This is a genomic window from Terriglobia bacterium (assembly GCA_020072815.1).
GTDB lineage: Bacteria > Acidobacteriota > Terriglobia > Terriglobales > Acidobacteriaceae > Angelobacter.
Genome location: JAIQGE010000001.1, coordinates 346029 through 403699, shown reverse-complemented (window position 1 = coordinate 403699; position 57671 = coordinate 346029). Strand labels below are relative to the sequence as shown.

At 59.5% G+C, this 57671-nt stretch carries 53 protein-coding genes (2 of these 53 cut by a window edge); 22 read left to right on the top strand and 31 right to left on the bottom strand.

What is annotated here, in order from left to right:
* Both LAO20_01715 and LAO20_01710 read left to right on the top strand, forming a co-directional pair.
* Nucleotides 1-197, top strand: the 3' end of a protein-coding gene (locus LAO20_01715) for a 4Fe-4S dicluster domain-containing protein (protein ID MBZ5530124.1). The gene continues 1096 nt to the left of window position 1, outside the view; the window shows 197 of its 1293 coding nt (coding positions 1097-1293); its start codon lies beyond the left edge, outside the window; it ends in the stop codon at nt 195-197.
* Nucleotides 198-300: 103 nt separating this feature from the next.
* Nucleotides 301-585 (top strand): hypothetical protein, encoded by a 285-nt coding sequence (locus tag LAO20_01710; protein ID MBZ5530123.1) that lies wholly within the window; start codon nt 301-303, stop codon nt 583-585.
* Between the two features lie 178 nt (nt 586-763).
* Here LAO20_01710 and LAO20_01705 read toward each other — a convergent pair whose 3' ends face one another.
* The 7 genes from LAO20_01705 to LAO20_01675 all read right to left on the bottom strand — a co-directional run bounded on the left by LAO20_01705 (nt 764) and on the right by LAO20_01675 (nt 7250).
* Entirely contained in the window at nt 764-1300 is a 537-nt protein-coding gene (locus LAO20_01705) for a hypothetical protein (protein MBZ5530122.1), read from the bottom strand.
* Between the two features lie 151 nt (nt 1301-1451).
* Nucleotides 1452-3611 (bottom strand): thioredoxin domain-containing protein, encoded by a 2160-nt coding sequence (locus LAO20_01700; protein ID MBZ5530121.1) that lies wholly within the window; start codon nt 3609-3611, stop codon nt 1452-1454.
* A gap of 209 nt (nt 3612-3820) precedes the next feature.
* Nucleotides 3821-4585, bottom strand: coding sequence for an enoyl-CoA hydratase (locus LAO20_01695; protein MBZ5530120.1), 765 nt, complete (start codon nt 4583-4585; stop codon nt 3821-3823).
* Between the two features lie 39 nt (nt 4586-4624).
* Complete coding sequence (gene ccsA / locus LAO20_01690; GenBank protein ID MBZ5530119.1) at nt 4625-5476, bottom strand: cytochrome c biogenesis protein CcsA; 852 nt, start codon at nt 5474-5476, stop codon at nt 4625-4627.
* Nucleotides 5473-6147 carry a heme exporter protein CcmB gene (locus LAO20_01685; protein MBZ5530118.1) on the bottom strand — a complete coding sequence of 225 codons (675 nt, stop codon included), beginning with the start codon at nt 6145-6147 and terminating at the stop codon, nt 5473-5475. The genes ccsA and LAO20_01685 overlap by 4 nt, the downstream gene beginning before the upstream one ends.
* The gene (locus LAO20_01680) at nt 6144-6806 is read right to left on the bottom strand and encodes an ABC transporter ATP-binding protein (protein ID MBZ5530117.1); all 663 of its coding nucleotides are present in this window, start codon (nt 6804-6806) and stop codon (nt 6144-6146) included. The genes LAO20_01685 and LAO20_01680 overlap by 4 nt, the downstream gene beginning before the upstream one ends.
* 9 nt (nt 6807-6815) lie before the next feature.
* Entirely contained in the window at nt 6816-7250 is a 435-nt protein-coding gene (locus LAO20_01675) for a cytochrome c maturation protein CcmE (protein ID MBZ5530116.1), read from the bottom strand.
* 128 nt (nt 7251-7378) lie between these two features.
* On the opposite strand from LAO20_01675, the gene thiC reads away from it, so the two are divergent.
* Complete coding sequence (thiC, locus tag LAO20_01670; protein ID MBZ5530115.1) at nt 7379-8833, top strand: phosphomethylpyrimidine synthase ThiC; 1455 nt, start codon at nt 7379-7381, stop codon at nt 8831-8833.
* Between the two features lie 123 nt (nt 8834-8956).
* Here the strand turns inward: thiC and LAO20_01665 are convergent, their stop codons facing one another.
* From LAO20_01665 to LAO20_01650, 4 genes are all read right to left on the bottom strand, one after another.
* Nucleotides 8957-10213, bottom strand: coding sequence for a hypothetical protein (locus tag LAO20_01665; GenBank protein MBZ5530114.1), 1257 nt, complete (start codon nt 10211-10213; stop codon nt 8957-8959).
* Between the two features lie 150 nt (nt 10214-10363).
* Complete coding sequence (locus LAO20_01660) at nt 10364-10555, bottom strand: hypothetical protein (protein ID MBZ5530113.1); 192 nt, start codon at nt 10553-10555, stop codon at nt 10364-10366.
* 385 nt (nt 10556-10940) lie between these two features.
* On the bottom strand, nt 10941-12302 hold the full coding sequence (locus tag LAO20_01655) for a hypothetical protein (GenBank protein ID MBZ5530112.1): 1362 nt from the start codon (nt 12300-12302) through the stop codon (nt 10941-10943).
* 103 nt (nt 12303-12405) lie between these two features.
* Nucleotides 12406-15222: a carboxypeptidase regulatory-like domain-containing protein gene (locus tag LAO20_01650; protein ID MBZ5530111.1), complete on the bottom strand. Its 2817-nt coding sequence runs from the start codon at nt 15220-15222 to the stop codon at nt 12406-12408.
* Nucleotides 15223-15721: 499 nt separating this feature from the next.
* Here LAO20_01650 and LAO20_01645 point away from each other — a divergent pair, with 499 nt between their 5' ends.
* Nucleotides 15722-16087, top strand: coding sequence for an energy transducer TonB (locus LAO20_01645; GenBank protein ID MBZ5530110.1), 366 nt, complete (start codon nt 15722-15724; stop codon nt 16085-16087).
* Between the two features lie 164 nt (nt 16088-16251).
* On the opposite strand, the gene LAO20_01640 is transcribed toward LAO20_01645, so the two are convergent.
* Entirely contained in the window at nt 16252-18396 is a 2145-nt protein-coding gene (locus LAO20_01640; protein ID MBZ5530109.1) for a M28 family metallopeptidase, read from the bottom strand.
* Between the two features lie 135 nt (nt 18397-18531).
* On the opposite strand from LAO20_01640, the gene LAO20_01635 reads away from it, so the two are divergent.
* The 3 genes from LAO20_01635 to LAO20_01625 all read left to right on the top strand — a co-directional run bounded on the left by LAO20_01635 (nt 18532) and on the right by LAO20_01625 (nt 21454).
* On the top strand, nt 18532-19875 hold the full coding sequence (locus LAO20_01635; protein MBZ5530108.1) for an MFS transporter: 1344 nt from the start codon (nt 18532-18534) through the stop codon (nt 19873-19875).
* A 92-nt stretch (nt 19876-19967) separates the two neighbouring features.
* Nucleotides 19968-20387, top strand: coding sequence for a DUF1801 domain-containing protein (locus tag LAO20_01630; GenBank protein ID MBZ5530107.1), 420 nt, complete (start codon nt 19968-19970; stop codon nt 20385-20387).
* 98 nt (nt 20388-20485) lie between these two features.
* Entirely contained in the window at nt 20486-21454 is a 969-nt protein-coding gene (locus tag LAO20_01625) for an alpha/beta hydrolase (protein MBZ5530106.1), read from the top strand.
* Between the two features lie 4 nt (nt 21455-21458).
* On the opposite strand, the gene LAO20_01620 is transcribed toward LAO20_01625, so the two are convergent.
* Both LAO20_01620 and LAO20_01615 read right to left on the bottom strand, forming a co-directional pair.
* Nucleotides 21459-22010, bottom strand: a complete 552-nt coding sequence (locus tag LAO20_01620; protein ID MBZ5530105.1) for a hypothetical protein — start codon at nt 22008-22010, stop codon at nt 21459-21461.
* A gap of 92 nt (nt 22011-22102) precedes the next feature.
* On the bottom strand, nt 22103-22249 hold the full coding sequence (locus tag LAO20_01615) for a hypothetical protein (GenBank protein MBZ5530104.1): 147 nt from the start codon (nt 22247-22249) through the stop codon (nt 22103-22105).
* A 246-nt stretch (nt 22250-22495) separates the two neighbouring features.
* Between LAO20_01615 and kdsA the strand changes: the two genes are divergently transcribed.
* The 6 genes from kdsA (at nt 22496) to LAO20_01585 (ending at nt 29260) form a co-directional block, all read left to right on the top strand.
* Nucleotides 22496-23323 carry a 3-deoxy-8-phosphooctulonate synthase gene (kdsA, locus tag LAO20_01610; protein MBZ5530103.1) on the top strand — a complete coding sequence of 276 codons (828 nt, stop codon included), beginning with the start codon at nt 22496-22498 and terminating at the stop codon, nt 23321-23323.
* Entirely contained in the window at nt 23304-24236 is a 933-nt protein-coding gene (locus LAO20_01605) for a transketolase (GenBank protein MBZ5530102.1), read from the top strand. The genes kdsA and LAO20_01605 overlap by 20 nt, the downstream gene beginning before the upstream one ends.
* Nucleotides 24233-25201 (top strand): transketolase family protein, encoded by a 969-nt coding sequence (locus LAO20_01600; protein ID MBZ5530101.1) that lies wholly within the window; start codon nt 24233-24235, stop codon nt 25199-25201. The genes LAO20_01605 and LAO20_01600 overlap by 4 nt, the downstream gene beginning before the upstream one ends.
* Nucleotides 25202-25422: 221 nt before the next feature.
* The gene (locus LAO20_01595; protein ID MBZ5530100.1) at nt 25423-26364 is read left to right on the top strand and encodes a hypothetical protein; all 942 of its coding nucleotides are present in this window, start codon (nt 25423-25425) and stop codon (nt 26362-26364) included.
* On the top strand, nt 26361-27419 hold the full coding sequence (locus LAO20_01590; GenBank protein ID MBZ5530099.1) for a hypothetical protein: 1059 nt from the start codon (nt 26361-26363) through the stop codon (nt 27417-27419). Before LAO20_01595 ends, LAO20_01590 begins: the two co-directional genes overlap by 4 nt.
* 452 nt (nt 27420-27871) lie before the next feature.
* Nucleotides 27872-29260: an amidohydrolase gene (locus LAO20_01585; protein MBZ5530098.1), complete on the top strand. Its 1389-nt coding sequence runs from the start codon at nt 27872-27874 to the stop codon at nt 29258-29260.
* Between the two features lie 228 nt (nt 29261-29488).
* Here the strand turns inward: LAO20_01585 and LAO20_01580 are convergent, their stop codons facing one another.
* From LAO20_01580 to rpsP, 6 genes are all read right to left on the bottom strand, one after another.
* Complete coding sequence (locus LAO20_01580) at nt 29489-30181, bottom strand: ribonuclease HII (GenBank protein ID MBZ5530097.1); 693 nt, start codon at nt 30179-30181, stop codon at nt 29489-29491.
* A 225-nt stretch (nt 30182-30406) separates the two neighbouring features.
* On the bottom strand, nt 30407-30793 hold the full coding sequence (gene rplS / locus LAO20_01575; GenBank protein ID MBZ5530096.1) for a 50S ribosomal protein L19: 387 nt from the start codon (nt 30791-30793) through the stop codon (nt 30407-30409).
* A gap of 181 nt (nt 30794-30974) precedes the next feature.
* Complete coding sequence (trmD, locus tag LAO20_01570; GenBank protein ID MBZ5530095.1) at nt 30975-31799, bottom strand: tRNA (guanosine(37)-N1)-methyltransferase TrmD; 825 nt, start codon at nt 31797-31799, stop codon at nt 30975-30977.
* A gap of 9 nt (nt 31800-31808) precedes the next feature.
* A complete protein-coding gene (rimM, locus tag LAO20_01565; GenBank protein ID MBZ5530094.1) occupies nt 31809-32486 on the bottom strand; it encodes a ribosome maturation factor RimM in 678 nt (225 codons plus the stop codon).
* 11 nt (nt 32487-32497) lie between these two features.
* Nucleotides 32498-32752, bottom strand: a complete 255-nt coding sequence (locus LAO20_01560) for a KH domain-containing protein (protein MBZ5530093.1) — start codon at nt 32750-32752, stop codon at nt 32498-32500.
* 100 nt (nt 32753-32852) lie between these two features.
* Nucleotides 32853-33107, bottom strand: a complete 255-nt coding sequence (gene rpsP, locus LAO20_01555) for a 30S ribosomal protein S16 (protein MBZ5530092.1) — start codon at nt 33105-33107, stop codon at nt 32853-32855.
* Nucleotides 33108-33335: 228 nt separating this feature from the next.
* Between rpsP and LAO20_01550 the strand changes: the two genes are divergently transcribed.
* The 9 genes from LAO20_01550 to LAO20_01510 all read left to right on the top strand — a co-directional run bounded on the left by LAO20_01550 (nt 33336) and on the right by LAO20_01510 (nt 44609).
* Entirely contained in the window at nt 33336-35660 is a 2325-nt protein-coding gene (locus LAO20_01550; GenBank protein ID MBZ5530091.1) for a PAS domain S-box protein, read from the top strand.
* A gap of 69 nt (nt 35661-35729) precedes the next feature.
* Nucleotides 35730-38459: a PIG-L family deacetylase gene (locus LAO20_01545; protein ID MBZ5530090.1), complete on the top strand. Its 2730-nt coding sequence runs from the start codon at nt 35730-35732 to the stop codon at nt 38457-38459.
* Between the two features lie 19 nt (nt 38460-38478).
* Nucleotides 38479-39975: an APC family permease gene (locus LAO20_01540; GenBank protein MBZ5530089.1), complete on the top strand. Its 1497-nt coding sequence runs from the start codon at nt 38479-38481 to the stop codon at nt 39973-39975.
* Between the two features lie 66 nt (nt 39976-40041).
* Nucleotides 40042-41397, top strand: a complete 1356-nt coding sequence (locus LAO20_01535) for an MFS transporter (GenBank protein MBZ5530088.1) — start codon at nt 40042-40044, stop codon at nt 41395-41397.
* Nucleotides 41394-42005, top strand: coding sequence for a DinB family protein (locus LAO20_01530; GenBank protein ID MBZ5530087.1), 612 nt, complete (start codon nt 41394-41396; stop codon nt 42003-42005). Before LAO20_01535 ends, LAO20_01530 begins: the two co-directional genes overlap by 4 nt.
* Before the next feature lie 64 nt (nt 42006-42069).
* Nucleotides 42070-42675: a DinB family protein gene (locus LAO20_01525; protein MBZ5530086.1), complete on the top strand. Its 606-nt coding sequence runs from the start codon at nt 42070-42072 to the stop codon at nt 42673-42675.
* A 196-nt stretch (nt 42676-42871) separates the two neighbouring features.
* Nucleotides 42872-43492 carry a DinB family protein gene (locus tag LAO20_01520; protein MBZ5530085.1) on the top strand — a complete coding sequence of 207 codons (621 nt, stop codon included), beginning with the start codon at nt 42872-42874 and terminating at the stop codon, nt 43490-43492.
* 100 nt (nt 43493-43592) lie between these two features.
* Nucleotides 43593-44003, top strand: a complete 411-nt coding sequence (locus tag LAO20_01515; GenBank protein ID MBZ5530084.1) for a DUF1801 domain-containing protein — start codon at nt 43593-43595, stop codon at nt 44001-44003.
* Nucleotides 44004-44021: 18 nt separating this feature from the next.
* Complete coding sequence (locus tag LAO20_01510) at nt 44022-44609, top strand: DinB family protein (protein MBZ5530083.1); 588 nt, start codon at nt 44022-44024, stop codon at nt 44607-44609.
* A 126-nt stretch (nt 44610-44735) separates the two neighbouring features.
* Here the strand turns inward: LAO20_01510 and LAO20_01505 are convergent, their stop codons facing one another.
* From LAO20_01505 to LAO20_01455, 11 genes are all read right to left on the bottom strand, one after another.
* Nucleotides 44736-45458 (bottom strand): PilZ domain-containing protein, encoded by a 723-nt coding sequence (locus tag LAO20_01505; protein ID MBZ5530082.1) that lies wholly within the window; start codon nt 45456-45458, stop codon nt 44736-44738.
* Nucleotides 45459-45689: 231 nt separating this feature from the next.
* A complete protein-coding gene (locus LAO20_01500; GenBank protein ID MBZ5530081.1) occupies nt 45690-46703 on the bottom strand; it encodes a small ribosomal subunit Rsm22 family protein in 1014 nt (337 codons plus the stop codon).
* 83 nt (nt 46704-46786) lie between these two features.
* Nucleotides 46787-47395: a thioredoxin family protein gene (locus tag LAO20_01495; protein ID MBZ5530080.1), complete on the bottom strand. Its 609-nt coding sequence runs from the start codon at nt 47393-47395 to the stop codon at nt 46787-46789.
* Between the two features lie 26 nt (nt 47396-47421).
* A complete protein-coding gene (locus LAO20_01490; GenBank protein ID MBZ5530079.1) occupies nt 47422-48249 on the bottom strand; it encodes a hypothetical protein in 828 nt (275 codons plus the stop codon).
* Between the two features lie 302 nt (nt 48250-48551).
* Nucleotides 48552-50207 carry a hypothetical protein gene (locus LAO20_01485; protein MBZ5530078.1) on the bottom strand — a complete coding sequence of 552 codons (1656 nt, stop codon included), beginning with the start codon at nt 50205-50207 and terminating at the stop codon, nt 48552-48554.
* A 461-nt stretch (nt 50208-50668) separates the two neighbouring features.
* Nucleotides 50669-52309 carry a hypothetical protein gene (locus tag LAO20_01480; protein MBZ5530077.1) on the bottom strand — a complete coding sequence of 547 codons (1641 nt, stop codon included), beginning with the start codon at nt 52307-52309 and terminating at the stop codon, nt 50669-50671.
* Between the two features lie 428 nt (nt 52310-52737).
* Nucleotides 52738-54231 (bottom strand): hypothetical protein, encoded by a 1494-nt coding sequence (locus tag LAO20_01475; protein ID MBZ5530076.1) that lies wholly within the window; start codon nt 54229-54231, stop codon nt 52738-52740.
* A gap of 5 nt (nt 54232-54236) precedes the next feature.
* Nucleotides 54237-55379, bottom strand: coding sequence for a hypothetical protein (locus LAO20_01470; GenBank protein ID MBZ5530075.1), 1143 nt, complete (start codon nt 55377-55379; stop codon nt 54237-54239).
* Between the two features lie 199 nt (nt 55380-55578).
* Nucleotides 55579-56091 (bottom strand): hypothetical protein, encoded by a 513-nt coding sequence (locus tag LAO20_01465; GenBank protein MBZ5530074.1) that lies wholly within the window; start codon nt 56089-56091, stop codon nt 55579-55581.
* Nucleotides 56092-56100: 9 nt separating this feature from the next.
* Entirely contained in the window at nt 56101-57312 is a 1212-nt protein-coding gene (aroF, locus tag LAO20_01460; GenBank protein MBZ5530073.1) for a 3-deoxy-7-phosphoheptulonate synthase, read from the bottom strand.
* A 182-nt stretch (nt 57313-57494) separates the two neighbouring features.
* Nucleotides 57495-57671, bottom strand: the 3' portion of a protein-coding gene (locus LAO20_01455) for a chorismate mutase (GenBank protein MBZ5530072.1). Its footprint extends 147 nt past the window's final position; 177 of the gene's 324 nt are visible here — the last part of the coding sequence; its start codon lies off the right edge, out of view — the gene reads right to left on this strand; the stop codon is at nt 57495-57497.

The following is a 57671-nucleotide window of genomic DNA, read 5'->3' as shown; positions in this document are numbered from 1 at the left end:
TGCCGCACTCCGACCAGTGCTGCGGCAGCGCCGGCGTGTACAACGTGGCGCACAATGACCTCTCGATGAAAATCCTGGCGGCCAAAATGGATGACGTGCAGTCGGTGACGGCGGACATCATCGCCACCGCCAACGTGGGTTGCCTGATCCAACTGCGAGCAGGCATGGCCCAGCGCGGCTTGAAGCAGCACTCGTAGCTTTTTTCTTTATCCCGAGCGGAGCGAAGGAACCCTATAAACACAAGGCACACGAAGGATCACAGATGCCATTTGCCGCAGAGGCTGCTGTAAAATCGTGACCATGAAACGCTTGTGCACGTTGCAGCTTACGCTTGACGAATGGCGCGGGGAAATCCGATATAAGCCAAGGATTTTCAGTGGAAAAGATCCCGAGGGAGAGGCGTACTTCCCTCAGCCATGGAAAACGCTCAAGTATCTCCTGGAGCGATGGGGTGTCGCTAAGGCCAACATGGATGCCCTTAGGACGAAGGCCGACAAGAATGAGCAGGCCATACTGGAAGTGGAGATAGAAGAAACTTACCTGAACAGTTTTAGTTTCATCTTCAAGCCGGACGATATCGTTTGAAGACCATTGAGTTTCTCAGCAACATACAAGACGCGCTCAGCGCGGAGGCACGAGGGAAGGTCGGGCTGGTCTGAGAAATTCCTTGCTGCCGGTCTGCGCTTATCCATTCATGTGGTGTACGTGTAGGCTTTCGTGATGATAGGGATCTCTCGCTTCGCTCGAGATTACAAAAACAGCACTACTCCTCGACTCCTTCCCCCGTCACCACGAAATGCGGATCGTCTTCGCCTGGGCGAAACAACCGCCAGTGCTCGCCGGGAAGAGCATCATCGGGAAAGATTTCCAGCGCCATATCATCTTCAAGCGCAACGGTAAGAGCGCCTGCCGCGCCAACCTGGAATCTGGTCACGCGATATTGCTTGCGGCCCTGTTCGAAAAGGGCGGCGACCAACTCGTCGCGGCGATTGCCGCCTTGCACGTCCCAGTTGAAATTCCGCGGGATTTCCTGGGTCTGGTCGCAGTAGCCGGCTGGGTAATAAAGATCGCGGCTGCCGACCAGCACGCGGCCGCCTTGGGTGATGCGCCAGGCGCACTGCACGTGCAGTGAATACTCGCCGACTTCTCTGGGTTCGCCGCGAAAGTCCTTGATGGTCCGGCGCTCGCCGAAGATGAACCACTCCAGGTCGGCGGCGCGGCCGGAATCCCACAACGGCATTCCCACGAGCGGAGCGAGAGCCTGTGCAATTCGGTCTTTCAACGGATTTGTTTCGGCCATGGTTGCGTGTCTTTCTGAAATCTCGAGCAGAGCGAGAGATCCATATCGTCACGTTACGCTCGCGGCTCACTTGCCTCGGTAACCCTTGGATCCACGCGCTGATATAGATCTCTCCCCTTCGCAAGCTCAGAGTCGAGATTTCAGAGAAAGGTTATGCCTGTGCCCTTGACAGTCTCTCCAGTTCTTCAGGACTCTCGACCGGCGGCTGACACGAGAAGTTGCTGCACACCACAGCCACGGTCTTGCCTTCCTTAACCGCCGGCAAATTAGGGATGGTCTCTGCCAGTGCTGGAGGCAGCATTTGCGGCACGGCTTCGCCCTGCGGAAGATGCAGGACAGATTTGTTCAACCCAAAATGCTTCAGCGCCGCCGACTTTAACCGCTCCGCCTGCTGGCCGCTGCCGGCGATGACCACCTGCACGTGCGGACGCAGGTACATGTCCAGCGCAATGGCGTAGGTGGAAGCAAACAGCCCATAGTGCTCAGCGATTCCGGCAAAGGCTTTCAGCGTGTCTTCGGCAACTTTGTGATACCTGGCATCGTTGGTCCACGCGTGCAGTCGCAGCAGAGCGATGGCTGCCGCCGGATTGCCAGCGGGAGTGGGCGAATCCTGCAGCGGCTTGCGCCGTGCCGCCAGCGCGCCCAGAACGATCCCGTCGCCCGCGTCCGGTCCCGCGGCTATATCAAAAAATCCGCCTTCGTGCGAATCATGGAAGCGGGTGATCATGGCGTCGGCAATCTTCTGCGCGAAGTGGAAGTAGCTCAGGTCAGCGCTGGCTTCATACGCGTCCAGGCAGGCGATGACCATGAAAGCGTAGTCATCCAGCACGCCGGGGACCCTGCGCTGCACGGCCTGCGGATCCGAGTAGGCGATCACGTGCTGCAAACTGCCGCCGGCGCTCCAACCTTCGGCAAGAATGCGGTCCAGCGAGCGCAGGGCAAATTTGCGCGCGCTATCGAGCACAAGAACGCCTGCAGCTTTGAGGTAGGCGGAGATGCACAGTGCGTTCCAGCTTACGTAAACCGTTTTGTCCACAAATGGCGTGGGACGCTTGAGCCGCGCGGCGTACATTTTCTTTTTGGCGGAAACCAGAATAGCCGCAATTTCCTGGTTTGTCTTCTTGAGGCGCGTGGCCAGCTCGTCAATGGGAACGCGCATGTACAGCACGTTCTTCTCGGGATTGTGGTGCATCTCGCCCACTTCGCCAATGTCATAGTGCAGCATGGCCACTTGCAGTTCGTCGTTGTCCACGCCCAGCGCGGCCTGGGCTTCGTCCAGGGTCCATGTGAAGTAGTCGCCGTCGTCGTCCAGCGAGTAGTCGGCGTCCTGGGACGCATAAAATCCGCCTTGCTGCTGGTCAGTGAGCCATTCGTCCATCCAACGGACCACGTCGCGGGCCACCGCAGCAAAGGTTTCATTGCCGGTCAACTGGTAGCCGTGAACATAATTCTTGAGCAGCTCAGAATTGTCGTACGACATTTTTTCGAAATGCGGGACGATCCAGTGCTCGTCCACCGAGTAGCGATGGAACCCGCCGGCCAGGTGGTCATACACGCCGCCTTCGGCCATTTTTTCCAGCGTAAAGCTCACGGTGTCGCGCAGCAGCGAGTTGCCGGTTTCCGCGTAGCGCTGCATCAGCATGTCGGTGGCGCTGGGATGAGGAAACTTGGGCGCGGAGCCGAAGCCGCCGTGGTCGGGATCAAACAGCTTCATGGCGGAGGCCACCATGCTCTCAATCAGCTCCGGCCGCAGCGGTCCCGATTTGCCGGTGAATCCTTCTGACTGGCTGATGGCGCCCATCACGCTCTCGGCTGATTCCAGCACGTCAGAATGTTTTTCCTGGTAGCTGCGCGCCAGCGTCAGCAACACGCGGCGAAAACTGGGCCGCCCCTGGACGTCCTGCGGAGGAAAGTACGTCCCAACATAAAACGGTTTGCCCTCCGGCGTGAGAAACCCAGTGAGCGGCCACCCGCCTTGCCCGGTGATGGCCTGCGCCGCGGTCTGGTAACGGCTGTCCACGTCAGGACGCTCGTCGCGGTCCACCTTGATGGCGATGAAATGTTCGTTGATGATGGCCGCCACTTCCGCATCGTCATACGACTCGCGGTCCATCACGTGGCACCAGTGGCACCATACGGCTCCGATGTCCAGCAGGATGGGCTTGTTCTGGTCGCGCGCTTTCTCAAACGGCTCCGGCCCCCACTCGTGCCACTGGATAGGCTGATGCATGGCCGAACGCAAGTAAGAAGAAGATGCGCTGGCCAGGGCGTTAGCAGGGTGCAAAGTGGTTTCGGGGGATTTCGAGCTCATGGCAGTAGTTTAGTCGCGATCACGGGCAGGCTCCAAGTTGCAAGGGAACTGCGGCTTTTGGCTATTGGCCATTGGCTGTTGGTTTGGCATTGTGATCTCCAAGCCACTTCGCCAAATTTTTAATCTCGGTGTTCCTCTGTGCCCTCTGTGGTTCCGGTTTTGTCCCGTTCTGATCCGTGTCATCAGTGTCAATCAGTGGTGGGCCGTTCTTAGAACTTGGAAAAATCCGGTTTGCGCCGTTGCATGAACGCCGACATAGCTTCGCGGGCCTCCGGCGCCTGCAGCAGCTCCGCGAACTGCTGTCCTTCGCGCGACATGGTTTCGGCAATCGCGTTCGCCTGGCCGCGCTTGAGCAGCGACTTGGTCACGCGCAACGCTGCCGGAGGTTTTTCCGCGAGTCGCTGTGCATTGCCCAGGGCGGCGGCGGCGAGTTCGCCATCGAGATAGACTTCATTCACCAGTCCCCAGTCGCGCGCCGTGGTGGCGCTGAAGGGCTCGCCAAAGAACATGAGTTCCGCGGCGCGGTGGAGCCCCATCTGCGCCGGCAGAATCAGGCTGGAAGCCGCCTCCGGACAAAGGCCCAGGTTCACGAATGGAAGTTGGAAGCGGGCACTGGCCGCCGCGTACACCAGATCGCAGTGCAGCAGCATGGTGGTGCCGATCCCCACGGCCACTCCGCCCACGGCCGCCACCACCGGTTTGTGGGTCCCGGCCAGTACCTGGAGAAATTGCACGGCCACGCTGGGCTCGCCCGGCTTGGCGGTGGCAAAATCCATCAGGTCGTTGCCGGCGGTGAAGCAGTCCGCGGTGCCGGTAAGCAGCACCACGCGCACGGTGGTGTCAGACTCCGCCTTGCGCAGGGCGTCGGTCATGGCCAGGTACATGGCCTGGGTCAAAGCGTTCTTTTTTTCAGGACGATTCAAGCGAATCGTCTGCACCTGGTTCTTGATTTCCACCAAAACCTGGTTTGACATAAAAGCTCCCGGAAGGGCCCAAGTTGGATTCACCAGTCTCTACACCACCCGCATCTCCGCTTCTTCCTTTTTCAGCCGGCCCAGCTTGGTCATCAGGAACACCAGGTAGATGGCGTAGACGCCCCACGCCGCGAAGTAGCCGGAGTAGAGATACACGTGCGGATTGATTTTGTGCGGGACCTGGAACAGCGCCACGGCCGGTAGCAGCGCGAAGGCCGTGCCGCGCGCGGCCCGCTGGATGTGCGCCGCGGAGATCTTCTGCGCCGTCCGCTCCATTTCATAGCGGAACCAGGCGATCAGCAGCCCAAAGATCAGAAACGCAAACATGTTGAAGAACAGGATCTTCTGCATCCGCGGGTCAAGGGCGGGCGTGCCGATCATCGGCTGCGGATGGTTGGTCCTGAACCAGCGGTTGGCCATGTACACGATGGGCACATCAATGTACGCAAAGATCGCCAGCGCCGCCGCCAGCACGGCCGTTGACCCGGCTTCCGAAGACCGGCGCAAGATCAGGTAGCTCATATAGAGCAGCCACAGGATCAGCGTGGTGGTCAGACGCATGTCCCAGACCCACCAGGTGCCCCAGGCGTAGCGCGCCCATATAGGGCCGGTGACCAACACCACGGTGCAGAAGACCACGCCCACTTCCGCGGTGGAGATGGCCCAGGCGTCGGCCTTGGTGCTGCGCTTCCACAAGAACATGACCGAGGCCACAAAGTTCAGTGTGAATAGTGAGAAGCCCGTAGTGGCCCCAGGCACGTGGCAATAGAAGATCCGCTGGACGTCGCCCATGGTGGCTTCGGTGGGCGCAACCACCAGGCCCAGGTAGGTGCCGTAGGCCAGCAGGCCGGCGTCAATCGCCAGAAACAGGAAAAAGAGTTTTGATTTCATTCTGCGTTTAAGACTATTTCAAATAACAGAAAACAGGCTGTGGTATATATCACACAAAAGCCCGCCAGGAATTTTACATAAGCCCAGGGCGAACCATCACCGTTAAGAACAATGCTGGTGGCCTCCACCATGGAATATACCGCCGGAAGCGAGATAGGCAACAGCAGCAAGGGCAGCATCAGCTCGCGGTTTTTCGTTCGGATGGACATGGCGGCAAAAAACGTGCCGTTCACCACCAGGGCCCAGGTGCCCAGCAGGAAAATCAGCGCAAGTTGCCACAGCGGCCCGCCGGACTTGAGGTTGTAAAAGATCACAAACAGCGGGGCCATCACGCATTCCAGCAACATCATCAGAATATAGTTGCCCAGACATTTTCCCAGGAAGAGCGCCTCGGCCGGCGCGGGGGAGACGCGGTAGGCGTCCAGGACGCCGTTGCGCAATTCGCGCGCCCAGGACTGGTTGAGCGCCATGGTGGAGGAAAACAGAAACGCGATCCAGATGAGCCCGCCCATCACCGGACGGGAATCCTGCTGGTCGAAAGCAAAGCTGAACACCACCACCACCAGCAGGGCGAAGAACAGCATGGCGTTGAAAACGTCGCGCGAGCGCCACTCCAACTGCAGGTCTTTGCGGACGTTCACCGCCGTCAGCTTGCTGATGGAAAGGCTCATGGGCGCGCCTGCTGCATTACGCCGCGGCCTTCCAACTGGCCGTGGGAGAGGAGGATGTATTCGTCGGCCAGGCTGGCCAGCAGTCCCACCTGGTGGGTGACCAGCACAATGGTCTTGCCTTCATCGCGCATGGAAGCCAGCAGCTTGGCAATGGCCAGGGCGGATTCAGGATCAACGTTGGAAAAAGGTTCGTCCAGCAAGAGAAGGTCGGGGGAATGAAAAATCGCGCGGGCCAGGGACAGCCGCTGGCGCATGCCCTGCGAATACTGCCCGATGCGGCGATCCAGCGCGGGATCAAGCCCCACGCGGCGCATGGCGCCGGCCAGAGGTTCGTCAGAGCTGATGCCATACAATTTGGCGAAGAAGCGCAGGTTCTCCATGCCGGAAAGCTCGTCATAGAGCAGCGGAGCGTGGGCCATGTAGCCCAGGTGGGAAAGGGCCTGCTTGTTTTCGATCCCGAAGATCAGGATGGAGCCTTCGGTCGGCTCATTGAGCCCGGCGATCATCCGCAGCAAGGTGGACTTACCCGCGCCGTTTTCGCCGCGCAACACGTAGAACTTCCCCGGCTGCAAGTCCAGAGAGACACTTCTTACCGCCGCGGTGCGGCCATAGACTTTGGAAACGTTCTTGACTTGGACGGGGGGAGCGTCGGGGTTCAGCGGCTGACCTCAGAGGCCTTTTTTATTGGCTTCGCTTTGTGCCTTTTCCATGTCCTCATACTTGGACGCGCACTTGGCCTGGACTTCCGTGGCGTGGAAAGTGCCATCGCGGCCCAGCTGGCCGATCACCAGCGCCTGGGCGTGGTCCTTGAAGGTGTCGGGCGGCGGTTCCATGCCCTTGTAACTTACGGGCACGGTCTGGTCGCCGTCCTCAATCACAAATTCCGCATGGGAGCCGTTTCTCTGGATGGAGCCGGGCTTCACAAATCCTTCCACACGCAGGCGCCGGGCATAGGCGGCATCGCCCATTGCGCGCATCTCTTTGATCTTGACGTAAAAGCTCTTGCTTTCGTTGACGCCGGTCCAGGCCAGATAGCCCAGGGAAAGCACAATAATGGCGACAGCCGCGCCAAACTTGAAGAATTTGCTCTTTGATTGCGACATATACCTATTCAAAGGGTAGCCCGGAGTGCAGGCTGGGTCAAGGGGGCGGGGCCGGTGGTGTGACGTTCGTCACTCCACTCCTTGTAGGGGCGTATAATGAAGGTTTTCAAGAGCAAAGGCGGACCCCAATGAGCGGAAGCAACGGCCAGAACGGCACCCAGCAGACACCCAAGCCTCGCGCGGAATGGATTGCCCGGCGCAAGGCGGAAGCAGCCCGCAGCGGCGATGGCAACTTCTCCCAGATGCACTTTGCCCGCAAAGGGCTGGTCACGGAAGAAATGGTGTACGTGGCGGAACGGGAAAAGATCACGCCCGAGCACGTGCGCGGCGAAGTGGCTGCCGGGCGGATGATCATCCCCGCCAACATCAACCATCCTGAGCTGGAGCCCATGGCCATTGGCGTGGAGTCACTGTGCAAGATCAACGCCAACATCGGCAACTCTTCCATTACCTCCAACGTGGATGAGGAGTTGAAGAAGCTGCATACCGCCGTCCACTTTGGCGCCGACACGGTCATGGACCTTTCCACCGGCGGCGGCATCCATGAGATACGCGAAGAAATTCTCCGCCACTCGCCCGTGCCCATTGGCACGGTGCCGATTTATGAGGCCGTCTCGCGGGTGAAGCGCATAGAGGATTTGTCCATCGGCCTGATGCTGGAAGTGATTGAAGAACAGGCGCAGCAGGGCGTGGACTACATGACCATCCATGCCGGCGTGCTGGTGCAGTATCTGCCGCTGGTGGCCAAGCGAATCACGGGCATCGTGAGCCGGGGCGGCGCCATCCTGGGCCAGTGGATGGCCCATCACCACAAGCAGAACTTCCTGTACGAAAATTTTGACGACATCACCAAGGTCCTGAAGAAGTATGACGTATCTTACTCGCTGGGTGACGGTTTGCGTCCCGGCTGCATCGCTGACGCCAGCGACGAAGCCCAGTTCGCCGAGCTGCGCACCCTGGGCGAGCTGACCAAGCGGGCCTGGGAGCATGACGTCCAGGTGATGATTGAGGGCCCCGGCCACGTGCCGCTGGACAAGATCAAGGAGCAGGTGGACAAGGAAGTGGAGTGGTGCTACGGCGCGCCGTTCTACACCCTGGGTCCGCTGGTCACTGACATCGCTCCCGGCTACGACCACATTACGTCAGCCATTGGCGCGGCCCTGATCGGCTGGCACGGTGCTTCCATGCTGTGCTACGTCACCCCCAAAGAACACCTGGGGCTGCCCAACGAGAAGGACGTGAAAGACGGGATCATCGCCTACAAGATCGCCGCGCACGCGGCCGACATCGCGCGGCATCGCCCCGGCGCGCAGGACCGCGACAACGCCCTCAGCTATGCGCGCTACACCTTCGACTGGGACAAGCAGTTTGAGCTGTCGCTCGACCCTGAAACCGCGCGCTCCATGCACGACGAGACGCTATCGGACGACTACTACAAAGAGGCCAAGTTCTGTTCCATGTGCGGACCCAAATTCTGTTCGATGAACTACTCGCAGAAAGTGGACGAGTTCAATAAGCAGGTTTACGGCGTGGAGAAGAAAGATTATTCGCAGTTGGTGGAGAAGATCACGGCGGGAAAATAAGCAATTAGCAATTGGCAAATAGCAATTGGCCAAACCGGAAACGCAGCCTTCGTCGTTTCACGGTTGGAGCTAAATTGGATGCAGCCTTGGCTGTTTGCCAACTGCTAATTGCCAGTTGCTCCTTCAGTTCTGCAAATCTGAAATCCTTCTAAGTTGCGGCTGCGCGTTCAGCGCGGCAGGCTTGGCCTGCGTCGGGAAACGGCTGGCCAGGCTCGCCGCCGGGTATTGGCGGATGGTCACATCCGCGCCCAGGCGACGCACCGTGATCTTGTTCGCAGCCGTCTCTGTGCCTGCGTTCCGGGCCGCGACTTCGCGCCTAAAAGGGCTGGGCCGGGAAGCCTTTGCGGTCTTGCCGGAGTTCACCGCGGCTCCGCTGGTCTGCCCGATTGTTCCGGCGGGATGATCCAGTTTGGCAAGCTGGGGCGTGGAACGCAGGGTAACCAAGGCCAACCCGACGACCAGGAGAGATCCCAGGGCGGCTACGCCGGCAAAAACATATTCCGGTTTCAGACTGAATCTGCGCCAAACATCGCGCGAGAAAGCTGCGATGGGCGCGCGCACCACCGGCCGGGCTTCCGGCACCGGCTCGACTTTTGGTTCCAGATCAAATTCCGGACCAAATTCAGGAATTTCCGCTTCGGCCTCCTGGTACGCGACGACCGGCCTTGCCGCCTCGTCACCGCGCTCATTCAGCAACTGTTGCAGCCGCTCGGCGGCAGCTTCGCGCGCTGCCTGAAGTTCCGCGGCGCGTTCCTGCGCCTGCGCTTGCCGGGCCTGCAATGCCAACTGGCGCTGGCGGCGGCCTTCGCGCACGCGCTCCACGCCGAGATTGATCTGCTCGCGGCAGCTTTGCGCGACTCGATGCGCCAGGGCCGGAAGCGCCGCAATCCATCTTGGCAAGGCGGACCCGGGACCGGCCGCCGCTCGATCTTCGCCGACTGTGACTGGCTCCTGGGTGAAGGACTCAGCTTCCCGCATGTTCACAATTTCCGGGACGCTGTCGAACTGGGCGTCGGAATCGCTGGAATCGCTCAGGATGGCTACCGGCGGCATTTCCGGCATGACCACCGGGGACTGGGAAAACGCGGGCGCATCCACCGGAACGTCAACGACGGGCAGGTTCATCGAGGACATAGCCAGGGGCTTGTTGGCCTCTGCCAGGGCGGTGGTATCGGGGACAAACTCTGTGATGAGTTCATCGGAGTAGGTGGGCGACTCGGCCAGGCGAAGGAATTCAAGATCAATTTCCAGGTCTTTGTCCTTGCGCACCGGCGGCTGGTCCGCCACCACCACTTCCACGGTGTAGCCCTGGCGGCGCAGTTCTTCCGATAGAGATATAGCTGCTTCCGGGCGACGGGTAAAAATGCGGGCCACTGCCATAACAGAACTCCAAGGGCCAGGAACATTCAGACTTTTGACGAGCCTACCGCCCAGGCGGACCTTCGGGCGCCTGGCTGGTTTTAAGACAAAGAGTGGCGTGGATACTGAACCTGATTCTACGCGGAGGGGCTTGCGGAAGGGAAGGGGATTTTAGTTAACTTCAGCGAAATCCATGCCTTCAGCAAACTGTAACCCGGCGATCTGCCGCGCATGAAACTGTACTTCCAGATACGCCCTCAGAATAGCAATATGGATGGATTCGCGTTCCGCCGGGTTCTTGCATTCCGTCCGAATGCGGTCCAGTTCCATGTAGCGGTCGTGCGCTTCTACGAATCTGTTCACTATCGTGTTCATATTTGTAATAGTTCTAGTTCTGAGCATTAAGGCGAATCACTCAAAGACCTTAGAACCCTCCTTGGTTTCATCTAGGCCAGTAACGTTACTTGGATAACGTTACTTGTCTGCTTTTTGTGCGCTTCCGCTCCGCGAAAAATCTCTCCAGCGCTTGAACATCACTGGCGATTGAAATTTTTCGCTCGGCTCATCACTGGAGGATTGTCACTCTGGGAGTGTGAGAAAGATGTGAGTGCTATCACACGTCAAGGGTGTGACGGCCATCACACATGGAAGAGTGAAGTGAGGATGGGGAGAGGCGCATGGGGCGCCGCGCCTCTCCCATGATCAGCACCGTGGCCATGACACCACGGCCTGCGCGTAAAAGCGAGGGCTAACGGTCGTCGCGGTCGTGGTCTTCGTCGGCTCCATTGCTGATGGCCACAATCTCGCGGTTGCCGCGCAGCGGAACGCGGCCGATGTTGCGGTAATCGCTGCGATCATCATTGGGCCTTGGGGTGTGGTATCCGGCAAAATGCAGGATGCCGCCCTTTTCGCCGCTCAAGGTAAATGACGGGCTGTACACGCGGCCTTCAAACCAGCCCAGCGTGTTGCCGACCACCGGCGTCTGCGCGGGGACGGTCACGCTGGCGCCGTTGAAAATCACGGTGACCGGCGCGATGGAAGCGATGGGGTTCTGGATGCCGTTGATCACCGTCCAGTTGCGCAGGTCCGTGGATTCAGCGTAGCCCAGGAAGTGGAATGCATCAGAGTCGCCGTCCAGGCAGTTGCCCCCGGAGAAAAACAAGCCCCATTTGCCATCGGACAACTTCAAGATTGTCCCGCGAGGGCCAACGTAACGGATGTCCGTGGGGCCAACAGCGGCCGGGTTATTCAGCCCGTTGATGGGCCCTAGGTCAGTAAAGTTGATGCCGTCTGTGGTTGAAGCCATGCGTGGAATGACGATGTCATGGCTGGCGGCCGGCTCCTTGAAGATCACCGGCTTGCCGCACTGCTGCGCCGCGGGCAGGGCCGTGGGGCCAGTCTGGTCTCCGTTCAGTATTTTCTGGAGATAAAAAATGGTCTTGGGAGTCACGCCCGGTATCTCGGCGATGATCCCGTCCGGATTCAGCAGTCCGGTGGTATGCAGCGGAGTTTCCAGCGTGGCCGGCACGGGATTGAGAGGCGCTCCCGGCTCCGGGGTCAATTTGTGGACCACCATTCCAACCTTGTCCACGTTGGCGGGTGCGCGGTCAAGATTGTAAAGGAACGTTTCACCGTTCACTTTCATGGAATAGCTGTGGCCCAGTCCGTTGTCATTGCCGATATCCACCAGATCGCTGGCCGGGCAGATGCCTTTGTTGAGTTCAAGAACTTCCTGTTCGAACTGCCAGGTCAGCCCGCCGTCTTTGGTGGAGGCAGCCACCACGGCTTCGTTGCTGGTCCGGGGACGATAGTCAAAGATTCCGTGCAAGTTTTTCCCGGAGCCGGTGACAAAAGGAAAGTAATAGGGCGCCATGCGCTCGGTGCCGGGGTTCCGCTGAGGCACGCCGTTGACGCAGTAGCCGGCAGAGGGGGCCGCGTTGCTGGACCCGGTCTGTTGCAGAGTCCAGGGGCCGCCGGTGATATGGGACTGGACAGGAACGCTGCCGGCCTTCCATACATCCGCAGACTGGGCCCAAATCGGGAGCGCCTGAAGGGCCACGATGGCAACGAGAGAAATCAATACTGTAAAGAACAGCTTACGTTGATTCACAAGTATCTCCTTGTTATTCGCAGCGCCCAGGGGCCCGCGGTGATTTGTTTCCTGCCAAAAAGGCAGAAGTCATCGCCTCTTCCAAAGAAAAATAGATGGGGAGTTAAAAGCTATAGCGTGCTCCCAATTGCACCTGGCGCGGCCCGCCAAACCTGGTGGTGAACGGCGCAAACAGGGCTTGCCCGGCCGTGGGGTTGGGCGTGGCAGCGTTTCCAAACAAGCTGACCGCGTCAGGCCCGTAACCCTTGTTGGTGTTGTGGGTGACGTTGAAGAATTCCCCGAACGTCTCCAGCCTGGACTTTTCACTCACGTGAAACGACTTCAGAATGCGCAGGTTGAGATCAGAAAATGGCGCGCCGCGCATGCTGTTGCGTCCGGCGACGTGGCCGTTGATGATGGCGCGGTCATTGTCGTCATTGCCGTCGTTTTGCGTGTCAAACCCGATGGTGGGAGTGAAAGGGGTGGCCGAGCGCGTAAGCGCAATGGCGCTCAAGGAAAACCCACGCCACAGGTCCAGAATGCCGCTGATGCGAAAGTTATTCCGGACGTCGTTCTTCGACCAGCCGGCGTCCAGCTCGGGCAGAAGCGGGTCCAGGGCGCCTTCGCGATTGAAGACGCGCTCCCCGGATTCGTCATCGCGGTTCCACGCCAGGGTGTAGCCGGCCTGGAATTGCAGTCGCCGGTTCATGCGGTGGTTCACGGCAAAATCAAACGCGTCATAGCGAGAGTGGGCTTCCGACTCATTGATGGACAAAGGGCCGATCGCCGGGTTAGGCCGCACCAGCGGGAAAATAGGCATCCCGGTGGCGTCGAACGTTGCCGGGAAGAGGTTCTTGTCCAGCCTGCGCTGCAAGCCCCAGGTGGAGTTTCGCGTGTAGCCGCCGGAAACCGTCCAGGCGTCGCTGAACGTGGATTCCATGCTGGCGCTGGCCTGGAAGGAACGCGGGTTGTGGAAGTCGGGTGAGAATCCGATTACCTTTGCCGGGGCGGCGTTGATGCCCGCCGGCAGCACGGTCAACGGATTCGGGAACTGCACGAAGTTAAGAACATTTTTGTCGAACTTGCTATCGAGCACGGACGTGACCAGAAAATTGTCGGTAAACATGCGCTGGAACAAGTTGGCCGGCGTGCGCGCATCGTAAAGTCCCGCCGAAGCCCGGATCACTGTGGTGCCGCGGCCCTTGGGGTCCCAGGAAAGGCCCAGACGCGGCTGCCACATGGCCAGGTCATTGGGGATGCGCGTGGTCTGCGGTATGGCTGGATTGGGATTGGTTGGCTGCGGGTTCCACTGGCCGTCCCAGCGGAAGCCGGCGTTGACCGTAAGGTTTCTTGCCAGAGTGAATTTGTCCTGCACGAACAAGCCCAACTCCTGCTGCGTGCCGCGGTACATAAGACTGTTGGGATCTCCGTTGGTGGGGACCGTTCCCCTATAGCGGGCGATCTTGCCAATGTTGAAGTCAGCCAAGGACTTGAAGTCATACCGGCCGGCCATGAAGGTTTCACGCTGCTGTTTCGCCGGCGTCAGGTTGCCGTCCACGCCGAAGCGCATGGAGTGGCGGCCTTTGGTGACGCTCACATTGTCAGTAACTTCATAGCGCGAGTTGTCGAACAGGCGCGGATGGGTGACCTCGCTGCCGAACGTGCCCACTCCGGTAATCACCACCATGGATGACTGGCTGTTGGGCTGTTCGAACCTGTGGTCCGTCGCGAACTGCCCGCGCAGTTCGTTGAGCAGAGAAGAGGTGAAAGCGGAAACCAGGCTGCCTTTTACCGCCGCGCTGGAGCCTTGGCGGTCAAAGTTCGTTGACTCGGCAATATCATTGGTGCGCGGCGATAAAGCAAAGTTCTTCGCGTCCAGGGTTACGTAGTTGAGGTCCAGGTTCACCATGTGCTTGGAAGTCAACGAGTGGTCCATCCGGGTGAAGGCCGAAAACGTGTTGTTGGTGCCTTCCTGCTCTCCTTCCAGGCCGGCCAGGATGGCGGGCAGCGTTACGCCGGCGGGCTGGGGCTGGAACTTGACGACAAAAGGCAGGTTCAAGTCGTTCTGCTCGACCGCGGCAAATAAGAATGTCCGGTCTTTCTTGATGGGGCCGCCCACGGAACCGCCGAACTGATGCTGGATGTTTAGGGCCGGGTTGCCGAAGGCGTCCGGGGAGGTGAGGTTGGCATTGCGGTTCATGTAGAACCCCTCGCCGTGCCAGTTGTTGGTGCCGGATTTGGTCACCGCATTGATAAATCCGGCGTTGGTCCTTCCGACTTCAGCGTCAGCTCCGGCGCGGACTACTTGAAATTCGCGCACCGCCGCCAAGGGGAAGAAGAACACCGGATCATTGCCGCCACGCTGGTTTCCTTGCAGCGGATCATTAAAGTCCGCGCCATCAATGGAGACATTGGAATTGATGGACCGCTGTCCGGAAATGACCAGGCCGTTGCGGTCTGATTCCTGGAAGATGTCCGCCGTGAGCTGGACAAAGTCCGGGAAGGAGCGCCCGCGGATGGGCGCCGTCGCGACCGACCGGAGAGAGACACTCGATGAGCTGGAAACTTCCCGGGTGTCAATCGGGCTTTCCGTGTTCATCACCATGGTCTGCGTCTGCTTCCCGTCGCTCGCCTGCTCGCTGGCGGAGTTGAGGGCCAGCGCCGTGGTGCGGGTCCGGCCCACAGTGACAACGGCCTCCACCTCCGGCGTTTTCAGCTCCGCTTTCTTGGCCTGAACAAAGTAAAGGCCGACGGGGAGCGCCGTTGCAACGAACTGCCCCGCGTCGTCACTCTGCATCTCCCGAACATAACCGGTTTCCGCATTGCGCACCCTGACCACGGCAGCGGCAGCAGGTTTGCCGTCCGCGGTGATTACCGTGCCGCGCAAGGCGCCTGCGCCCGCATCCGACTGCGCAAACACGAACTGGCTAAACAACAGCACGAGCAGAAGTGCTGACCAAAGTACGGCATTTCGACGGGAAAATAATTCTTGCGACATTGCTTCATTCCTTCACTTTGCTAGGTTGTCTTCAAAGTCCAATGCGCTCCCATGCGCTTAACTTTTTGTCATCAATCCAAACCCAATCGAAGTTGGCTGGTGTGTGAAATGGACTTCAAATCCGGGGGATGGGAGAATCACACAAGCGACAGGGGCGATTATCTATAGTTCACCATAAGAGTGAAAGTTACGTGGGTGTCATTACTGGCATCACTGCTGTGATGATCAGCGAAGTTTCAAGAGATGAGAAACTCTTAACTTGCGAAAGGAATAACTACGCGCTTGTTCGGTTTTCGGAAATTGTAACTAGCCATAATCACAATGAGTGACAAAAGGACAGAGTAAATCCATCTATCGTCACCTATCGCATCTGCTTGCGTTGATAGTATTCTTCCGCACGTAGTTGATCACGGACACAGAGATCTGCAATCAAAATAGACCGATGAACATCTGCTCTGCAACAAAACGGCTGCATCCGTTGAAAGTGGCGCTTTTTCTCGTGGCGGGAGTACTTCTCCTGGGCCTCATGGCAATGCCGGCAGCAGGCCTGCAAGGGCAGACGCAAGGCCCGCTGCGCAAAGTCAAGTTGAGCCCGCCGCCGGAATACCCGGAACTCGCGCGAAAGATGAGCATTCAAGGTGTGGCCCGAGTATTGGTGTGGGTCAATCCTGATGGCAAGGTCGCAGACGTTAAGGAACTCGGCGGAAATCCGGTTTTGGTGGCGGCCTTGGTTCAGGCGGTCAAGAAGTGGCGCTACGAAGCGGCCGACAAACAGACTACCATCGAAGTAAGATTTGAGTTCAAATAAGCCCTCGCTTAGGCTTTAGAGTCGGACTAGTTCTCTCCCGTCGCCAAGCAAGAGCCGAGCAGGTAGCTACCCATTACAAATCACATAACATAAGTGATATTGGAAACAGCCCGGCCTGTTCACAGAAGGCGCGGGCTGTTCTGTTTTCATTCCGAGGGCCTTTCTTACGGCTTGTAGTTTTCCAGGACACCGGCTGCGCGGTTCAGCGCGTCGGTCAGCGCTTCCAGTTGTTCCGTGGCGCGTTGCGCATTCTTGGCGTCAACGGCTTCATTCACCCCGGGGATGACCACGGCGGCGTATCCGGTGTACTGCCCGGGAGCGTAAATCGCGTGGCGAAACCACGGGCGGTCCGGCAGTCCTTTCTCCAAAAGCAGCGCGCGCTCCGCGGCGATCAGCGCCTGGTTCAGCTTGGCCGCGTCCGCTGGAGGGTTCTTCTGGATCGCCAATATCTTTGATCCGGCAGCGGTGAAGCGTTTGGCTGCTGCTGCAGCTTTGCCGAAGTCCGGACTGCCGGCCGCCAGCATGGTTTTGGATTTCTCTTGCGCGCGTTCAATGTATGCGCTGATTTCTTTGCCGTACAGTTCGTAGTCGTAGGGCAGGACGTCCGCATCGGACATGTGCAGAGCTTCCAGGCCCAGCACGCGCGCCATCTGCTGCTCATATTCAAAGGTGGGATCGCCAAATTTCTTGAACCAGGCAAAATCGTCAAAGGTGGAATGGTAAACGCCGTACTGGCCGCTGGAAGTCATGTCTGCCGACGGCACGCCGAGATGCTGAATGAAAACGCTGTAGTCAGACCCGCTGCCCAGGTCGCCGACGGGAACATCGGCGTCAACGCGGGCGTTGGGGACGCTTCTGCCGCCACCTTCAGGACGGCGCTCGTTCTGGCGCTCGCGGGCCCGCTCTTTCCACACGTCGTAAACCGTGCCGCCTTTGGGGCTGGGAACGAAGCGGGTTACGTCGCGAATAAATCCTTTTAAGCTGGGTACGGCAGACGCGCCAAAATTCGGGCCGGTCACGGCCACGTCCAGATTGAAGTACGCCACGGCGTGGGCCAGTTCGCTCTCATGGTCTTCGCCCCACTCGGTGCTGCCGATCAGTCCTTCTTCTTCCGCGTCCCAGCTGGCAAAAATAAGCGTGCGATCCGGCTTCCAGCCCTGGTGCAGCAGTTCCTGAATGCCGTGCACCGTCTCCAGCATGGCTGCGGTGCCGCTGTTGGGGTCCACCGCGCCGTAAACCCAGGCATCGCGATGGTTGCCCACCACCACCCACTCGTTGGGATACTTGGCGCCGGTTATTTTGCCGATCACGTTCCAGATGGTCCAGTAGCGGTAGTCCTGCTTGAGATGCATCTTCACTTTCGCCGGCCCTGGACCAACGTGGTAGGTGAAAGGCAGCGCGCCTTGCCACTCGCGCGGTGACTCCGGCCCGCCCAGGCTTTGCAGAATCGGAGTGGCGTCGGCATACGAAATGGGTGTGGTGGGAATTTTCGGCATGCTGGCGGCTTTTTCCGGCGCGATGCGCTTGGACTCCGGCAGGGTTGGAACCGACGCAAACCCCGGAGTGGTGGGATCGCCGGGATACTTGAACATATATTGGATGGACCCGCGCTGCACCCCGGTGTCCGGACGCCACGGGCCCTTGGGATAAGCATCGCCGCGGAAGTAGCCGTCGTCCCAGGGATCGGAGTAGATGATGACGCCGGCGGCGCCGTGCTCTTCCGCCACAAAACTCTTTACCCCGCGGAAATTTTCGCCGTAGCGGACGATCACGATTTTTCCGCGAACATCAATTTTCATTTCCTCCAACTTCTTGAAATCATCCGGGCGGCCGTAGTTGGCGTACACCACCTCGGCTTCCACGTCGCCGGAGGGCGACGAACCGTTGAAGGGCATCAGCACCCGCGGGTCGTCCTGGTATGGATCGCTGCTCACGTGCTCGCGCGTGGGGCCGTTCATCTTCACGTTGGCCGGCGCGGTCAGGGTCACGCTGATCTCGGCTGGGCGGTTCATCCACACCCTGTAGGAGACGGTCTCAGTCTCCAGGCCGCCCACGAAGAATTGCTTGGCAACGTATTCCGCCGTGGCCCTGTCCTCCGCCGAACCGGCGACGTGCGGCACAGCGGTAAGGATCTTCAAGTGCTGTTCCGCGAGCTTGGGATCAGGCACGGCGATGAACTTCTGGTCCCACTGGTGCTGCTTGCTGAAATCGCGGAAGCCAAACACGCGCGGCGTTTCTCCGGGACTTGGCGCGCGGCTTTCCTGGGTTGACTGCGCGAAGGTGGCAAGAACAAGGACCGGCAACAGCAGGGTCAATTTGGCGCGTAGCAAGAGTGTTCTCCTTGAGGTCCGCGGGCCGCGGGAACAAAAAAGCTTACACTATTGAGTAGGATTTATTCGAATGCCGGGCGAGAGGCCCTGCTGAACTTGGGAACGAATACGGAAATGACAGAAGGCAACCCTGGGCCCGCGGCGGCGCCAGCGACGGATGGCGCGCGTTCGTCCCCGATGAACTCTCACATGGATGCGGACGGTGTAGATCTGGCCACCGGCGCCGCGACCGATGAGACCGCCGCCTTCCGCCTGCCGCGCATTGCCCGCGCGCTGCACAACCGCGACTTCCGGCTCTTCTGGATTGGCAACTTTCTCTCCAACATCGGCACCTGGATGCAAAACGTGGCCCTGGGCTGGGTAGTGCTGGAGCGGACCAACTCGGCGTTCTGGCTGGGCGTGGTGGGGTTTGCGTCATCGGCGCCGATTCTGTTGTTCGCTTTGATCGGCGGCGTCATCGCTGACCACGTCAACAACCGCAAACTGCTGATGATCACCCAATCGGCCATGATGGTGTTTGCCTTTACCATGGCGGCGCTGGCCTGGCTGAACGTCATCAATGTGCTGGAAATTATCTTGCTCGCGCTGGGGACGGGCATTGCCATGTCATTGAACACGCCCAGCTACCAGGCGCTGGTTCCCCGGCTGGTCCCGCGGGAAGACCTCACTAACGCCATTGGCCTGAACTCCGCGCAGTTCAACATGTCGCGCGTCCTGGGGCCCACGCTGGGCGGCTTTGCCATGGCCCTGGTGGGCGCTGCGGGAAATTTCTTTCTCAACGGGCTGAGCTTTCTGGCCGTGCTGGTGGCCCTCTCACGCATGGATTATCCGGAGCGCCCGGCGCCCGCGGAAGGCCACTTGTGGGACAAACTGAAACAGGGGTTCGCCTACGTGTTCGGCCATCCCCACATGCAACCTCTGGTGATGATGACGGCGATTGCCAGCCTGCTGGCGGTACCCTACCTGACGTTTATTCCGTACTTTGCCCGCGACGTCCTGCATCGCGGCGTCAGCGGCCTGGGCGTGCTGATGGCCTGTTCGGGCGCGGGATCGTTTTTTGCCGCGGTCACCATCGCCCACACCGGGACCATGCGCCGCCGCGGCGTTTTTGTTTTGCGTTCGGGCATCGGCTTCTTTTGCGCCATCATTGCCTTCACCTTCTCGCACAATTTCTGGTTGTCCGCGCTGCTGCTCATGACCGCGGGCTATTTCATGATCATCATGGTGGCCACGGTCAACGCGCTGCTCCAGCATTTGGCGGAAGACACCATGCGCGGACGGGTGATGAGCATTTACTCCACGGCGTTCCTGGGGCTGCCGCCCATCGGCTGCCTGATTGCCGGATACCTGGTGAAGGTGGTCTCACCGGCCCACGCTATCGCCGGAATGTCGGCCGTGGCGCTGCTGGGCAGCGTGGCGGTGTATGCGACGAAGGTGTCGCTGCGAGAGTTGGATTGAAAATCACATCTCGAACGAAGTGAGAGGTCCCTATCGCAACGAAAAAGCCAAACGTTGGACTTTGAAGTGGAAGTTTTTGTAGCATCGCCCAGATGAGAAAAGCGAAGTCCAGCAAACGCCGTTCTGCTGCCAAAAGCACTCGAGTCGCCCAAAAAACTTCCCCAAAGACTGTTGCTGAATACTCTGCCGGCGTCCCGCAACCCGCCCGCGGCGCTTTGAGCAAGATTCGTGCGGCGATTCGCGCCGTTGTTCCGCCGGAAGCCACCGAAACCATCAGCTATGGGATTCCTGCGTTCAAGCACAAACGGGTACTGGTGTGGTTCGCCGCGTTTTCCGACCACTGCAGTTTGTTCCCGACCGCAGCCGTCATCGAAGCGTTTAAGGACGAGCTGAAAGGCTTCTCCACATCCAAGGGGACCATCCATTTCCCGCTGGAGAAGCCAGTGCCGGTTGCGCTGATCAAGAAACTGGTGAAGGCGCGGGTCGCACAGGAAAAGAGCAAGAAAAAGTGACGAATTGCAAGCGGCGGTGAAGACGTTACGTGGTTCTGCTATCCTCGCTCAATCTCTTCTCCGCGAGGTCACTTGTTTACATGAAGCTGAAGCTGCTGATGGCATCCGCGCCGCTCCTCTGTCTCGCAACACTTTTTCTAAACTCTGCAACACTGTCCGCGCAAGCCGTCGCGCACGCAACGGGCGTCGCTCACACGGAACAGGTTGACATCGGCTATGAGACCTTTGGCAAACTTGGCGCCACGCTTCCGGTGATCGCGGTCAATGGCGGGCCCGGGCTTTCCCACGCCTACATGATGCAGAACGACGTTTGGCAACGCGTCGCCAAAAACCGCCTGGTCGTCTTTTATGACCAGCGTGGCACCGGCGCATCGAAACCTGTTCGCATGCCTACGCCATCGTCCGGTGATTCGGGGGCGTCCGCGGTTTCACAATCTTCTATTTCACAAAATATGGACGCGCAAGTTGCCGACCTGGACGCAGTGCGCCAGTCCCTGGGGCTCGCCAAAGTTGCGTTGGTGGGCGACTCTTACGGCGGGCTGCTGGCCATGGCCTACGCCGCTGCTCACCCTGAGCACGTGGCAAAGCTGGTGCTCTCTGACTCTCCTGGCCCCTCGTGGAAGAGCATTGTGCACGTGTTGCCGGAAGTCTTTCCGGACATCGAAGAACAGAACGAGCAGGAGCGGCAACGGCTCGGTCCTGAGACCGAGGCGGCAGCCCAGGCCGGCCTGCGCAACCACTTCCGCATGATCTTCTATTCTCCGGAGAAACGTGACGCCTACATGAGCCACATGGGCGATCTGGGATACGAGCCGGCGGTTGCCGCAGCCGTGGGAAAAGCCACTGCTGACCTGGACCTCACCGCCAAGCTTGCGGACTTCAAGTTTCCCACGCTGGTCATCACCGGCCGCTATGACATGAATGTTGCGCCGCTCACGGCATGGCGGCTGGCGCACGCGATCCCCGGCGCCAAGCTGGTCATCTTCGAACAAAGCGGGCACCTGCCCTCATATGAGGAGCCGGAAAAATATGTCACGGTGCTGGAAGATTTCCTGAACAGCCGCTGAGCTCTTACTTCAGCTCCGTGATGATGGCGCGCTGTTTTCCACGGACCAGCGTTTCCGTGTGTGTGCGGTCGCGCAGGTTGAACCTGACCGTGCCGGCGGTGTACGCGTTCACGACTTCCTTTCCGTCCGGCGTGGTTGATTTCAGGTCGCCGTCTTCCAGGAACAACACCACCACGTCTTTATCGTGGAAGTGCATTGGCGTGGCCACGCCCGGCTCCCAGGTGTAATCCCACACGATCACGCGTTCGTTTTCCAGGAGCTTCTTCGAGCCCGGCCGCGGAAACCCCAGCGGATATTTGGTGGGATTTGCTATTGGCGCCACCGGATGGTCCTTGAGATCAATGACCAGGGCCCTTCCAGTAATCTTGGGCGGCGTACCTTTAGGCACCCACTCCGCGCTGCCGGAGAACCCAACAACCACGGCATCAACCGTCCGCGCATTTGTGGGCGCATTCGCGTCCCATACGGTAACGCGCTCATTATCAATCGCCGGCTTCAGCCTGGTTTGCACACCGGACTGGAGCAGCATCATGCAGAACAACAGGATATGGACCATGGTGAGCACCTTTCAGATCAATGATGAAGAGTCCTGGTGTAAAGAGGTTCTTGAGGCGAAAATCGAATACGCAAGCTTGGCCCAGGCCTCCATCAAGCAGATGTTCTTCCGCAGGTGACGATGGCGCCGCATTCCTGCGCGGCTTGCGCCACGGCGGCTTCATCAATCGGCTTGATGGCGTATCTATCATAGACGCACGCGTTGATGCCGTCATCAGCGCCAATCTGCGCCTGGCGCACAGCGCCCGGCCTGGACCAGCAAGCGCATTGACTGCTATTTGCGTGGTGCAATGTGCGTATGATTTACAACCCCGAATCTCTTCGGCTACAATGCACAGTCGGCGCGAGCGCGGAAAGAACACAAGCAACTTGAGGAGAGGAAGTGATAGCAGGGAGTCATTCTGAAGCGGCAGTTCATGTTACCTGTTTGCCAACCCGCTCCACCAGCAGTATGCGAGCATGAGCGCAGTTGCTGCCCCTAAAACTGTGACCCTGCAGCTGTCGCAAGGTACAGAGATTCGCATGGGCCGCGGACACCCACTCTTTCTCATCGCGGGTCCCTGTGTGGTGGAAAGCCGCTCGAAAACCCTGACCATCGCGCGCATCCTGCGCGAGATCTGCGGCGAGTTCGGAGTGCCGCTCATTTTCAAGGCAAGCTATGACAAGGCGAACCGGTCATCGCAAGGGACCTTTCGTGGACTGGGAATGACAGAGGGACTCGAGGTCCTGGCTGAGGTCAAGGCGACGTACGGTCTGCCACTTCTCTCAGACGTTCACGAGTCGGTACAGGTGGAGCGCGCCGCGGAAACGCTCGACGTGCTTCAGGTCCCTGCCTTTCTCTGCCGCCAGACTGATTTGCTCCACGCCTGCGGCAAGACCGGTCGCGTGGTTAACGTGAAGAAAGGGCAGTTTCTGGCGCCTGAGGACATGGCGAACGTTGCCGCAAAGGTCGAGGCGGCGGGCGGGACGCGGATTCTCCTCACCGAACGCGGCGCCTCGTTTGGCTACCACACGCTGGTAACCGACCTGCGCGCCCTTCCCATCATGGCTCGGACGGGCTGGCCGGTTGTCTTTGACGGCACGCACAGCGTGCAACGCCCGGGAGCGCTGGGGAACACCTCAGGCGGCGATCGGGAGATGATTCCCTATCTGGTGCGCGGCGCAGTCGCGTGCGGGGTTGACGGGCTGTTTCTTGAATGTCACGACGATCCGGACCATGCTCTGTCAGACGGTCCAAACAATCTCGATCTAAAGGACCTGCCGAAGCTATTGCGCGAAATCCTTGCGATCCGCCATGCGCTCGGACAAACCTGAAAGGTTGCGAAAGATTATTATGAAAACAATCAGCGAGTTGGAAGCGATCGCCAGGCAGTGCCGGGTTGACACCCTCAAGGAATTGCGATGCGCTCAATCGGGGCATCCCGGCAGCTCTCTCTCATTGATGGACGTGATGGTTGCGCTCTACTTTGGAGGCTTTGTCCGTCACAATCCTGCAGACCCGGATTGGAAGGACCGTGACCGCGTGATCCTGTCCGTGGGACACGCCGTGCCCGGACTCTATTCTTGTCTTTCGCACGCTGGCTATTCCCCGGTGGCCAAGCTTTCGGGTCTGCGCCAATACGGTACCGGCTTGGAAGGCCATGCCAAACGCCACACGTTCCCCGGTATCGAGTGCTCTTCTGGCTCCCTGGGACAAGGTTTAAGCGTCGGCGTCGGACTGGCGCTGGCCGCGAAGCTGCGCTCGGAAGCAAGCCGGGTCGTTGTATTGATGAGCGACGGCGAGCAGGAGGAGGGCTCCGTGTGGGAGGCTGTCATGTCGGCATCAAAGTGGGGTCTCGACAACCTGATCGCGGTTGTTGACAAGAACGGTAACCAAATCAATGGGCCCACTTCCGTCGTGATGCCGACTCTTGATCCCATTGCAGACAAGTACCGGGCCTCGCACTGGGTTGCACGAGACATTCAGGGCAATAACATGGCTGAAGTTATGGACGGAATGAAATGGGCGATGGAAGCCAAAGGTCCCGCGGTGCTCATTTCCCATACTGAAACCGGCTTCCCGATCTCGTTCATGCGCGGCGACTACCATTGGCACCACGGAGTGCTGACAAACCCGCTGTTTCTAAAAGCTATGTCGGATTTAAAAGAGCCCGTAAGCAATGAGCCCGACGAAAGCTGGATGCCTGGGTATCAACCCGTAACTCAAGAGGAGGCCAAGCAATCATGATTACTCCCGCGTCAGCTATTGATCTGAAAGCCGGGAATTTGGTCGCGATCCGGCAGGCTTTCGGACCGGCATTTGAGGCGCTTGCTGAGACCGACAAACGATTGGTGGCCGTTACGGCGGACCTTGGAGGCAGCGTAAATCTCGCCCGTTTCGGTGAGCAAAACCCGTCCCGGTATTTCAACTGCGGGGTTGCTGAGACGAACATGATCGGCATGAGCGCGGGGCTCGCCATGGCCGGATACATCCCTTATGCCGTCACATTCGGGGCGTTTCTTGGCCGGGCGATGGACCACGTCCGGCAGTCCATCGGCCACAATAAGCTCAAAGTGAATGTTGTCGGTTCGCATGGCGGCATCTCCAATGGTAAAGACGGGCCTTCTGCTCACGCCATCGAAGATGTTGCTTTCTTCAGGTCAACGCCTCCCTTCGCGGTGGTGGTTGTGGCAGACGCCAATCAGATCCCCTCGGCGCTCCAGGCCTCGGTTGACTACCCGAATCCCGTGTACCTCAGGCTGTATCGAGAACCCACCGCGGTCTTTTACGAGAAGAACCCGCCTTTCAGTATTGGAAAAGCCAACGTGCTGCGGAAAGGCTCTGACATTACGCTGGTGACCTGTGGCCCTCATGTGGGTTATTGTCAGCGCTGGATGGATGTTTGGTCGAAGGATGTTTCCATTGAACTGATTGACAGCCACACCGTGAAGCCTTTGGACGAGGAGGTCCTGCTGGAATCTGCTGCACGGACAGGCGCCGTTGTCACAGTTGAGGACCACTACGTGAATGGTGGACTGGGTTCTGCGGTTGCGGAATTGCTTAGTGAGCGCCGTCCTACTCCGCTGCAACGAGTCGGCCTCCAAGGGTACGCCGCCAGCGGACCATACTATGAGTTACTGGAGCATGCGGGGATCGGAGAACGCGCGGTTCGCGACGCCATCGAGGCAGTTTTGCGCCGCAAACGAAGCTGATTCAGTGGCGAGGGCCAGTGCCCTTGCGGATCTCCGCAGAAATCCGGAGAGAGCGCCGCCTGCGAAGAACTCCCGCAACCTGACAGGCGCGGTCAACAAGCAAGATTTACAGGTGCCTGCGCTCCTTGGTGCGGTTGATTTTTCCGGTCTCTTCTTTGTCACCGATGAATCCGGGAGTGGTCATTCGCGTGGTCGCAGCTTGATATGTGGAGAGAAGTGACTTGGCTGCTGCAGAGACAGTGAACCCGAAAAAGACGGACGCTCCCTGCGCCGTCTTTGGCATCGGATGGGTATTGCACGACTCGATCCTGCAGGTTCCTGCTTATCCGGTGGAGAACACCAAGGCAGAGGCGTTACGGGCGCTTGACCAGGTGGGCGGACCTGTCGCGCGGGCGCTCTCGGTTATTTCTCATCTTGGCTTCACCACCGCGATCAGCGCCGTGGTGGGAAACGACGAGTCTGGTCTTCGCTGCCGCCAGGCGCTGCACCGGCGGGGTGTTCTAACAGACCGCATTCAAGTGATCAGCGGCGGTCACACACGGCATTCCCAAGTGTGGGTCAGCTCCCAGAATGCGAGCCGGACGATTGTATACGTGCCAGGTTCGCTCCCGGGTCTCGGCAATCTGCCGGACCTGCTCATGGTGGCCGAACATTGCCAAATTCTTCATCTCGACGGGCGCGAGCTGCAAGCCGCTGTCCCCGTCGCCCGGCGTATGCGCGGACTGGGCAAGACTGTCGTGTTGGACGCCGGCGGCTGGAAACCGAACCTCGAGTCCCTGCTGCAATACACGGACGTACTGGTCGTCTCCCTGACCACACTGAAAGAGGCCGCCACGGGAGATCTGGCCGGCAGGGCCAGAAAGCTTCGCGATGAACATGGACTCCGGTCCGTCGTATTGACTGGCGGGAAAAAGGGCGCTTGGGTGCTGGAAGGTGATGAGTTATACGGCGTGCCTGCGTGCTCTGTGCGCCCGGTGGACACGAACGGCGCGGGTGATGCGTTCGCTGGCGGCCTGATCTATGGCCTCCTGAAGGGATGGCCGATGCTGAAAAGCGCAAGGTTTGCTTCAGGCGTCGCGGCCCTGAAATGCGACCATTTCGGCGATTTTTTCCCCAGAGTTGAAGATGTCTTGGAACTGTTGGCGAAAGGAGACCAACAATGACAGAGACGGCCACCACCAAAGACACGGAAGACACGGGGAGCCATCCCCGCTTCCATCGGCTGATGAAGAACGCGTTTAGCCATAGGGCCAAGACCGTCTACATACGTGTCTATACGGTCATACTTTTTGTCCTCGGCTGCCTGCTCACATTCTCCCCCCACGTATTCGAGTTCTTTAAACGGTTTACACAAGAATCCCCTCTTCTTCTGCCGGTGACGCTTCTTGTCCCCTACATTTACTTCATTTTTGAGATGGTGGTCTCGCGTCTGGAAGAAGCCGATAAGTCATTTGACAAAGCTGTACAGAAGCTCGAAGAAGCGGGTCGCCCGGACGCCTCCGTGGAGCAGGCTTGGCTCTTTGAGGCCCGCCGCGCCGAGCTTGACCATCGGCGATTTGAGCGCAAAATGGTAGTGGAAGCATTTATCCGCAGCGTAACGGGCCTGCCAAATCATGGCCGTCTGGGCACCCAGGCCGTGGTTGAGTGGATCGCCGCGGAGCGCGGGCCGGAAATCGAAGTGCAGATACTCGCTTATTCGTCGGAGACGCTGCTCGACGGGCTCATCGACGTGGCCAATCGCATCAAGGGCAATGCCAAAAAAGGCGTGCCGGCGCCACAACGCATCGTCTTCAGGCTGCTCACCCGGGACCTTAACTGCGGATGGCGGATCCCGTGTCTTTCGAGCCGCGAGGCGGACGAAGTGTATCGTCATGGCCTCAGGGGCAGATTCGGCCAGTACCTGTCGCGTTGGCAGACCGAGTTTTCCAAGGCGTTTAATTTCATACCCCAGGACCAGTTGGAGCTTGAGGTGAGGTGGTACCAGTTCGAGCCCCTGTTCAAAGCGGTCATCGTCAACCGGAAAATAGGCGTCATTGGCGTGTATGACGTTCATGAAGTGGAACGGGGCCAGGGATGGGATTATCACGGACAAGGCGTGGACATGTATGAAGTGAACTCGGTGGGGCCGGACCAGCGCAGCCAGCTCGGATTGTCGGATGTCACGCAGCTTTTTGAGGAAATCTGGAGCCAGCATTCGAGCAAGGCAGACATCTTCTGACCTCAGAGTGCTGCCCTAGCTTGCAACCCCTAGTATTTATTTTGGGGTGATATTTGATCTAGCGGGCATCCACTAAGAGTTGCTGACCTACATGAATTCTTGCATGCCGGGCCACAATCCGGCGGTTTCAAAAATTTGTGCTATTTAGAAAGAATCAATCGTTAAGGATCAGGAGCGGCTCCGCGCAACGGCTGGGACCGTTCTGCGCCGCTTCAATCAGGAGCCGCTCGTAGGCAATGTTGGCAACAACGCTCAAGTTGTGCTCCCCAAAAATTGTGGTCCCTAAGCCCCCATGCTGACTTCTCTATTCATCTAAACCGCCGGTCGGGGCAAAAGGTCACGGTGGGACTTCAGGTTTTTTTGGGCTATCGGCGTTAATCAGCGAAATCAGCGGTAAAGTTTTTCCTCCGGTAGTCTTGTCGAGCACTGTTCCGGCGACTATCATTCCCGGCATGGCTACCTTTCTTGGTATTCGATTTGCTATTAAAAGAATGGCGATGTTCGTGCTTCTTGCGGCAGTTACTGCGCTTGCCCAAAACGATTCCCTGAAGCAGCAAGTGGACGCCGTCGTCCCGGACGCCCACGCCTTGTATCTGAACCTGCACCAGCATCCTGAGCTGTCTGGACACGAGACCTGGACGGCGCAGGTCATGGCGGACAAGCTGCGCGCGCTGGGTTATGAAGTCACCGAACACGTGGGGGGCACGGGCGTGGTGGCCATCATGAAGAACGGCCCGGGGCCGGTGGTGATGCTGCGCACCGAACTGGACGCGCTGCCGGTGACGGAAGAGACCGGGCTGGCGTACGCCAGCCCGGTCCGCGCCAAGGACGATAGCGGCCGCGAGGTGGGGGTGATGCATGCCTGCGGGCATGACGTGCACATGGCGTCGCTTTACGGCACGGCCATGATCATGGCCAAGAGCGCCAAGGGTCCCGCGAATGAAGGCACGTGGCACGGCACGCTGATGCTGGTCGGCCAGCCGGCGGAAGAGACCATTACCGGCGCCAGCAAGATGATCTCCGACGGACTGTTTACGAAGTTTCCGCGGCCGGACATTGGCGTGGCCCTGCACGACGAAAACGGCATTGCCGTGGGCCAGGTGGGGATCACGCCCGGTTACGCCAAGGCCGCTGCTGATTCGCTGCGCATTACGGTGTACGGCAAAGGCGGGCACGGCGCGCGTCCGGAGTCAACGATTGATCCGGTGCTGATTGCGGCCAGCATCGCGGTGCGGCTGCAGTCCATCATCGCGCGCGAGATCCATCCCGGCGACGCAGCGGTGGTCACCGTGGGCTACATACAAGCCGGCACCAAGAACAACATCATCCCCAATGAAGCGCAGATGGGTTTGACCGTGCGTTCTTACAAGCCGGAAGTGCGCGCGCACCTGCTGGCGTCTATTGAACGCATTGCCAAAGCCGAAGCCATGGCCAGCGGCGCGGAGAAGATGCCGCTGATCGAGAAGTACGAATCCACTTCCGCCGTCTACAACGATACCGCGCTCACGCAGCATCTGGCGGCCGTGCTGGAGTCTGTGGTCGGCAAGAACAACATCGTGAAAGAAGACCCGCTGATGACGTCAGAAGATTGGGCGGCGTACGTGGAGCAGGGCATTCCGTCGTTTTATTTCACGCTGGGCGTGGCCGATCCGCAGAAGCTGGCTGCGGCCAAAGCCAGCCACAAAGAATTGCCGTCGAACCACTCGCCGCTGTTCGCTCCCGTGGCTGAGCCCGCGCTGCGGACGGGCATTGCCGCGGAAGTGACCATCCTGCGCGATCTGCTGAAAGGCAGCGCGGCGGATGTGGTGAAGCTTACGGAGGGGAAAGGCGCCGGAAACTAGAAAAGCTGCAAACCAAAACCTTGAAACACGGAGGAAAAGAGGAAGCAGAGGATTGGGAGGGCAAGATTCACCGGTGACGCTTCGGCGCGGAGAAGAACAAGATGGGAAGGCGCCTTCTTCTGAGCAATGATTCTCTCGTGCCCTTTGAGGTTGATTATTCCACCTAAGAAAGCGAAGCTTCAGTTGTACGCGCCTATTAGTCCTCCGTTTCCTCTGTTCCTCCGTGTTTCAAAGATTTTGGGTTTCGTGCGCGGCAAGTTCTTCCGCTGGCGCAAAATCAAATTTCTCCTGAACCACCCCACACATCCACACCGGCGCGAATGACAGCCGGTGCAGCGGCGTGGGGCCGTGTTCTTTGAGAGCGGCTTCATGTTTGGGCGAACGGTAGCCCTTGTTCGACGCCAGATCGTACTGAGGATAGACCGGGTCCCAGCGGCGAATCATCTCGTCGCGATGTACTTTGGCGACGATGGATGCGGCGGCAATCGAAATGGAGAGCGCGTCGCCGTGGATGATGTTGGTCTGCGGGCAGTCGTAGTCGAGCTTGACGGCGTCAATCAGCAAGTGGTCGGCTGCGGGCGTAAGCTGAGCGACGGCGTTGCGCATCGCAAGTAAAGACGCGTGATAGATGTTGAGCTGGTCTATGCGCGCAACGTCCACGGCGGCCACGGCCCAGGCGATGGCGTGGTCTTTGATTCGCTCGGCGAGTTTCTCGCGGGTGGCCTGGTCCAGGAGCTTGGAGTCGCGCAGGCCTTTGATGCGATAGTTAGGCTCAAGGATCACCGCTGCGGCGACGACGGGCCCAAACCATGATCCGCGGCCGACTTCATCAACGCCGGCCACCAGCTCAGCACCGGACATCCACGCCAGCTTTTCAAATTTCTGCGTGCACTTGAGCCGTTTGAGCAGGCGCATCTTCATGGTGCCCTGGGAATAGGGCAGGCCGGTTTCAGGATTGATGGGGACGGGAGTCTTCTTGCGTCGCTTGCGGACCGGCGTGGATGCGGCAGACATGCGCCACTAAGGATAGCGCAGTTGAAAAGCATCCGCGAGTCCATGCGAAGAAAACATCAGCGAACCGAACCAGAATAGGTCCGGGCGGCGATAAGACGCTCCTTCGCGCGAACTCGCGGCTGAAATCTAGCGTTAGCCTTCTGTGGCCACTGGCGCTGCAACCTGCGTGCGCGTATCCACTTCGCGCAGGCGGGCCGCCTTGCCGCGGAGTCCGCGCAGGTAGAACAGCCGGGCGCGGCGCACCTGGTTGGAGCGCACCACTTCAACCTTGTCAATCACCTTGGAGTTGAAGGGGAAAATGCGTTCCACGCCGGTGCCAAAACTCATTTTGCGGACGGTGAAGCTGCCGGTGGGGCCGTTGGTCCGGGAAATCACCGTGCCTTCAAAGGCCTGTACACGCTCTTTGTCGCCTTCCTTGATCTTCACTTGCACGCGGACGGTGTCACCCGCTTTGATTTCAGGAAGGTCGGTGCGCTGCAGCTTGGCAGCGAGTTTGGCCATGATGGGATGTTGGGACATGATTTCTTTTCCTCTCAAATTCTTTGTGCGCGATAGCAGCATTCGATCCGCTAGCTTTACCGCTCAGCACTTAGCAATTAGCACTTAGCAATTAGTTCAGCTAAAGCTGGGAACGCGATCAGCGTGCTCTTCCAGTTTTTGTTGGGCTCCTTTAGGTGAGCCAATTGCTAGTTGCCAATTGCTATTTGCTTCTCTTCAACTCCTGGAGCATCTTACAATCTTCCACGCTCAGTTCTTCTTCCCGCAGCAGGTCCGGACGGTTGCTCAGCGTTTTTTCCAGCGCTTTGCGCCGCCGCCACTTGCGAATCTGGTCATGGTTGCCGCCCATGAGCACGTCCGGCACCGCCATGCCGCGAAACTCCGCCGGCCGTGTGTAATGCGGATAGTCGAGCAATCCGCCGGAACCGCATGTGCTGTCCGGCGCCGTAATTTCCGGTCCCGGGCCTTCGCTTGCGGACTTCTGCGTCGCCGTAAAACTTTCCTGCTGGGCAGAAGCCTCGTTGCCCAGGGCTCCGGGGAGCAGCCGTGTGACTGCGTCCACGATCACCGCTGCGCCCAGCTCGCCGCCGCTGAGCACGTAGTCGCCGACGGAGATCTCTCGGTCAGCCAGCGCTTCAGAAACGCGTTCATCCACGCCTTCGTAGCGGCCGCAAATCATGATGATCCGCTCCAACCCCGCCAACTCTTGCGCCACCGCCTGCGTGAACATCTGGCCTTGCGGCGAAAGCAAAATCACCGTTTCCCGCGACTCGGGGTCCATGCGCGCTTCCCGCGGCGCCACGCCCAGCGATTCCACGCACTTGAACAGCGGTTCCGGCTTGAGCACCATGCCTTCCCCGCCGCCGAAGGGACGGTCATCCACGGTGCGATGCTTGTCCGTGGTGAACTCGCGCAAGTCGTGCAGCAATATTTCAATGAGCCCGGCTTCGCGCGCTTTGCGCACAATGCCGTAATCCAACGGCCCGCGGAAGAAGTCCGGAAAAATCGTGACCATCTCGAACTTCATCGGCGGATCTCAATCTTGTTGTTGCTGCCGCTGTTTTTCCTCTTCGGTCAGCGGCGCGTCCAGGTCTAAAAGTCCGGACGGCAACTTCATAAAAATCTTTTTCTGCTCCAGTGCCACGCTCTCCACGAACTCGGCGGCAAAAGGGACCAGAAATTCCTTGTGTCCGCAGCCGGCATCGCTTCGGACCACCAGCAGCGGCGCTTCTCCGCTGCCGAACTGGACGTCCTCCACCTTGCCAATTTCGCTGCCGTGGTCCAACACCGAGCAGCCTGCCAGATCGCTTACGTACACCGAGCCGGCTTCCAGCGCGGCCCGTTCGCTCACCGGGACCTGAATCTCCCAGCCAATCAACTCTTCCGCCTGGGTGATGGAATCCACGCCGGCAAACTTCAGCACAACCTGTTCCTTGTGGAACCAGTGGTCTTCCAGGCCCAATTCGCGCCGCCGGCCCTGGGGCCCGAGCGCGAACAGCCGTTTGCGCGTGGTAAACCGTTCAGGGAAGTCGGTCAGCAGTGCGGCTGCTACTTCGCCGATCCGCCCCTGGGTCTTTGTCACTTTGGCAATGGTGACAAATTCACTTTGGCCGCCGTCGTCTTTCGTTTTGACGCCCGTTCTAACGCCCGTTTCGACGCTCGCTTCGATCTCCGCTTCGACGTGGGCGAGTGCGGCTTGCTGGGGCTTATGCATGTTCATCACTGCTATCGCGGATTGTCGTCTACGTCGTCTTCGATGATGTCCAGCGTGTAGCGTTTTTTCAGCTTCATGCTGGCCGCGCCAAGAATGGTGCGGATGGACTTGGCCGTCCGCCCTTGCTTGCCGATGACCTTTCCCAGGTCAGTCGTCGCCACGCGCAGTTCCAGCACCGTGGCATCACCATCCTCAATTGCGCTCACCTGAACTTCCGTGGGAGCATCCACCAGAGCTTGAGCGATTTGCTCCACAAGCATACGCATGTCGCCGCCCGGATCCGTCATAAGGCCGTCCTTGTGGTGATTCTTGTGGCCGGTACACTTCTACAGCTCTTGCCGGAAGACCCTAACTGCTGTTGCTCGATTAGGCCGCTGTACCTGCTGGGGCCGCAGCCGGAGACTTGGCGAGCAAGCGGCTCACGGTGTCAGAAAGCTGCGCGCCCTTGGAAACCCAATATTCGATGCGATCACGCTTCAGGTCAATGGTGGCCGGGGTGCTGCGGGGGTTATACAAACCCACCACTTCCACGGAACGGCCATTGCGGGCGCGTTCCTTATCAATCACAACCACGCGGTAGTAAGGCTGCTTGCGCGCACCAATGCGCGCCAGTCGTATCATTAGCACTGACTCAATTCCTTTCCTCTTGGGAGACCCTTAAGTTACCGGGCAAGTGGTTATTATCGCGTAATTTGCAGGTATTTGGCAAGGTCGGGAAGCGCGTGCTCCTTCCGGTTTCCAGACGGCCAAGGCACTGGGAATGCCTTCCGGCCACCGCAAACCCCTTATTCACAAGTCGCTTACAAAAGATGTGATGTAGATCACATTGCAGCTGTCTAGGTTAAGGTTATGCTTAACCGCAAAGGTGGAAAAATTGTGCCCAAGCCCCCGCTGTGTGAGCCCCCAGAGCTCTCACCCGACATTTATAACCCAGCGCCGCGCGGACTCCACTCCGTTGACCAAGAGGGTATTTTTGTCGAAATCAACGATACGGAGCTGCAGTGGCTCGGCTACCGCCGTGAGGAATTAGTTGGCAAGGTCAACATCCAGGACCTGCTCAGTCCTGTCAGCCGGGAGCTCTTCCAGCAGAACTTTTCCCGCCTGAAAACTCAAGGCGAGGTCTACAACGTGGAAATGGAGTTCGTCCGTAAAGACGGCACCTGCCTGCATGCTCTGGTCAGCGCCACCGCGATCACCGACAACCTTGGCAACTTCGTGAGGAGCCGGGCCACGGTGTTTGACGTGACCGAGCAACGCCATGAAGAACAACTCAAGAGGCGATTGGCGGCGATCGTGGAATCCTCCGACGATGCCATCATCGGCGAGACCATGGACCGCATCATCCTGGACTGGAACGCGGGCGCGGAAGCCATTTTCGGTTATACGGCGGAAGAGATGAAAGGCCGGTCCATGGCCATCCTGGTGCCGTCTGACCGTGCCGAGGAATTTCTGGAACATACGGAACAGGTCAAGCGGGGCGAGCCGGTGCGCCATTTTGAAACCGTCCGCCTGCGCAAAGACGGGCAAGAGATCCACGTTTCGCTCACCATTTCTCCAATCCGCGGCCCCTCTGGGAACCCGGTGGGCATTTCGACGATTGCCCGCGACATTACCGAGCACAAGAAATGGGACCAGGCCCTGATGTCGCGTGAAAGACAGGTGCGCCAGCTCCTGGAGGCCGCGCCGGACGCCATCCTGCAAATTGACCACGAAGGCCGAATCGTGCTGGCCAATGACGCCGCGGAAATGATCTTCGGGTACAGCCGTTCCGAACTGCTGGCCATGCGGGTGGAGCAACTGGTTCCCGAAGGAGCACGCGGTGCGCATATCCAGCACCGCGCGGGATACGTGCGCCATCCGGTCACCCGGCCCATGGGCGCGGGTCTGAGACTAAAGGCGCAAAGGAAAGATGGCACGCAGTTGCCGGTTGAAATCAGCCTGAGCCCCAACCGGAACGGCGAGTTGCAGGTAATTGCCATCGTCCGCGACGTGACCGAGCGCGTCAAAGCGGAAGAGATGCTGCGCCAGTCAGAAGAAAAATTGCGCCAGGCGGAAAAGCTGGAAGCCCTGGCGCGATTGGCCGGCGGCACCGCGCACGAGTTCAACAATCTGTTGACCATGGTGCTGGGCTACTCGGAACTCCTGCTGTCGGCGGTGTCAGGCAACGAAGACGCCGTCGGCCATGTGGACAAGATCCGCGCTGCGGCCAAACGCGCGGCCCACCTTACCCGCCAATTAATGGCCTTTGGAAGCCGCCAAGCGATGCGCCCGGAATTGCTGGACTTGAATGCCGTGCTGGTTGACGCCCGGCACGCGCTGGCCAACCTGCTGGGAGACAAGGTGGAAACGCGGTTGCTCCCCGCAGCGGAGCCCATGTGGGTCTGGGCTGATCCGGTGCAGGTCCACCAGATCATTGTCAATCTCGCCATGAACGCGCGCGACGCCATGAGCGAAGGAGGCAAACAGACGCTGGCCCTCTCCAGCGTTGACATCGCGGAGCAGGACCTCAAGCGGTACCCCGATCTGGACGTGGGCCCGTATGTGCTGCTCACGGTATGCGATACCGGGTCAGGCATGACTCCGGAGATCCAGTCCAGGATCTTTGAGCCTTTCTTCAGCACACGCCAGTTCGGCAAGTCCACCGGTCTGGGGCTGGCCATGGTGTATGGCATTGTGAGCCAGAGCGGAGGCGCCATCTCCGTGCAGAGCCAGCCAGGACAAGGAACTACCTTCAGCATTTACCTGCCTCGCGTGACCGCAGGGCAAATGGCGCAAAGGCGAAGCACCAGGCCGCCGCTGGGGGCCTTGCACGGCAGCGAGACCATCTTACTGGTGGAAGACCAGGCACACCTGCTGGCCCTGACCCAGGAATTTCTGCAAAGGCTGGGTTACAGGGTGCTGCCGGCAGCCAGTGCGGAAGAAGCCATGCAGGTGGCGGCCGCGTTTCCCGGCCCCATCCACATGCTGCTGACCGATGTAGTCATGCCTGGCTTGAACGGCCGCCAACTCGCGAAGGCTTTGGAAGCCAGCCGTCCGGAGATGAAGGTGTTCTACGTTTCCGGCTTCGCCGACGAAGCGTTTCACGGTTCCGGCCCCCACGGCCGCGGCACCGCGTTTCTGGAAAAGCCTTTTGAGCTGGAAGAACTGGCGCAAAAGGTAAGAGAGATCATGTAGCGGACCGCTGTTTTCGTCACTCACCACCCGCCGGCAACAATTTGCCCAACATGGCGTCTAACAGCGACAATGTTCGCCATGCGATTCCTGCACATCAGGCACCTGCGCGCGGCCATTTTGGCCGGCATCGTTCTCTTATTCGGCGTCGCTTCACAGTCGGACACGCGTCCCCTGCCGGAAGACCGCGGCGCTCTGCATCTTTATCAGCTACTCACCAAGCTGAAGACCACCGCGCGCTTCATGCAGGCCGTGGCCCATCCCGACGACGAAGACGGCGGCATGATGACCCTGGAAGCCCGCGGCAACGGCGTGAGCGTGCTGTTGTTCACCGTGACGCGCGGGGAAGGCGGCCAGAACAAATTTGGCGCCGAGAGTTCCGACGAGTTGGGCATCCTGCGCACGCTGGAGCTGCTGGAAGCCGACAAGTATTACGGCGTGGAACAGCGCTTCAGCCACGTGGCCGACTTTGGTTTCTCCAAGACCGCCGACGAAACATTCAGCAAATGGCACGGACATGACGTGGCCCTGGGCGACTTGGTGCGCGCGATTCGCATCTTCCGTCCGGACGTGCTCACCAGCCGCTTCAGCGGCACCACGCGCGACGGCCACGGGCACCACCAAGCGTCCGCCATTTTGACGCACGAAGCTTTTCGCGCCGCCGGCGATCCCAGCCGGTTTCCTGAACAGATCAAAGAAGGCCTGCTGCCCTGGCAGGCGAAGAAGCTGTACCTGGGCAACCCGCCGCGCATGTTTTCCGGCCAGACCGTTGCCGACGAAGACTACACGGTCAAGCTGGACGTGGGTGAATACTCGCCGCTGCTGGGCATGGCTTACGGACAATTCGGGCTGGAAGGTCTGGCCCACCAGACGTCGCAAGGGACGGGCGGCATCCGCGTGGCGCCGGGTCATCGCTACACCTATTACAAGCTGATTGATTCCACGCTACCGAAGTCCGCGTCCTCGCATGAGAACGATTTCTTTGACGGGATCGACACTTCGCTCGTCGGGCTGGCCGCGCGGCTGGGCGCTGGCGAATCGAAAGTCCCGTTCCTGCGTCCCGCGCTGCAGTCGCTACAAAAGCACGTGGACGAAGCGAGCAAAGTGTTTTCCATGCAGGACACCTCGGCGTGCGCTCCGCATCTGCTTGCCGGGCGGGAGGAAACGGAAAGGTTAATCCATCAGTTGCAAGATTCGCAGCTTTCTTCCGCGGAGAAGGCCGAATTGCTGCCGTCACTGCGCAGCAAGCTGGAGCAATTTCAGCAGGCGGCCAACGAAGCCCTGGGGATCTTTTTTGAAGTCACCGTGGACCCGCCCGGCCCGCCGCCTGCGCCATCGTACTTCCCGCGCATGGAACAAACCATGAGCCTGGCGGTTCCGGGGCAGACTTTTACCGTCACCACCCGCCTCTACAATCGCGGCAAGACCACGGTGCTTCCGCAGGGAGGCGGAGTCGAGGCGGCTGACGGATGGAATATCGAACACCTTGCGTCTCCCGCAGATCCTTACGCGCCCCTCAAGGCAGGCGATGTCTCCGCGGCCCAGTTCAAACTTACCGTCCTTGAAGACGCTAAATACACAAAACCTTACTTCACGCGTGGCAATCCCGAAATCGAGACGGCCTATTCCATCAGCGAGTCCAAATACTTGACTCTCCCCTGGTCGCCTTACCCTGTGCGCGCCTACGCAAGGTTCACGACGGACAAAGGTAGCAGCGAGGCGTCCGCCGTCGCGAAGATCAAGTTTGTTGATCCCGCGTTGGGGCAGTCGGAGCGTCCGTTGGCCGTGGGCCCGCCGGTTTCGGTCCTGCTGACCACGCCGGTTGCGGTTGCGCAAGTGGGCGGCACGAGCAAGCCGCAAATTGAAGTCAGCGTACGCAGCAACGTGCAATCGGCCGTCCACGCCAAACTTCGGCTGGACACGCCGCAGGGCTGGAAGGTGGAACCGGAATCCATCAACGTTGACCTGGACCACGATGGCGATGTGAACAACTACAGCTTCCAGATCACGCCGCAGAATTTGCACGAAGGCACGTATCAGGTCACGGCCAAGGCCGAGTACAACGGCAAGCAGTACGCCGAAGGATTCAAGGTCATCACCCGGCCTGACCTGGATTCGTACTACGCATACCGTCCGGCCACGGAAAACGTGCAGGCAGTGGATGTGAAGCTGCCGCCGAAACTGAGCGTCGGCTACATCATGGGCGCGGGCGACGAAATTCCCGCAGTGCTGCGCAGCGTTGGCGTGGACATACACACCATCACGCCGAATGAGCTGGTGTCAGGCGACCTGGGCCGTTATGACACGATTGTGATTGGCATACGCGCGTATGACGTCCGCACCGACGTGCGCGAACAAAACCGCCGTCTGCTGGAATACGTGAACCGCGGCGGCACGTTGATTCTGCAGTACAACCAGAGCACCAACCTTTTCAATGAAGGCCACTACACCCCGTTCCCGGCCACCATGAGCAACGCGCGCGTTTCGGTGGAAGAGCAGCCGGTGGAAATTCTTGCGCCCGAAGAAAAGATCTTTTCTTATCCCAACAAAATCACCGCCAAGGATTTTGACGGATGGGTGCAGGAACGCGGGTTGTACTTCATGTCGCAATGGGACGCGCAGTTCAAGCCGCTGCTGGCTTGCAACGATCCGGGTGAGCCATCGCAAAAAGGCGGCATGCTGATGGCCCACTACGGCAAGGGCGTTTACATCTACTCCGGCTACGCGTTCTTCCGCCAGCTTCCTGCCGGAGTGCCCGGCGCGGTGCGGCTGTTTGTGAACCTGCTGAGCGCGGGACACTGAGGGCAACGGTCCAGCGAGAATGAGCCAGCCTTCCCCAGCAACGCTCGAGTCCGCGCAACCCCACCTGGTCCGCGAAGTCGGGCTGCGTGAAGCCACGGCGCTGAACATGATTGACATGATCGGCGTGGGGCCGTTCATAACCATGCCCCTGATCGTCCACGCCATGGGCGGGCCGCAGGCTATGCTGGGATGGATACTCGGCGCGTTCTTCGCCATGTGTGACGGCCAAGTGTGGGCGGAGCTGGGCGCGTCCATGCCGGAAGCCGGCGGTTCGTACGCGTATCTGAAGCAGAGTTTTGGCGCGCAGAAACTCGGCCGGCTGATGTCTTTTCTTTTTGTGTGGCAACTCATCTTCAGCGCGCCGTTGTCCATCGCTTCGGGATGCCTGGGCGTCGCGCAATATGCCAGCTATCTGTGGCCGGCGTTGGCGGTCTCCCACTTTGACCATCCATTCGCCGCGATGCTTCCCTTGGTCGGAAAGTTTGAAGTGCGGGTGCTGATCACCAACGGGACTTTTGTTGCGATGGCCGCCTGCGGCCTGGCTGTGCTGTTGCTCTACCGCCGCATCCGCGTGATCGGGCGGCTGTCAAAATTTCTTTGGGTCGGTGTGATGGGGACCATGTTGTGGGTGATCGTCGCCGGGCTCACGCACTTCAACGCGGCGCAGGCGTTCAGCTTTCCCCCCGGCGCATTCCGGTTTTCCAACGGGTTCCTCACCGGGCTGGGCTCGGCCATGCTGGTTGCCTACTACGATTATTGGGGATACTACAACGTGTGTTTCCTGGGCGCGGAAATTCGCCAGCCGGAGCGCAACATTCCCCGCGCCGTGTTGTTGTCGGTAGCGATGGTCAGCGTCCTTTATCTGCTGATGAACACCGCCATGCTGGGCGTGGTCCCCTGGCAGGAGATGGACCGGGTGGCAACGTCCGGCGCGCAGAGCTTTGTGGCGTCCACCGTCCTGCAACGGACGTACGGCGCATGGGCCGGCAAGACCGCTGCAGTGCTGATCATGTGGGTGGCGTTTGCCTCAGTGTTTTCGCTCCTGCTGGGATATTCGCGCGTGCCGTATGCCGCCGCGCGCGACGGCAATTATTTCCGTGTGTACGCAAAAGTCCATTCCAAAGGCCAGTTCCCGTATGTTTCTTTGCTCACGCTGGGCGGGGTGGCCGCGCTGTTCTGCATTTTCCGGCTGATTGACGTGATCACCGGCCTGGTGGTGATCCGCATTACCGTACAGTTTCTGATGCAGATCGTGGGGCTGCTGCTCCTGCGCTGGCGACGGCCTGACTTTCCGCGCCCGTTCCGGATGTATCTTTATCCTTTGCCGGCGCTGCTGGCGCTGGCCGGCTTTGTTTACGTCCTGTTTTCCCGCAAAGGGTCTTTGCGCGACTTGAGCTATGCCCTGGTGATCGTTGCGATTGGCGTGGTCCTTTTTCTGGTGCGTTCGCGTGTACGCAGAGAATGGCCATTTTCCGGCCCGCCTGCTCACGAGAATACAGGAGCGGCAGTCCAATGATCTGCAGTCCAACGATCTGCGATCTAACGACCTGCAGTCCAAGGGTCTGCAATCCATCGATCTGCCATGTCTATCATCCCCCAACCCATTGCCGCGCCGCAGAGCCCCAACCCGCCGAGGCCAGCTAGTCCCATGGAGCCCCCCGCACAAATCCAGGTGACTCCTTCGCCGGTGCCGGATGGAGCGCCGCAGGCGCAGGTACATAGCGGCGCGCTGGCGCCGTTGTATGAACCGCTGTTCCGCAGCCTGTGGATTGCCGCCGTAATTTCCTACACCGGAAGCTGGATGCAGAACGTGGCCACCGGTTGGCAGATGACGTCGCTCACCCGCTCGCCGATGCTGGTCTCCATGGTGCAAGTGGCGTTGAGTTTGCCCGTGCTGCTCATCGCGCTGCCCGCGGGAGCCCTGGCCGACCTGGTGGACCGCCGCAAGTTCCTGCTTTTCACCCAGGCTTCCATGGTGGCCGCGTCAACGGTGCTGGGGATTTTGGTCATCACCGGCACGTGCACGCCGGCGTGGCTTCTCACTCTTACTTTTCTTCTGGGCGTGGGCGCGGTGATGAATGACCCGGCGTGGCAAGCGCTAACGCCGGACCTGGTGCCCTCGTCCAAGCTGGCGTCGGCGGTCGCGTTGAACTCCGCGGCCTTCAACATTGCGCGCTCCGTGGGACCCGCGCTGGGCGGGCTGGTGATCGCCAGGGCAGGATCGGGCGCGGCCTTCCTGCTCAATGCTGTTTCATTCTTCGGCGTGATTCTCTTCCTTTATTACTGGAAGCCAGCGGCGCGCGAACCCGGCCAGGCGAAGGTGAAGGTGACTTTTTCCGGTGCCATCCTGCTGGGCGTGCGCTACGTGCGGCAGGAAAAGAGAATCCGCGCGGTCATGGTGCGCACCCTGGCGTTCACCTTGCTGGCCAGCGCATTTTGGGCGTTGCTGCCGCTGATCGCCAGCCGCTTTGGCGCCACCGGATACGGCGCCATGCTGGCTTTCTTCGGGCTGGGCGCGCTCGCCGGGGCGCTGGTCCTGGCGGTGGCGCGACGCAGGTTTTCTTACGACGCAGTCACCGCGGTGGCGACTGTGCTGTTTGCCGTTGCCCTCTTTGGCCTGGTGCGCAGCGGCACGCTCTTCTTGTCTTCAGTATTTGCGGCCGCGGCCGGCATGGCGTGGATCAGCATTCTGGCCACGCTGAACCTGGTAGTGCAAACCGGCTGTCCGGGATGGGTACGCGCGCGCGTGATCTCCATGTACGTGCTGGTATTGCAGGGCGGACTGGCCTTGGGCAGTTTTGCCTGGGGTGCGCTGGCCACGCGCAGTTCGGTGAAATCTGCCCTGACTGCGGCCGCCGCGGCGCTCATCGCGAGTTTGCTGCTGGCAAACTGGTACCGCCTGCAGCAGTCCGCCACCTTCAGCGAGAAACCAGCATGATGCACTTGAGAATATTCTTCGTCGCTGCGCTCTGCAGCGTCGCCGTAAGCGTGTTTGCCCAGAGCAAACCGCCAGCTCCCGCAACTTTCGCCAGCGCGATTGACGCTGAAATCACGAACTTGGAGAAACAGTTTGTGGACGCCGCGGAAGCCATGCCCGCTGACAAATTCGATTCCAGCCCGGAAAATTTCAACCTGCCGGGCAGTGAGTTCCAAGGCGTCCGCACATTTGGGCAGCAGGTGAAGCACGTTGCCGCTGACAACTTTGCCATCTGGGCGCCGCTGACCGGCAAACCGGAGCCCGCGGGACTCAACGCCCCGAAAGGGCCTGTGGCGATGAAGTCCCGGGACGAAGTCCTCAAGTTCCTCAAAGACTCGCTCGCTTACAGCCACCAGGCGGTGCGCGGGCTGACAGCGGAAAATGCGCTGGGTCTGGTGGAATTTCGCGGCAGCAAAGTCACGCGAATTTCGCTGGTAGTGCTGGCGCTGACCCACATCAGCGACCATTACGGACAAATGGCCGAGTACCTGCGTATGAACGGCATTGTTCCGCCGGCCAGCAACATGAAGGGCATGCAGATGCAGATGACCAAGCCCAGTGGCAAGTGACGCTTCCGGATGGCAGCGCCTCCGTGAGAAACTTTTGCCGGTAAATTCTTGAGGAGATGAAAGCATGAAACTGAATAGAACCTTTTTCCTGTGCCTGCTGATGTCCTTGGCCACTGTGGCCCTGGCCCAATCCGCCGCGACAGCGGCCGCCAAGCCGCAGGCCGAGCAGGCGGCCCTTCCGGTATCAACCATCGTGGACAACCAATTGAAGACCGCCGAGCGGGAAATTGTGGGCGCAGCTGAAGCCATGCCGGAAGAAAAATACAACTTCACGCCGGACAACCTGAAGATCCAGGGCAGCGAATACAAGGGCGTGAAGACCTTCGCGGAGGAAGTAAAGCATATCGCCGTCACCAACTTTGCATTTTTCTCGGCCGTTCTGGGCGAGAAGCCGCCCGTGGACGTCAGCGAAGATAACGGCCCGGCCTCCATGACCGCGAAAGCCGACATCATCAAACTGCTGAAGGATTCTTTTGCCATGGGACATCGCGCTTGCCTGTCACTTACCAATGAGAACATGGGGCAGCCAGTGCCGCTCGGCAAAGGCAAATCAACGCGTTTGTTCTTGTCCATGTTTGCCGCGGCGCATGCCTTTGATCACTACGGCCAGATGGTGGAGTACCTGCGCATGAACGGCATCATTCCACCGGCCAGCCGGGCACAAAGCTAAGTTTCCCCATCCCGAGCCTTACGAGGGGTCCCTATCACCGCAGCGGAACACGGAGGCGAAGCGAACCTCCGTGTTTTTTGTGGCGCAGTCGCTCGCGACGAGGCCATGGAGCGCGACGTTCCCCTCCGCCTGCATCCATGATATGGTTTCACGCTGAGACCCGCAGTCATCCAAAGAGTGAAGGAGAACAAAGTCCATGAAGTATTTGAGAGTTTTTTGCTTGTTGACGGCCCTCAGTTTTGCCATTGCGGTCGCGGCCCAAGATAAAGACAAGCCGGCTGCCCCCGCCGCTCCTGCGCCCCAGGCCCAGGCCGCGCCACAACCCCCGGCGAGCATCGCATCTGTGGTGGACCGCCAAGTCAGCCAGTACGAAAAGTACGTGGTAGAGGCCGCCGAGGCCATGCCCGAAGACAAATTCAATTTCACTCCGGCCAGCCTCAACATCCCCGGCAGCTCCTACAAGGACGTGCGCACCTTCGCGCAACTGGTCAAGCACACGGCCACCGCCAACTTCCGTTTCTGGACCACATTGACCGGCGAGAAGATGCCGGAGAACATCAAGGGCCCGAATGGCCCGGATGAATTGACAAAGAAAGCCGAGATCATCCAGTTCCTGAAGGACTCGTTCGCCGTGGGACATCGCGCGGCCAAGGCCTTGACCACCGAAAACGCGCTGGAGCAGGTCCCGTTCTTCCGCGGCACGCAGCCTCGTTTGTTTGTGGCTTCCGGCGCGGTGATTCACGCAGCCGACGAATACGGCCAGATGGTGGAGTACCTGCGCATGAACGGAATCGTGCCGCCGGCCAGCCGGCAATAGCGCTTTCACCATGGAGGACACTGAGGAACGCGGACTTCAGCGGCGTTCACAAATCCTCGCGATAAAAGATGTTCAGCGTATCGTTGCAAAGGCAAAGCGAATGGCGGAGAACAAAACCAAACCGACCAGCATCAGCGTAACGGCGTATATCAGTGCGATTGCGGACCCAACCAAGCGCGCGGACGCGAAAGCACTGGTCAAACTCATGCAAAGCGCGACGGGCGAAAAGCCGAAGATGTGGGGACCCTCGATCATCGGCTTCGGCAGCTACCACTACACCTACGAGAGCGGACGGGAGGGCGACATGCCGCTCGTCGGTTTCTCACCGCGCAAGGCCGCAACCGTGCTCTACCTCAGGTTGGGGGCCGGGGGCGCCGAGGCGCTGCTCGCCAAACTCGGCAAGCACACCACGGGCAAGGGCTGCCTGTACATCAGAAAACTCGCCGATGTTGACCAAAAGGTATTGGAGGGTCTGATCGCAAAATGCGTCGCCACCATGCGCGCAAAATAGGTCAAGGAGTCGGGAGCCATGGCCACGCGTCAACGCGCCACTCGTCAAAACGCCACTCGTGAAAACAAGGTCCACACTCAACTCGGACGGGCCGCAGTCCAGATCTTTGCCGCCAATGATCGCATGAACCAGCTTCTTATCGAACATCTTGACCCCGCCGCCTGGAGGGCCAAGTCTCCCGGCAGCGTTCATACCATTGCGGCCATCTTCACGCACATGCACAACGCCCGCACCAAGTGGATCAGGCTAACAGCTCCACATCTGAAGGTCCCACGGCAGCTCGACCGCGCCCACTGCACGCCGCACCAGGCCCGCAAAGGATTGGCGGAGAGCGCCGCTCGCTGCGCGGAGATGCTGGCGGAAGCCCTCGGCGGCGGGGGACGCGTCAAGAAGTTTTTGCGGGACGGCTGGGCCCGGCCCTGGCCGGCTGGCCCGGAAATGCTGTGCTACATGCTTGCTCATGAAGCCCACCATCGCGGGCAGGTGTGCATGCTGGCGCATCAGCTCGGATTCCCGTTGCCGGTCAAGGTGACGTCCGGGATCTGGAATTGGGAAAAACTGTGGAAAGAGTGCGGATCGCCCGGCGGCCCCGGCGATGAGTCTTAGCCCCCGCGAGGGAACTAGAGATCTTTTACCACGAAGGACACGAAGGAACACAAAGGTCTGGGTGAGTTCGGGCTCGGCGCAAGCCCTTTGTGGTTCTTCCTGTCCTTTGTGGTTTAGGTTTTGCCCTTACGCCGCGGGCTTCGAATATCGCCGGCCCACCCAACTGGAGAGCTGGGAATAGACTTCGTTCGCCAGGATGTTGAAGCGGATGCCGGCCAGGCCGTCGGTGCCGTTCCAGGCGATTTCGCCCGCGCCCTGGATGCGTCCGCCGGCAGGCAGGTCAAACGCAAACTCCACTTTGGAGCCCTTGGCGTGGTAATTCAGAGACCAGATGGCCATGCCGCCTTCGCTCAGATTGCACATGGTGCTTTCCAGTTCCTTGCCGTTGGCTTTCATTTCCACCGGCACCATGAGCGGATGGCGGTAATAACGGCGCTTCTCCGCGGCCATCATGCCCGTGGCCAGGTTGAAGATGTTGGCAACTTTGTCCGAGTGCAGAGGACGGTGCAGGGCGAAGTTGGCGCCGGCGCGGATCACGCCTTGCGTCTCCGGGGCGTTGCCCATGCAGGCGAAAATCACTGACGCCCGGTTGGAGCCGCCGGAGCGGATGTTTTGCAGCAGTTGCAGCGCGCCGGGCAGGTCCATGTCAATCACAATCCCATCCACCTTGCGGCGGGAAAGATAATCGCTGGCAGAGCTGGTCGCGGGAGCGCAGTTGAGGCGTCCGTTGACCTTGCGCACCGCCGCCGACACTGCTTTGAACACGGAATTGTCGCTGCCGACCACCAAGAATTCCAGACCTGAGGCAGGGGGATCTGAACGCACGTCTTTTGCGGGGGATGATGACATGGGCGATACGCTTTCAGCTAGTGCTGGACAGTCTACTCGCTTGTGAACCCTTGTGCAGCAACTTTATTTCGCAAGAAAAAAAATTTCGTCTGCGCCGCGTCCGCATCAGAGTTCCGCTAAAGAAATAGTGTCGCCAGGGGGAGGGAGCGTTTCATCTCATCGTGGGCCGACATACTTAGTTCGCTCACTGAATGGTTTTCAGCACGGGAAGGGCCTGGCCGAGCCAGCGTCTTAGTCGCCGACGCCCGGGTCCCAGGCCTGGCCCCACCGGGCGTTGCGGGCCAGCTTGTAAGCCTGTTTCTGTGAGCGGCTTACGGTGGTGGACTTCAGGCCCTCCGGCGCGCACAGCGCGAGCTGCACGTGTCCGCCGTGCTTCTGCGGATGGCGGACGATGCGGGCCGCGGCGGCTGGTGCCTCCACTTTGCTGGCGACGACGTAGGAAAACTTCTCGTCCTCATGGCCCAGGGCCCCGCCCTTGAGGCGGCGATGGAGCGCTGTCCGCTCCAGGCGCTGGGCAAAATGGCACCAGTCTTTGGACGCGGTCTTGGGGGACGCGGTCTTGGGGGACGCGGCCATGGGACACGGTCCCTGGTGCGGACACGGCGCCAGCAGGCGGGCGCCCGTGGCGATCAAGAACGATCGCGCGGCGTTCACCACGCCAAACCCGCGCATGGTTCCCGGCTCCACCACCACCAGGAATTTGGAGGTGAGATTCCAGGCCCGCTTGAGCAATGATTCGGCTTCGCTTGGATGCAGTTCGCCTAGCGCATATGCAATCACCACCAGATCATGCGGAGCGGAGGCGAACTCCCGGCCGATATCGCCGCGAATCCAGCGAGCATTTTGCATTGCAGGAGTGGGGCATCGTTGGGCGATGCGCTGGCCCATCGCGAGCCAGGCGGCGTCGGATTCCAGCAGCGTTGCCTGGTTGAGACTAGTGAAAACTTCGGCGGCGGCGTGGACGGCGGTCCCGGGGCCAGCGCCTAAATCCAGGATGCTGGCAACTTCAGCGTGCGGTGCCAGGCGATGAACTTCAGAGAACACGTGCCAGGCCGCGGCGTACGTGGCCGGCAGACGGACAGCGAGGTAGGCTGCGCGCTGTGCGTCAGTTTTTATCGCGGCCGCGGAGCAATCGCCAGCCTGGTATTGGCGGCTGAGCTGCGCGGAAGCCTGCGCCAGTCGCGGGGCTTCTACCTGCGAGATCTCCGGCTCAACAGCGCTGAGCAATTCCGATGGTGGACGCATGGTCTATGACGCGCACGCTCTCCCCGAGCCCTTTCCACCGGAAATCTTCAGCCCGGCAATCTCCGCCCTGACAATCCGGACGCCTAGTCTTTGTACTTGACTGAGCAGCCGTAAGGGCGCGTGGCCGCATCACTGACCGGTTTGCCGCTCATCGCTTCACCCAGCGCCGCGTTGACGTAGTTCTTGGACTTGGGAATGTCTCCCGCGTCCGACGTTGGATGATCATCAATGGCCCCTTGGTAGATCAGCGTGCCGCCGGGATCAATAATGTACATGTGCGGCGTGGTCTTGGCGGCGTAGAGATGTCCCAGGCTGCCGCCGGGATCCATGAGGACGGCGGTGGGCACGGCGTTCATCTTTTGCAGGTACTCGTTCTCTTGCGTCGGGGTGACAAAGCCCTGCGTTCCCTGGGCGGAAGAGATCACGGTGAGCCATACCACGCCTTTGCTGGTCCATTCCTTTTGCAGGCGTTGCATGTTGCCGCTCTCATAGTGCTTCTTGGTGTAAGGACAGCCCTGGTTGTGCCACTCCAGCACCACGTATTTGCCTTTGTAGTCAGAAAGACTGCGCTGCTTGCCGTTGCTGTCCACGGCGGTGAAACCGGGCGCGGGCTCGCCCACTCGGGCCGCGTGGGCCAAGGTCAAAAGGGAAACGACTCCCAGAGTCACCAGCGAATAGCGGAGCTTGCTCATGGGTCCTCCTGGAACTTGCGCGAAATTCATTTTATCGCTTTTGCAGCCACGGGAGCTTCCAGCCGGTAAGCCGAACCATCGGCCAGCACCAGCACCCCGCGCAAAACGGTGATGGGCTTAGTCAGCAGGTCGGACTTGCGCAGCGCGATCGCCGCTCCCCGGGGTTGCACCCGCAGCAACTGCGGCGCCGGATTGTCAATTTGGTCCGGATCAAGCGGGAAGAACATGGCTTTGTTGACCGGCTTGCCGGCGTCAATGGTCAACACGAAATTGCTGGTTTGCGATTCTGCCCGGGCATTCCAGGCTTTCGGCCAGGGTGCGGGAAGCAGTTTCTCCGCGTCAGCGAAAAGCCTGGCGGTGGCTGGATCGTTCTTGGCGGCGCCGCTCACCGGCAGAGAGAGCGCCAGCTTAGCTTTATCGGGGATGCAGACTTCGCGGCAGATCAGCCATTTGGCTTCCACTTCGATGGCCAGAGCCTTGCCACCGGCGATCGCTTGCGGCGCACGGACCGGGACCGTGAGCAGGACGTCATCGTGGTAGCCGTAGTCGGCGATCATCGGGGAATTCTGCATGCGTTCCGGGCGGGGCCAGCGAACGTCGCCTGCGGTGAATCCGTTGGGCAGCTGCCACTTGAAAGCCGGAGGCTGGCCGGAGTCGCCGGGGTTGATCCAATAAATATGCCAGCCTTTTTCCAGCATGAAGTGCACGCCCAGCATGAGTTCCGCGCCGGGCGTCACGGATGCTTGGCGCGACAACAGCTCAACGCGCGCGTGTTTGCCTTGAACGGGCTGGGAGAACACGCTTTGCCCGGACAACAAACATGCCAACGACATCAGGAAGCAAGCGGTTCGCATCAGGGCTCTATTCTAAATTAGAGGCGTGTAGTGGTTACACGCGAGCCCGGCTTGCGCGGCGAGCGGCTGGTTTCAGGTGCAGAGGAATCTCTGCGGAGACGAAAATCGCAAGCGGTGTGGAGCGCAGCGACATTTCCCCCGGCTGCAACTTTAAGGCGCGGGCCCGGCTTGCGCGGCGAGGGGCTGGTTTCAAGTGCAGAGGAATCTCTGCGGAGACGAAAATCGCAAGCGGTGTGGAGCGCAGCGACAAAATAAAAGAGCGCCGGCAGGAACCGGCGCTCAGGAAAAGCGGACACAGAGTGCTACGGCAGAACGTAACGAAGCACCACGTGGTCCATGAACATGTGCGCGTTCTTGGGCGCCAGCAGAGCGCCGGTAGTGACGTTCTTGTTGACGAACCAAGGAGCGCGGGTGGAGTAGCTGGCGTCATTGATGAACAGCAGGGCGCCAAACTGCGGGTTCTTCCACAAGGTTTGGGTGATTACGAAGCTACCCTCCTGGATGGCCCGGTTGTTGGTGTTGGCCGAACCGGCGCCGCCAAAGCCGATAATCGGCTTCACGACCGCGGGTGAGGTAATGTCGGCGAAGGAGCTGCGCTGGTAGTACTCGCCGCCGTAATACGCCGCTAGTTGTGTTTTGGAGCCCAGTTGCGTTTCCACTCCACCGTAACCAGTGGCGGCATGGACCATGGATATGTTCACGTCGCAACCGCCCGCGCTGGTGCAAGTGGTGCCCGAGGGAACAACCACGTACTGCGGTCCAAAGCCGATGAAGTACCGGCCGATGCCCGCGCCGTAGGCGCCGTAGCTGAGCAGACGGAAGTTTTTGAACAGCTCAAAGTTGACTCCGCCCATCAATCCCGAGCCGATCTTGGAATGCTTATTGAAGGCCTCGCCGGGCACAACCGGAGTGGGCTGCACCGCGAGTTTGGTGGAGGTAATCAGGCCGCCGGCTTCGATGTGGAAAGCGCGCGCTCCAAACTTGGTGTCCCAGGCCATTTTGCTCACGATGTCCGGGAAGGCGTTGGGCACGCCGGGCGTGGCCACTCCATCAATCTGCGTGCCCAGCACCGTGGCAAATGCCGTCGGCGTGATGACTTCGCCGTTGGTGATCTGCTGCGGATTTTCCACTGAGGCGGCCCAGGAGAAGTGCTCGTTAGGATGGATCGCCACGCGGAACTGGCCATCACGAGCGTAGGGCACGCCCACGTGGATGTTGCCGTCGGTGGCCATCGTCGTGGACAGGTCCCCTGGGTTGGGGCCTACCCCGATCTTGTTCGGCGTGATCAGACCCCAGGCTTGTCCGGCAGTGAACTCCCAGTGGCCGTGCTTGGCGTTCAAATAGTAAAGACGCAAACGCAGGGTGTGCGGGTTGGTGGTGACGAACACGTTGGCGGCATCATTGCCGTTGAAGTCGCCTTCCACATAGCCCAGCAGATTAGTGTTTGCGTACTTGCCGGTGACTTTGAGGTTCCAGCGTGAGTACTGTCCGGTGGAGCGGTATTCGGTGAGCTGTCCGGCCGCCGTGTTATTGAAGGGAATGGCGTTGAAGCCGGTAGAGACCACGTTGCCGGTGTTCACCGTGCGGAAGATGTTCTGGAAATCCATGAATCCGCCCGGTGTCCATTCGGTACCGCCGATCCTGACTGAAAGCGGTGATTCTTTGGCTTCCGTCTTGCCCTCTTGCACGGCTGCGGCAGGCACTACCGCAGGCTGGGACGCGGGCACGCGCAGCGAAGCGTCGGCTACGTGCGGCGTGCCGGCGTTCTTATCTTCCAGCGCCTGCGTCAAGGTTTCTATCTGGCGTTGTTGTTGCGAAATCTGCTTCTGCTGCGCGGCAATGGCCTCACGCAAAGCTTTCAGCTCGTCGGCAACAGTGGGACTACTGGACGTGCTGGTCTGGGCCAGAGCCATTCCGGCGGCCAGCACAAGGAAACTAATTTGACGTAAAAATTTCATGAACTCTCCTCGCTCACTCACCAATTCAGATTGGAATCGTGACCCTGACCGGAAAATTTTCGGGGGTCCGGCTGCATTGCACACTTGTAGCTCAGAACTTGCTAGGAAAATGCGGCGGATATTTATAACACTGAGGTTTTAGGCGGTGTCAATAATTCTTCGTGAAGATTTGGATAACCGATGAAAGCTCAACATTGAATAAATCTTCCAAAATTTGGAAACTTGCCAGGACATTTTGCGATGCTGTCGGTAGGTCCAAAGGAAATCAGCCCCTTTCACTTGCTATTAACTTTAGTATTGCAATCCGAGGTTTGGAAGACGATTGCGCGGCGAGGGCTTGCCATCGGTGCAGAGGAATCGCTGCTAGAGACGGGGTCGCACGCGGTTTGGAGCGCAGCGACAAAAAAGAAGAGCGCCAGTTTCCTGGCGCTCTGTTGAAGTGTTAATTGCTGTTTGACAGCCTACGGGATGACGTACTTCAAGCTGACAAAGCCCATCATCAAGTGAGCGTTCTTGGGTGCGCCGGCCGCAACGAACCACGGCGCGCGGGTCACGTAGGAAGTCTGGGTGACCAGCAGCACGGCACCGTATTGCGGGTTCTTCCAGAAAGTCTGCGTCCAGTCGAACGACGCTTCCTGGATTGCACGGTTAGCGCTGTTGGGTGAGTTGATGCCGCCAAAGCCGATAATGGGCTTCACCACCAGCGGCGAGGTCACATCGGCGAACGAGTTGCGTCCGAAATAGAAGCCGCCGTAGTAGGCGCCCAACTGGGTGTTTTTGCCGATCTGGAGTTCCGATCCCACGATGGTGCCGCCCGAGTGGACCATGGAAACATCAGTGTCAAACGTGCCGGGACCGGTCGCGATGGGAACCACAACTGCCTGCGGTCCGAATCCGATCATGTAGCGTCCGGCGCCGGAGCCCCAAATGCCGTTGGCCATCACGCGGAAGCCCTTGACCAGTTCAAAGTTGAAGGCCGCGTGGCCGGTTGCGCCGATCGCCGAATGATGAGCAAACGTGGTCCCGCCGATGGGCACGTTGGTGATTTTGGCTGAAGTGATAATTCCGCCCGCTTCAAAGTGCTGGTGCTTCCCGTCGACATCTTTGTCCCAGGCAAACTTGGTATGGATGTCAGGGAAAGCATCGGCCACCGTGGTTTGGTTGGCTGCGTCAAACTGGGGTCCCAGTGCCGCGTTGAAGGCAAAGGGGAAGATGACTTCCCCGGCGCCTACGAACTGGTCCGGGTTCTGGAGAGCCACGCCCCACTGGAAATTGTCATTGACATGGTAGATGGCGCGGAACTCACCAGCGCGGGTATAGGGCAGGCCGACGTGGGTCTGGGCGTCTTCGCCGATGGGCACAAAGACGTCACCCGGGTTGGGCGAGAGCCCGACGCGGTTGGGGGTCTGCAGTCCCCAGGTTTGGCCGCCTACAAATTCCCACTTGCCGCGACGCATGTCCACCCAGAACAGGCGCACGCGGGCGGTGTGGGGATTGGAAGACACGAACACGTTGGCGGCATCGTTGCCGTTGAAGTCGCCTTCCACATAGCCGACAACACGGTTCTCGCCGTACTTGGCGCCAACCTTCAAGCTCAGGCGCGAATACTGGCCGGTGGAACGGAATTCAGTCAGGTGTCCCTGAATGGTGTTGCTAAACGGGATCGAGCCGAAGCTGGTGGCAGTGCCGGCTCCCGCATTGGTTGTGCGGAAAATGTTCTCAAAGTCAATGAATCCGCCAGGCGTAAACTCAGCGCCGCCAATGCGGAAGGAAAGCGGCGACTCTTTAACCGCCTCCTTGTCGCCCTGGACGGCAGTGGCCACGTTCACCGGCTCGGTGGTGGTGGGAGTCCGTAGAGCAGCATCGGCAACGTGCGGCGTGCCGGAGGTCTTTTCGTCCAGAGCTTGTTTCAAGCTCTCAATCTGCTGCTTCTGTTGCGCCATGTCTTGCTGCTGTTGCGCGATCTGTTTCTGCTGCGCGGCAATGGCTTCCCGCAAAGCTTTCAACTCGTCGGCAACCGTGGAATTGCTCGGCGGATTTGATTGTGCCAGCGCCATGCCCGACGCTAGCACCAAGAAACCCAGTCTGCGTAGAACCTTCATTCAACCCTCCTCAATCTCGCTAAATGGAATGGAATGGAATCGTGCCCCTGACCGGATTTATCGTCTCGGGGGTCCGGCTGCATTGCACACTTACTGCTAGGTTGCACCACCCAAAAAATGCGCGGATAATTTATATCACTAATATTCCCTGTAGTGTCAATGACTTCCTGCGTTGTGCCCGGTTCGTAAACCCGCTTTTCCCGCGGTAGGAGTCACTCAATCTTCCAAAAGATGGAGGGCCTTGTCGCACTCAACTTGTGCGAATTTCGCAAAGCCCTGTGTCCAGCCCCGCTTTCAGATGTTATTAGAATCAGTAGCCGATTCCAGGATTTGGAAGACCTCACCCCTTCGAGGAAAACACATAAGCAACACGCCTTATTACCAAAGTGAATGTGCCCTCGCGATCACTCACGGCAGGCGTTGCTGGCTTACTGGACGTGGGCAAGAAACGAGCCGGTCTCCACGCGTCCCGCACGTTTTACTTGAACAAAGATGTGGTAATCGCCGGGCCGGGGAAACCCGTAAGGAAATGAAACTTCTGCGCCGGGATGATCGTGCTGCATGGCGGGCATGTCGCGGACAGGCGGCGCTTCGCCCTCAGCGATGTTGACTGCCGCCATGGAAACCGAGCCGGCGGGATGCACGTGCGCAAAGATCCTGCCATCATTGCTGACGAAAGCCGCGTGGCCGGCCATGCCCATGTAACTTTCCATGTCCGCGGCGGGCTTGCCAACTTTGTCTTCCACGCGGAAGCGAAACCACACAGCTTGATTTGCCTTCAGCGGAGCATCGTCGCGGAGCCAGACCATGCGATAGCCGCCGGAAAGCGAAGCAACTTTGTCGGCAGGAACGGCTTCGGCGATGCCGGAATCGTCGCCATTCAAGGCGCCGGCGGCGATGGCCGGAAGATCAATGCCGCCAACCTGCGTTTCCGGGAACCCGGTGCTGTGTACCACGTCGGCAAAGATCTGGTAGCGGCCGGCGGGCATGGAAGGAAGGCCCACATCAAACTGGCCTTCACCAGTCTGTTCAGGATGAAGATGCCAAAAACTCTTCATGTCCGGCATGCGAACCAGGAAGAGATGCATGAGATGACCGTGGTCGAGGACCAGATCAGTCAGTACAAAGCGGTCCGGTGGAACCGTGCCGAAACGGCCCAGTTCAGTCTGATTGGGATTCTCCAACTGCAGCCGCAGCAGGTTTCCCGCCTGCAACGAGGCGTGCAATTGCGGAAGCTTGTAATTGAGTCTGGCGTTGGCCCGGGCCTCCGCGTCCCACCAGCGGTTGGCGCCGATCAGGGCCACAACAATCATCGCCGCAGTGACTGCCATTCCGATCCGGCTTAGGAGCTTTTTCTCCGCGGCCGGCTGGTCGCCCGGCGGCAAGTCGGCTTCGCGGCTGGCGGCGCCGATGATCCCCACCAACCCGGCGCACAACAGCAATCCCAGAAAAGCCAGCAGAACGCCCAGCGCGATCTGCATGCTGGCGGAGCCGCTGGAGACCGCCGGCATGGGGACCGCAAGCTCACCCGGGCCGCGTTTACCTTGCACGTTAATCTGAACTTTCCACGAACCGCGCGCCATGATCCATAGTTGCCCGCTAAAAAGCTGTGGATCAGCCACGGACCGTTGCGCCGTATCGGCCGTGGGCGCCAGCTTGGAAGCCTCGCCCACCATGCGCAGCGGCAGGATTTTGATTTCATCAACGCCAGCATCGGCGCTGCGAATCTCAATTTGCGCGATGCCCGGCACCACCTTGGGCGGACGCACCGTGACCAGCAGGTGGTAGGGACCGGCCTGGCCGTCAAAATAAACGTCGGGGCTGTTGACGTGGGCGGAGAGGGCCAGCGGCACAACGAGCATGGTTGCTACCGCCAGCAGCAAGCGGCGCAGGAATTCGGACCGAATAGATTTTGGTTTCACCAGAATTATCGCCGCACCTTCTTCAGCCAGTCCCCAAAAACAATTCCCACCCACATGCTCAGCACGGAAGCCAGAAACGCGAGCGACATGTTCCGCCAAAACCACTCTGAAGTCTTTTCCCATCCGACGAACACATGACGCACGGTAGGCGAGCTGGGCATGGCGAAGTAAGGAAAGTCGGGCGGTGCAAAAAACCAGTTGCGCGCCGCAGGCGACATAAGAAAGGTGGCGAAGGGCCATTGCACGGCGATCAGAATCGCCAGAAACGCCACGCCTCCAACCAGCGCCTGCTGCCAGCGCGGGACGCGGGTCATCGCCGGCCAGACCAGGTCGAGCACGAAAGCAGGCACGATCAGCAGAATGGGAAACGGCAAGGGCACGAAGTGGGTAATCTGCTGATAGACCGGCCCCAGTTTGGGTTGCGCGGAGAAGAGCGGCAGAATCCACAACATCAGCAGAACAAATAAGGAATAGACTCCAGCGACCATGGTGCGCGCCCAGCGATGTCCGGCCGCGCGGGCCAAAGACTCCAGCATCAGCAAAAGACCGATGCTGATCACCAGGTAAGAGACAGCGCTGTGGAGAAGCACGCGGTTGGTGTACTCCAGTTTGAGAATCATCCCTTGAAGGACGATAAAGCCACCCAACGCCAGCAGGATCCGCTGCTGGGTTTGGCGCTGCCGGCCTTCTGAGCGGTTCATCTCCGCGATGGTTCCCAGGGCCGCGCCCCAGTTGATGCCGGCAATGCCCAGCGCCAGCAGCACATGCGGCGGGCTGATGATCTTTACGTCCAGCCCGTAAGCTTCATGCCACCAGTTGTCAAAAGGCGCGGAGGTAATCATGGCCACGCCGCCCCAAGCTGAGATGAACGCTCCCAGCGGCCCGCGAAAACCGAGGACGCTGACGGTGGATGCGCGCAGGGCGGGATCGCGGCTGAACGTCGCCTGCAGGATCACCCATCCGGCGCAAAGTCCGGTGAGCACGGCTCCAAACTGGATCAACAGGTGGGCGGGCGTCCAGAAGGTGTCGCGGCCAATGGCTTCATGCCAGGAGATATCCCAGTAAAGCCCGACGGCGATGCAGACCGAAGAAATCAGCCCTGCCCAGCTGAGCCAGGGAAATGACCGTCGGCCGGCGACCCTATCCATGCGTACCCCTCAGTGATTTCTGAATGCGTGCTGCGCTAGACAGAATACACTGAATGGCGGTTCATTCTGAAAACGAATGCCGAGGATTATTCTCAGCAAATCATGCTTCGCAACTCTGAGCTTGGGAACTTGACAGGCCCCTGTTCAATTGTGGCGGACCGTAAGCCGTTGACCACCTGAAGCAGCTTTTGCTATTTGCTCAACCAAGCAACTCGCGTAGGAGGCGTTCGCACTGTTCCTGCGATATCCCTTTCTTGTGCATATCAACCCCGAATTGACTGAGCATTTCTCTGAGCCTGACTAAGTGTTTCCGATTCAATCTTAGAGCATCTATAGTGTATCGTCCCGCATCGGTCAGGCCTTGCAAGTGCCCGTCACTGCACAGTTGAAAATGGGCTTCAAACTCATCCTTACACAGATCAACAAGACGCAGGCCGCGACGTTCCATGTCCTTCGACGGCCATAAATCGCGCTTTAAGTGATTGCACGGATGGCATGCATAGTAAATGTTGTAGAAGTTCTGCGCGTCGTCGGGAAAGAGGCTCTTGGGGCGAAAGTGATCCAGCTCGAAATTCTCCTCCCCGGCAGCCAATAACTCCCAAAAAAGACAATAGGCGCATCGATGCTGAAAATCAGCGCGGACATAGGGGCGAAAGGAACTGTAACCGCCCTTCACGTCGGGTGGAGGAACTGTTCGCAAGAAATGAGACATCGTACTGATTCACCTTTTCTTGTTAAGACTGCTCAGGCGATCAATTGCGGCTTCGTAATAGGGCTTATCGAATTCGTCAAGGATATCCCCCAATTTGAGCAACTCATCTTCTTCGCTCGCTGAAAGGCCAGAGCTGTACTTGCGCTGAACCAACGTCTGGTAGCGTGCCCGCGCATCAGAATATTGGTTAGAGCGCGGGCGATCGATCCCAGTTCCCACCGACCGAATCGGCGCGGACAAGCCTTTCATCAAGCGCGCAAATTCATCCAGGTTGAGCGACTGCGCTCCATCGGACAATGCGCGTTCCGGGCAAGGATGCACTTCAATGATTAAGCCATCGGCGCCGATGGCCAGGGCCGCGCGGCTGGCGGGAGCGATCAGGTCGCGGCGTCCGGTGCCGTGCGAGGGGTCGGCGACCACGGGCAGGTGCGTAAGCTCGCGCGCCAGCGCGACGGCGGCCAGGTCCAGAGTGTTGCGCGTCATCTCCGTTTCAAACGACTTGATGCCGCGCTCGCACAGGACCACGTTTTCGTTGCCGCCGGCGAGCAGGTACTCGGCGGCCAGCAGCCACTCTTTCACCGTGGCCGAAGGGCCGCGCTTGAGCAGAATGGGCTTGCTGCACTTGGCGAGCTGGCGCAGCAGATCGTAGTTCTGCATGTTGCGCGCGCCCACCTGCAGCATGTCAGCGTGGTCGCTGATCAAGCCGATGTCGTTGGTGCTCATCACTTCAGTGACCACCGGCATGTCCAGCTCTTCGCGCACCTGGCTGAGCAGCTTGAGCGCTTCGGTGCCCAATCCTTGAAAGTCGTAAGGCGAGGTGCGAGGCTTGTACGCGCCGCCGCGCAGAATGGACGCGCCCGCCGCCTTCACTGCGCGCGCGGTGGAGAAGAGTTGCTCACGCGACTCCACCGAACACGGCCCGGCCATGACCACGGCTTCGTCGCCGCCGATGACCACGTTGCCCACGGTGACACGCGTTCGTTCACCGCGCGTCTGCCGGCTGACCAGCTTGAAGGGGTGCGCGATGGGGACGACCGAGTCCACGCCCGGCGCAGCCTGCAGGGCCTCCAGCGCGGCCCGCGAGCCGCCCGAGCCCACAGCGGCCACAATGGCCCGCTCGGTCCCGCGCGTAACGTGCGGCTGGAAACCGCACTCCTTCACGCGATCAATTACGTGCTGCAGTTGTTGTTCGGTGTATCCGTCCGCCATGTTGATGACCATTGGGGTTGCTCCAGAAATCAGTAGTTAGTACTTAGTAGTTAGTATTTAGCATTTAGCAATTGGCAATTAGCAATTGGCCAAAAGCCAAAAGCCAAAAGCCAAAAGCCAAAAGCCAAAAGACTTCGCGTTCCGGGCAAAACTCGGTTCGCAATAACTTGACGAACTTCGAAAACTGCTCAAACCTAAACTCTCTCCACCGTCCGGCCACTGTGCTCTTGCATGCGTTGCGTGCCCAGACGGCGGGTTTCATGAATGATGCCGCTGAAGATGGCTGCGACGCTCTGCTCATCAAGCGGACCGGAATTATGTGCGGCGATGCGGCTTAGCACCTGGGCTTCGCGCGCAGCGTCGTAAGCAGG

What these genes read in the sequence shown, in the direction of transcription:
- LAO20_01710 (MBZ5530123.1), top strand. Translation starts at nt 301, where the DNA reads ATGAAACGCTTGTGCACGTTGCAGCTTACGCTTGACGAATGGCGCGGG.
- LAO20_01705 (MBZ5530122.1), bottom strand. Translation starts at nt 1,300, where the DNA reads ATGGCCGAAACAAATCCGTTGAAAGACCGAATTGCACAGGCTCTCGCT.
- LAO20_01700 (MBZ5530121.1), bottom strand. Translation starts at nt 3,611, where the DNA reads ATGAGCTCGAAATCCCCCGAAACCACTTTGCACCCTGCTAACGCCCTG.
- LAO20_01695 (MBZ5530120.1), bottom strand. Translation starts at nt 4,585, where the DNA reads ATGTCAAACCAGGTTTTGGTGGAAATCAAGAACCAGGTGCAGACGATT.
- ccsA (MBZ5530119.1), bottom strand. Translation starts at nt 5,476, where the DNA reads ATGAAATCAAAACTCTTTTTCCTGTTTCTGGCGATTGACGCCGGCCTG.
- LAO20_01685 (MBZ5530118.1), bottom strand. Translation starts at nt 6,147, where the DNA reads ATGAGCCTTTCCATCAGCAAGCTGACGGCGGTGAACGTCCGCAAAGAC.
- LAO20_01675 (MBZ5530116.1), bottom strand. Translation starts at nt 7,250, where the DNA reads ATGTCGCAATCAAAGAGCAAATTCTTCAAGTTTGGCGCGGCTGTCGCC.
- thiC (MBZ5530115.1), top strand. Translation starts at nt 7,379, where the DNA reads ATGAGCGGAAGCAACGGCCAGAACGGCACCCAGCAGACACCCAAGCCT.
- LAO20_01665 (MBZ5530114.1), bottom strand. Translation starts at nt 10,213, where the DNA reads ATGGCAGTGGCCCGCATTTTTACCCGTCGCCCGGAAGCAGCTATATCT.
- LAO20_01645 (MBZ5530110.1), top strand. Translation starts at nt 15,722, where the DNA reads ATGAACATCTGCTCTGCAACAAAACGGCTGCATCCGTTGAAAGTGGCG.
- LAO20_01635 (MBZ5530108.1), top strand. Translation starts at nt 18,532, where the DNA reads ATGACAGAAGGCAACCCTGGGCCCGCGGCGGCGCCAGCGACGGATGGC.
- LAO20_01630 (MBZ5530107.1), top strand. Translation starts at nt 19,968, where the DNA reads ATGAGAAAAGCGAAGTCCAGCAAACGCCGTTCTGCTGCCAAAAGCACT.
- LAO20_01625 (MBZ5530106.1), top strand. Translation starts at nt 20,486, where the DNA reads ATGGCATCCGCGCCGCTCCTCTGTCTCGCAACACTTTTTCTAAACTCT.
- LAO20_01620 (MBZ5530105.1), bottom strand. Translation starts at nt 22,010, where the DNA reads ATGGTCCATATCCTGTTGTTCTGCATGATGCTGCTCCAGTCCGGTGTG.
- LAO20_01605 (MBZ5530102.1), top strand. Translation starts at nt 23,304, where the DNA reads ATGCGCTCGGACAAACCTGAAAGGTTGCGAAAGATTATTATGAAAACA.
- LAO20_01600 (MBZ5530101.1), top strand. Translation starts at nt 24,233, where the DNA reads ATGATTACTCCCGCGTCAGCTATTGATCTGAAAGCCGGGAATTTGGTC.
- LAO20_01590 (MBZ5530099.1), top strand. Translation starts at nt 26,361, where the DNA reads ATGACAGAGACGGCCACCACCAAAGACACGGAAGACACGGGGAGCCAT.
- LAO20_01585 (MBZ5530098.1), top strand. Translation starts at nt 27,872, where the DNA reads ATGGCTACCTTTCTTGGTATTCGATTTGCTATTAAAAGAATGGCGATG.
- LAO20_01580 (MBZ5530097.1), bottom strand. Translation starts at nt 30,181, where the DNA reads ATGAAGATGCGCCTGCTCAAACGGCTCAAGTGCACGCAGAAATTTGAA.
- rplS (MBZ5530096.1), bottom strand. Translation starts at nt 30,793, where the DNA reads ATGTCCCAACATCCCATCATGGCCAAACTCGCTGCCAAGCTGCAGCGC.
- trmD (MBZ5530095.1), bottom strand. Translation starts at nt 31,799, where the DNA reads ATGAAGTTCGAGATGGTCACGATTTTTCCGGACTTCTTCCGCGGGCCG.
- rimM (MBZ5530094.1), bottom strand. Translation starts at nt 32,486, where the DNA reads ATGCATAAGCCCCAGCAAGCCGCACTCGCCCACGTCGAAGCGGAGATC.
- LAO20_01560 (MBZ5530093.1), bottom strand. Translation starts at nt 32,752, where the DNA reads ATGCGTATGCTTGTGGAGCAAATCGCTCAAGCTCTGGTGGATGCTCCC.
- rpsP (MBZ5530092.1), bottom strand. Translation starts at nt 33,107, where the DNA reads ATGATACGACTGGCGCGCATTGGTGCGCGCAAGCAGCCTTACTACCGC.
- LAO20_01550 (MBZ5530091.1), top strand. Translation starts at nt 33,336, where the DNA reads ATGCTTAACCGCAAAGGTGGAAAAATTGTGCCCAAGCCCCCGCTGTGT.
- LAO20_01545 (MBZ5530090.1), top strand. Translation starts at nt 35,730, where the DNA reads ATGTTCGCCATGCGATTCCTGCACATCAGGCACCTGCGCGCGGCCATT.
- LAO20_01540 (MBZ5530089.1), top strand. Translation starts at nt 38,479, where the DNA reads ATGAGCCAGCCTTCCCCAGCAACGCTCGAGTCCGCGCAACCCCACCTG.
- LAO20_01535 (MBZ5530088.1), top strand. Translation starts at nt 40,042, where the DNA reads ATGTCTATCATCCCCCAACCCATTGCCGCGCCGCAGAGCCCCAACCCG.
- LAO20_01530 (MBZ5530087.1), top strand. Translation starts at nt 41,394, where the DNA reads ATGATGCACTTGAGAATATTCTTCGTCGCTGCGCTCTGCAGCGTCGCC.
- LAO20_01525 (MBZ5530086.1), top strand. Translation starts at nt 42,070, where the DNA reads ATGAAACTGAATAGAACCTTTTTCCTGTGCCTGCTGATGTCCTTGGCC.
- LAO20_01520 (MBZ5530085.1), top strand. Translation starts at nt 42,872, where the DNA reads ATGAAGTATTTGAGAGTTTTTTGCTTGTTGACGGCCCTCAGTTTTGCC.
- LAO20_01515 (MBZ5530084.1), top strand. Translation starts at nt 43,593, where the DNA reads ATGGCGGAGAACAAAACCAAACCGACCAGCATCAGCGTAACGGCGTAT.
- LAO20_01510 (MBZ5530083.1), top strand. Translation starts at nt 44,022, where the DNA reads ATGGCCACGCGTCAACGCGCCACTCGTCAAAACGCCACTCGTGAAAAC.
- LAO20_01505 (MBZ5530082.1), bottom strand. Translation starts at nt 45,458, where the DNA reads ATGTCATCATCCCCCGCAAAAGACGTGCGTTCAGATCCCCCTGCCTCA.
- LAO20_01500 (MBZ5530081.1), bottom strand. Translation starts at nt 46,703, where the DNA reads ATGCGTCCACCATCGGAATTGCTCAGCGCTGTTGAGCCGGAGATCTCG.
- LAO20_01495 (MBZ5530080.1), bottom strand. Translation starts at nt 47,395, where the DNA reads ATGAGCAAGCTCCGCTATTCGCTGGTGACTCTGGGAGTCGTTTCCCTT.
- LAO20_01490 (MBZ5530079.1), bottom strand. Translation starts at nt 48,249, where the DNA reads ATGCGAACCGCTTGCTTCCTGATGTCGTTGGCATGTTTGTTGTCCGGG.
- LAO20_01485 (MBZ5530078.1), bottom strand. Translation starts at nt 50,207, where the DNA reads ATGAAATTTTTACGTCAAATTAGTTTCCTTGTGCTGGCCGCCGGAATG.
- LAO20_01480 (MBZ5530077.1), bottom strand. Translation starts at nt 52,309, where the DNA reads ATGAAGGTTCTACGCAGACTGGGTTTCTTGGTGCTAGCGTCGGGCATG.
- LAO20_01470 (MBZ5530075.1), bottom strand. Translation starts at nt 55,379, where the DNA reads ATGGATAGGGTCGCCGGCCGACGGTCATTTCCCTGGCTCAGCTGGGCA.
- LAO20_01465 (MBZ5530074.1), bottom strand. Translation starts at nt 56,091, where the DNA reads ATGTCTCATTTCTTGCGAACAGTTCCTCCACCCGACGTGAAGGGCGGT.
- aroF (MBZ5530073.1), bottom strand. Translation starts at nt 57,312, where the DNA reads ATGGTCATCAACATGGCGGACGGATACACCGAACAACAACTGCAGCAC.